Below are 57671 nucleotides of genomic sequence, written 5' to 3'. Positions count from 1 at the left end.
ATTTCGCAAAACATTGCGCAACATGTGGATTGCCGTCACGGTCATCAACCCGCTTATGGCGTTGGCGCTTATCAGTGTAATCGCGATACCTGAAGTCGAAGGCAAAGAAGAAGTATTGCTCGCGTACCTGGGTGAAATCACGGGCGGCCCGATACTTGCCAAACTCATTGCCGTTGACGCCGTGTTGGTATTAAGTGGCGCTGTATTGACTTCGTTCGTAGGCGTTTCGGGGCTTATGAAACGGATGTCTTTGGACCGCATCCTTCCGCAAGGACTCACGAAGATGAACAAGCGCGGCGGACCGACGCGTATCTTGCTTGTTTTTTTCGCGCTTTGCGTATCGGTGTTGCTCATAACGGAAGGCCAGCTCGGGCCACTGGCCGGGGTATATACGATTTCCTTCCTTGCGGTCATGGCCTATTTCGGCTTCGGTAACCTGCTGCTCAAAATCAAGCGATCCAAACTCCCCAGACCGGAATATTCCAGGCCGTTCGTGGTCGCCTTTGCAGTTTTCTGTATCGTGGCGGCCCTATACGGGAACGTCCGGTTGCATCCCGAATATCTTGTCGTTTTCCTTCAGTATTTCATTCCGTCTATCGTCATCGTGTTGCTATTGCTCAACCGACAATTCGTGCTTCAGTATCTGTTGGTCGTGGTGCGCAGCTTCCTGGAGAGTTTCGAGCGCACGATGCGGATAAGCGAAGTCATGCTGACGAGAAAACTCCATAAGCTCCATTCGCAGCATTTCGTCTATTTTTCGAAGGCGGACGATATATCCTTGCTCAACAAGGCCATCCTGTATGTACAGGAAAACGAAATCACTAAGAAGTTGAAAATCGTTACCGTGGTCAACGAGAACCGTCAGGTCACGAAGGCATTTATGGACGATTTCAATGCGCTGGACCGTGCCTATCCGGAAATCAAGTTGGAATATGTGCAGATAGAAGGAAATTTCGGGCCGGAACTTATAGAAGAGTTGTGCGAAAAATGGAAAATCCCTACAAATTTCATGTTCATCTCTTCTCCGGGAAACAGATTCACTTATAGATTAGCCGACCTGCACGGCGTACGGCTTATCATGTAATGCCCTAAATTTTAATCTGGCGACGATTTTGCCGACTTCAGTGGTGATTCCGAGCCTCAGGCCGTACCTTTGCCTCCTTTACATTTTCGCCATGCTCAAAACCTATTTACGGAAAATAAACGCCTTGTTGCTGTACGTAAAAAAACGACTTTCCGCAAAGCAGTTCATATTTCTTGCCAGTGTCATCGTGTCGGTTACGGTCGCTTTCGCCGTGATTGTGCTTAAGGCATTCGCCCATGCCGTTTTTTCGTTTGCGACGTATCTGAACAGCATCCTGCATCTCAGTTTCATCAACAGCATCCTGCCCGTGATTGGGATTTTGCTTACTGTTCTCGTCGTGCGTAAACTATTGGGCGGAAGCATCGAAAAGGGTACTTCGCAAATCCTGTATGCGGTTGCGCGAAAATCAAGCCTCATCCCAAGGAAACAGATGTATGCCCAAATAGTAACCAGTTCACTTACCGTTGGCCTTGGCGGGTCGGCAGGTTTGGAAAGCCCCATCGTGGTAACGGGCGCCGCCTACGGGTCTAACTTTGCGCAACAGTTCCTGTTGAGTTACAAAGAGCGGACGCTTCTTATCGGCTGTGGCGTGGCCGCAGGAATCGCCGCAGCATTCAACGCTCCCATTGCAGGCGTGCTGTTTGCCGTTGAAGTGTTGCTGGTGGATGTCAGTATCGCCGCCTTTACGCCTATCATGATTGCGGCCGCGACAGGCGCCCTGGTATCGGCCATCGTCCTGAAAGAAAATGTACTTCTTACGTTCAGCGAAAAGCAAACCTTCGATTACCACAATATCCCTTTTTATATCCTGCTTGGGCTTTCAACCGGTATGGTGGCGGTATTTTATTACCGCAATTTCCTTAGGGCGGAACATTATTTCGGCGGGCTTGCCTTTGGCGCTTACCGGAAGGCATTTTTTGGAGCGATACTTTTGGCAGGACTTATATTCGTTTTCCCGACGCTTTTCGGCGAAGGTTACGAAAGCATCAAAGAGTTGGCGGGGAAAGATCCCGGCCGTCTGTTGGACAACACACTTTTCAGCGATTGGCGAAACAATAATTGGGTATTGTTGCTGTTCGTTGGCGCCACGTTCGCGATGAAGGCTTTTGCAACGGGTATCACACTTGGCAGCGGTGGCAATGGAGGGAATTTCGCGCCGTCGTTATTCATGGGTTCATACGTCGGCTTCTTTTTTTCGAAGCTGCTCAATCTTACGGGATTGACTGATTTGCCTGTCAGCAATTTTACCATGGTAGGAATGGCGGGCATCTTAAGCGGGCTTTTTCACGCACCGCTTACTGCAATATTCCTCATCGCGGAAATTACAGGCGGCTACGACCTGATGATTCCGCTCATGATCGTAGCGTCTATAAGTTACGCCTTGTCGAAGCGTTTCGAAAAACATTCGCTGGACGTGAAAGGGCTGGCCAAAAAGAGGCAGGCGTTCACCAGCAACAAAGACACGAACATCTTGTGGACGCTTGAGACCGAAGATATCGTGCGGAAAAATTACAAAACCGTATTGCCCGGGGATTCGATACAAAAATTAGCCGACATCATTATCCATTCCAACCAGGACGTATTCGCGGTGGTAGATGAAAACAGGAAACTTGAAGGCATGATCTATTTTAACGATGTGCGCGAGATTGTCTTCGACTCGGTAAATAATCCGGATGTTTTTGCACGGGGTATCATGTCCGAGCCCTTACAGGTAGTGTATCGCTCGGATAGCATGGACCGCGTGATGGAAAAGTTCGAGCAAACCAAAAGGGTCTTCCTGGCGGTAATCGATGACGGGCGTTATTACGGCATCATCGCCAAGACAGATGCACTCGAAGCGTATAGGGAACAACTTCGGGCGATGGCTTTTGAATGATGCTTTATAGTCGGTTGCACACGACTTCTTCCAAAATTACAATTTAAAGGCTTCCGGAATCGCTTGAGTTAAGGGGTTCACAAATGTCGGCATGCTCCTTCACCCAGGCGAAATATCGCAAATGCGACCGAAACACATAATAGGAATGGTTTATATTTGTTGCGAACCGAAGAGTATCACCACTTGCGGCTCGCTGTCGGTTCACGGCAAGTCAAAAAGAATACCTTGAAAGAACATTTTAAAATACTAAAAGGACTACCTCCGTATGGAGACATGTATTTCTCTGTCCCGCCAAATGGTTATAGGGAATATTCCGAAGGTTTCGTTGTCGAATTTCTTAAACGTGACGGAAAGAGATGGATCGGTAACTTCGAGACCGGGAATTCAAATCTGGAATTTGTCTGCAGGCTCGGTGACGACAATATCCTGGTAATAGCAAGAGGGATTTGCTACATGATCGATCCGGAAAACCATCATTCATTCGAAATTCCCGGATTCGATTATAAAAATGTGGTCGAGCATGAAAATCTGTTCATACTTGTGGGCGAATATTCGATTACCGTGGTCCGGTCAAGGCAGGAAGTACAACATTTCCCGAATTTGTGTCTTGACGGGATCAGCGACGTTCGGATAATCGGGGACGCATTGCATGGGACATTACATGATTTCGATTCGAACGGTAATTTTACCGAAACCCATTTTACCTTGGACCTGGATACATTTAAATTTAAAACATTGAATAACCGAAAAAGCTGGTGGGAAATCCTGAAATGACCTGCTGCCGACATTTTTAATCATTTACAACAGACCCGTGACCCAATTCGATTTTCAAGACAATCAACTAAAACTTAAAGTAAGGCGATCGCCGATCATAATACTTTCCATTCTGTATTTGATCACGATACTTTGTTTTGCTTTGCCGCTATCGGGATTCGTGCTTTCCGTCATAAGCGGTGCGGGAATAAAGTTTGGCGGACTCATCGCAATCGGGGTATTTTCATTGCTCGGCTTCTATATGTTGCGGTTGGCTTTATGGAATCACCGCGGCGAAGAAATTATCCGATTCCGTAACGATGAGATCAGCTATATAGCGGATTATCGTTATTTTAGGGATGGAAAGAAAAGTATTCGGCGAAACGAAATTTCTTACTCGGTCTGTCCTGTCGGATATGAGGAAGAGAATGTCGGTGTTTTGATCATTTCCAATGGTGAATCCGAAATTGCTTCCGTTGTCAAAATGCCACGAAACAATATTGAAAAATTAATTGAACTACTAGAAAACGCAGGCTGACCACCACTAACAAGACATGTTTGATTGGATAAACAGGATTTTTAAAAAAGAAAAGGAGAAACCGATTTCAGGATTCGCAAAAAAATACTCCGAAATTTTACAAACTTCCGGATCAAACTCGAATGAATCGCTCGAAAAGAAAAAACCCGACTTCATCGCTTCATTGACCTATCGCACGACCGAAGAAGGCGGAAGAAAAACCGCGGCAATGTCAGGATATCGACCTGCTATAAAGTTTCCGTTCTCTGAAATGCTCACGTCGGGCGGACAATATTTCCCGGATGTCGAAAAAGTATATCCCGGCGACACCGTAAAGGCGGAAATAAGAATATTGGGCGTGGACTATTTTAAGAACCAATTGTATGAAAACCTGGAATTTGAATTTTACGAAGGCCCGACTTTAATCGGTACAGGAATTATCCTAGAAATTTTAAATCCGATGCTGCAAAACTCCAGCCGATAATTGTGTTGACATCTATTATTTCAAATCAACGAATAAAATGAAACGATTCCGGGACATAGATCCGATCATTGAACATTATGCTACCGAACTCGGGGCAAGACTCACGAAAGACAGGCCCGGCTATCCGCAACAATTACGAACGTTCGAGGAACGCAGGATCGATTGGGTCGAAAATGATATCCGCAAGGCCATAATCATACAACCCAACTTCGAAGCGACAGGAGTAAACACCGATCTTTGGAATTTCATAAATGTAGCATGGCGTGAAGGCGGCTATTCATCGGTCCCTTTGCAATGGTACAAAAGCCTGGTTACCTCAAAGGATTTTGCACGAATAGTAAACCAAATCGAGAAATTGCTTGAAGAATCCGTCCGAAACCTTGGGAACGTCCGGCTCGAAGATTTAGAAAGACCATGACCGACGCCTTAATGCGTGTAGCCGATCAACGACCTGTATTCCGGTTGATGTACGTTAACGGATTAGTTTATATCTTGGCGTTAGATTCATCAACAACCAAAATCAAATGTCGAATAAATCTTTTTTCACCTCGCTGCTATCGCTGTTTCCATTCCTTTCTTCCGCTAAAAAAACAGCGCAACCGCAAATAGACGAACTGGAATCAAAAATCAACGACCTCAAAACTTCGATGCTTTCGTATAGGAAAGAAGCCGAACCTTCGTATTCAAAAAAAGACGTCGAAAAATGTGTGCTGATACTCAAGGAATATCTCGTGCAAATGGCCAAAACGAACTCGAAAGAAAAAGGCATGGCGGTCGTCGAGTCGACTGTTATGCAACTCAACGAACTCAATGACGACTGCGAAGGCGAACTCATCGAAACCGGCGAACGGGAACAGATCGCGGACATCATCATCCTTGCGGGAAACAAAAAAGGGTATAATGCCGTTGATGAGGATGTGACGGAGGAATGGCGGGAGTGGTAGCCGCATGTTTTCAACCTGAAACGAATTGAACCCGATACGTGAAAAACGATTACCACATTTTCAAGGCCTGGACGACCACTTTGGTTGTCGTACCGATCGCATTCGCCCTATTCGAGGGCGATACCTCGGCTTTTGCCATCGGGCCGCTTTTCCAGTTGTTCCTGTTTTACCTGCTTTGTGAATTTTTATTCCTTCTCCCCGCGGTGATGGCAATGGCCGTCGCTTTTCCGTTGCTGCGGAAATATGATGCCGGCAGGAATGTGCAGATGATGTGTTTGTCCGCGATTTTTTGCGTGACGGCCTGCCTGACGTTTTATATATCGGAAGCGTATGGGTACGGGTTTAAAAAGACCGTATGGTTGGTTTTGAATCTGCTGTTTTTTTTGGTCGGCGGGTTCCTGTACAACAGGACGTGGCGAAGGAAGTAGCACTCGATTTCTGCACTTTGACCGATTGATGATGGTTCTCGACCAATCCCAGGACGTCATCTTATTCCTTTGAGCCCTCGAGCAATGACTTTTGGACGCCAATACCTCTTGCCTGATCTCGAGCTTGAGCGACTCTTTTACCCCATCCCCATCAAGTTTTTATGATAAAAAACAGCATTCCCACAAGGCCAAAAAGGATTATATTGTGGATGTTTTAAACCAAACCCACACGATGGCAAAAAAGATCAACCCCGCTATTTCCTGCGTTTTCTTTTTCATGATGTGCTGCTTCGGCGTGGCGGCTCAGGGCCAAACCAAACCCGCCACGGTTAAAATCGGTCAACAGCAATGGATGGCCGAAAACCTCAACGTGGACACGTTTAGGAACGGCGACCCGATACCGCACGCCAAAACGGACGAGGAATGGAAAAAAGCATACGAAGAGCATAAACCAGCGTGGTGCTACTACGGCAACGACCCCGAAAACGAATTGAAATACGGCAAACTCTACAACTGGTTCGCGGTAAGCGATCCGCGCGGCCTGGCTCCCAAAGGCTACCATGTGCCCTCGAAAGCCGATTGGGAAACCCTCGTGGATTTCCTTGGCGGACAGAAAATGGCGGGAAAAAAACTCAAAAGTACCGAAGGCTGGCCCGGTGCGGAGAACGGCACGAACGAAAGCGGTTTTGACGGACGTCCGGGCAGCATGCGCTACTACAGCGGTTATTTCGACAAAAACCGTTGCCTCGGGCGTTGGTGGACAAAAACCGAACTGGAATCTTCCTATGCCTGGCAATACTATTTGCTGAAGGGTGACGAAGTGGGATGGTACAGTGCCGATTACGGCAAGGGCGCGGGAATGTCGGTACGGTGTCTTGCAGACTAGCGTTTGCTTATAGTACAAAGACGCACCGGTCCGAAATCTAAAACAACACTTTATGAACCCATTAAAATACTTCTTTTTGATTGCGTGCTTTTGGGTCGCTACCGTCACTGCCCAAACCCAAACAGAAAAAATAGATGCCCTGGTGCAATCGTATGCCAAGCTCGGACGTTTCAACGGCAATGTGGCTGTGGCCCGAAAAGGGCATATCGTATTTGCGCGAAGCTATGGGCTGGCGGACCGCGAATTCGACATCCCGAATACGCAAGACACCCGGTTCCGAATCGCGTCGCTGACCAAGCAATTCACCGCGGTGTTGATCCTGCAGCTCGCGGAATCGGGGCAACTGGATTTGCACGCGCCGATAACACGGTACCTGCCGTATTACAAAAAAGAGCTCGCCGAAAAAATAACCATCCACCATTTGCTGACCCACACGGCAGGTTTGCCGGACTATACCGAAAGGGACGATTTTTTCACTGAAATAAGCAAACGGCAATACGACCACCGCGAATTCATACAAAAGTTTTGCAGCGACACGCTGTTGCATGAACCCGGTACCCAATACAAATACTCGAACGCAGGTTATTATCTTTTGGGCGGCATCATCGAAGAGGTCACGCACGACACGTACGCCAATGTGCTGCAAAAAAAGATTCTCGACGTACTGCACATGCAAAATACGGGAATGGAAACGCCCGAACGACTGATCAAAAACAGGGCGAAAGGGTATAATTATGGCCCGTCGGGCTATTCGAACGCCGAGTATATCGACATCTCCTCCACCATATTCTCAGCCGGAGCGATGTATTCCACGACAGGGGATTTACTCAAGTGGGATAAAGCGCTGTTCTCGAACAAACTATTGTCCGCAAAAAGCACCGAAATGATGTTCACCCCTTTCTCGTCGAACTACGGATACGGTGTCGGGACCATCAAATCGTTCGTGCCGGATTTGAAAACCGAAGTACACTTTGTGTTCCATCAAGGGGCGATAAACGGTTTCCGTTCCGTGATGACCCATGTCGTGAACGAAGACCTCGTCATCCTTTTGCTTTGCAATACGTTCGAGGCCGACCCGAACCCTGTCAGCAATGGAATTTTTGCGTTGTTGCATGGGTTGCCTTACAGTTTTGCGGGAGAGGAAAAGTAAGATGGGGCGATTTCGCCGCCTTCGGATGCAGGAATCATCCGCTTACGCCCGTTGGGCCATGGCCTGTCTCTTCCGTGCGCTTCAATTCTTCTTCCACCAAAATATTCGCCCGCTCCACAAACAGATGCAGCCGTTTTTCGAGCAGTTCGGTATAGGTAAAATCGGAATAATCGGGCACGGCCCGCCTCAGGCTGCTCATGTTGCCGCACAATAATTTGAACAGCAGTTTTCCTTCTTCGGTGTCCCTCGGGAAAACCTCGCGGCACAGGGGCGTGAAATAATCGCACAGGTCGAACAGGTAGCCCAGGCCGTAATGGTTTGGGCGATACGCCAGAAACACCTCGATCAGCCCCAGGCAAACGTGTTCGGCCGCCACATGCAACATCGACTGCTTGACGACCTCGACGCCCGAACGCTCGATCTGGTTTTCCGAATCGAGGAACGTTGCGGCAATCGCCATCCGGCTGTTCCAATACGCCCGCGACACTTTGGCCGAGCGCTTGCGACTTACAAAATTCAAACCCGGCGGAACCGTCTCGTGCTCGTACAGCACTTCGCCTTTTTTGAATACTTCGCTAAAGAAAAACACGCCGTGGTCGGTGCGGTGCCTAAGTGAGGTGACCGTATGCAGCAGCAGCGTGACCGTACATTTGTCGTCGCTCTTCACGCGGATCGCATCGCTGATGTCGGCCACCGCATTTTCCTTCATGGCTTCCACGAGGGCCAGGATGTAAAAATGTTCGCGCGACGCATCGTTTTCACGTTCCGAAACCAGTGGGGACAGCCGCCCGGCGTTAGCCGTACTTTTGCCGAAGCAGTAAATCGCCGCGGTGTCGAGGTTCTTGGTGATAGTGCTGACGATAAGTTCCGGGTTCGTTTCCGACGGCTTCTGTCTTACGGCTTTGGATTTGTTCTCAGCATCCTTTATCTCCAAACCGATAAGGTGATGCCTTTTCGTTTTCCTGAAACACTCGCCTACCGCCTCTGCGAAAAGCCGCTCCACTTCTTTTTTCGCCAACGCTACTTTAGCGAGGATCTTCCCAACGTCTTCACGCTTGAATTTCGGCTCCGGGAACCGGCGGCGTTTCATGGCCGGATAGGTTTTGTCGAGCTGTTCCAGCAAAAAGCACTCTTCTTCGCCCGCGGGATCGAACAAATGGCCCAACGCAGGCGCAAACGTCCTGATGTTCTCCTGCTGCACCGCTATGCTTTTGGAAACGAGCGGCCTGCCCGTCAAAAAATTCGCGCCCGTCTTGTATAGCACTTCCAAAGCCCGGTGCAGCACGAATACCGCTTCTGTGAAGTTCTCGTGCTCTATGCAACGGACATAATCGCTCAGGATACGGTCGCACTTTTGCAGCCTCTTTTTGAAAAGTTTCTTTGCCCGCGTGATCAATCGGTTGGGCATGGCCGCCTCGGGGAAGAACGGATGCCCGCCCTCGGGGTTGGCGTAGGCGACCGACCCCAGCGCCACATGGCGCACCATGAACAGGTTGCCCTTGCGCAACGCATCCTCGGCATAGTCGCACGAGAACAGCCGATACGCGAAAGCGGGATACTTCGCAAACACCTTGTCGGCCAACACCTCAAGTTCGGCCAGTTGGGTGCTGTCTTTATCCATATAAAAAGTCACGATCGTTTCGGGTCCGCACTGATTGTTTACGGACAGGTACACGCAATCGGCATTGATGAAGCCCAACGTCTCATCGATCGCTTTCTCGATAAGATGGCTGCCGGGATGGTCTTCGGGGGTCAAAATGTAGTGGTTCATAATCGAAAGGTTTTAGGTGGTACATGCGTGAAAAAGTGTATTTTTGTCAGACCCGCAAGTACGCCACAACCCAATATGTACCCCATCATTTTTTCATGTATGGTACATGTTTTATACATTTGAGGAGTTTCATTCACCCTAATACCTTTGCACCATGACACCTACCAAAAACCACATCGGAAGAAAAATAAGCCGCATCCGCGAACTGCGCGACATGAAGCAGGAAGCCCTGGCCCAGGCACTCGGCACGAACCAACAGGCCATTTCGCTCATGGAGAACAGCGAGACGATCGATGAGGAGAAGTTGGTTGAGGTGGCGAAGGCATTGGGGGTGACGCCGGAGGCTATAAAGAATTTTAGTGAGGAGGGCGTGATTAATTATTTCAATACGTTTGGAGATAATGCTACCGGACAAAGTTTTGGTCCGATTTATAATTTTAACCCGATTGATAAGATTGTGGAGCTTTATGAGAGGTTGTTGGAAGCGGAGAGAAGAAATAAAAACTGATTTTTTTGAATAATTTGAAGGACCGCTAAGCGGTCTTTTTTTTGGTTTATGGAAAACCGTAACTGGGTGAAGAAAAATGCGTTAGATTTGTTTTGCCTAATTTATATGTTGGTGTTTTATTGCCCATATAAACAAGTTGTGCGCTATTATGTTCGTCCCAAGTACAATCAACAACAGCTTTAAACAAAATTTCAATGGAAACAAACGATAAGAACGTTTTCAAAATCCTCACGATAGACGGTGGTGGAATAAAAGGTCTATATAGCGCATCAGTTCTTGCTAGAATTGAAGAAAAAACTGGTAAAAAAGTCGGAGACTATTTTGATATGATTTGCGGGACATCAACTGGCGGACTAATTGCATTAGCAATAAGTCGTGGGATTTCAGTATTGGAAACTGGATGGAGAATCGAAATCCTTGTATTTCTCAATCATTTGCAAGGCATACTTGTAGTCCCGTTTTGTAGCATAAGCGGTGTCCTTAGTGTGATATTCGATTTCCTTTCGATGCACAGGAAAAATTTGCGTGCGATACAAATTGTGCTTTTCGATGGCTTGCTTGGCAAGTTCAGGGGTAATTTGGATTTTGGTTGATTGCTGGCCATTCAGACCAATTGAGGTAAATAGAGCCAATAGAGATGCTCTACCGAATAGGATTCGATACTTTTTCATGTGGTGTATGGATTTAAGTTTAACTGCTTGCAATAAAATAAGCGTGGACATTGTACCACACTTAAATCCAGGACACCACATCCCTTACAAGCAATGACACAAGCCACGCCATACTGGCGTACCTCATAACATTATTTGCTTGTAAAATCAAGAAATCTTGCGATTTCAGGGTGGTGAGTGGATTTAAGCAATAATGCAATTAAGCACGAATATTTTATTATGGTAAAATTAATAAACGGGATTGACGTGTGACAATTCTAGGGAAGGATTGTTATACATATTCTTTAAATTCGTAGCTTTGTTAAACTTACATTCCGTAATTGCTTATTTCAGAGCATTCCTTTGTCCAACCCGAAATTCTAATTATATGCCTTATTCAGCTCTAACAATCGCCAACCAAATTCTCAAAAAAGCTAAACAAGATGGACAGGAGCTTTCAAATATGAAGCTCCAGAAACTTTTGTACATAGCAAATGGATTGTATTTAGCCAAAAGTGGAACACCTCTAATAGAAGATCCGATTGAAGTTTGGCCTTATGGCCCTGTTGTGCGTGAAGTCTATCATAGATTTAAGACCTATGGCAACAAAGAAATTCCTGTTTCGAATGATATTCCGGAAATTGACCTTGATATCGATAGTCGAGATGCAATTGAATTTGCTTTAGAGATATCAAAACGAGTTTCTGCCATTCAATTATCAAATTGGACGCATAAAGAAGGCGCACCTTGGACGGAAGCAAGAAAAAAAGACGAGCAAATCATTTCCAATAAATCGATGGAGGAATTTTTTAGCCCTTTCAAGAACTACAATTTTGCTGGTGGCGCAGGATAAGGCAAATAACAAATCAGCCAAAGACATTCTTGATGCGATGGCTAAAGCTGCACAGGACGCGCCTGAAACACCACTTTCAGGACGTGAACGTGCTTTTTATGAAAAACATTTATCAGACTTAGAAAACGAGAAACAAAATAGGGAGGAACGTAAGCACTATGCTGAATGCATCTTTCGATTAACGGTCTTTTGGGTAGCATTCTTAATGGTAGTAATCATTGCATCAGGTCAACACAAACTTTACTTGTCTGATGAAGTTCTAATCGCATTGATTACATCAGGAACAGTAAATATGTTTGTGTTTTTTAGATATGTTACACGCTATCTTTTCAATGCTGACAAATCAACTTAGCCTTCCTTATCATTACCCACAGTAGCCAATTCCAACAAACTCAGAGTTTGCTTATCTTCTTCCTTTTCCTCTGTAGTCTCCTTAACTACGTTTTCAATCACAGGTTCTGATTTTTCCTTAAGACCTTCGATGATGTGCTGTGCTAATGGTTTCATTATTCTAATGTTTGGAATATGTATAAAGGTTATATTTTCTTCATTTTTCCCATATTATACTCAATACATTTTGTTGTTTGCCATATACACAATGCTCAAAGAATTGTCTACTCATATCTGATTCAAACTTTATATTAAACCAATCATCAGCAAAGACAATTTCGCTCGACGTATATTCCTTTCCTTTAGAAAAATATTCCCCGGCCGCGGTGTCCTCAGGGACTCTTAGCTTGCCATGTTTCAATGACCAAAATGGAAAATCATAGGTATACCAATACCATTTGATGGTATTTGATACACTGTAAACAACCATTATTGGTGAACAACCAATTGTTGCATAACGTAAAGCGGTCGCTGTTAAACTAGTTTGATATTTTTTAGATAGTTCTTGAATTAACTTAAATTCAAATTTCCTTCTAAAACAGTCTTGTTTAAAACGATTTTTTGGTAATAGCAGACATGATGCAAAAAAATCCGCTTCACGTTCTACCAAATTATCACTGACAAATCCAGTAAATGATGGATGAGATGGCGCTAACCCTTGCGCTAATGCATTGCGATGATGATCTATATAGTAATGCCCAATTTCATGAGCAAAAGTAAATCTTGCTCTTTCTGTATATGGATGAACTAATCGATCATTATTTATATAAATGTGGAATTTGCCATATTCATGCTCAAGAAGTCCATCAAACGAGTCACCATAATTGCCATAGGAAAAAGATATCTTTGATTGTTCAGCTATGATTTCTGGATTTACTGCTCCTTTTGGACAATAGTAATCAGCCACATACTCCGCTAAGGATTCTATATTATCCTTTTGAAAATCAGTAAGAAAATCGCCTTTACTTTTGTTGTGCATTTTTCTTGTCTTCAATCATTTTAGCCTTAATATCAAGCGGAATAGATTTTCCTTGTCTTGCAGCCATGGCCAAATTTTGCACACCATCATTAGGAATGAAAAGATTAATTGGCGTATGTGATTTTAACTCTTTTCTTCCACCCATTATAATATCAATTGGGTTCTCAAAATTTAATGGGCATTCATCTTCAACATTATGGTGTTTTTTAAACTCCTCGATTGCTTTAGGAGTTGTAGGGAATACCATCCCAGCATCATCAAAAATTTCACCGATTGTTTTATGTTTACTGCTCATTTCAGGGGCTTTAATGGTGAATGTTTTGCAAAAAAATCCTTGATTTCTTTATCTTTCCTTTCTTTAATTTTTCTAATGTTAGCTTTTGTTGTCCCATAAGTCGTTGCTAACATATCCAAAAATTCTGAAGGATTCTTCTTTCCTTCCTCATAAAAACTATATAAGGCTATAACAATTTGTCTATCTCTTTCATTGAATGTATTTAAAATTTGAGACAACAATTTCATATTTTCACTTTCATTCGTATCAGTCTCAATTGTTTCCTCTGCAAATTTATCGTCTATATAATTATCAACTAGGCGTATATTTTTATCGACACCTTTAAGTAGGTTAAAAATCTCGTTTCTCAAAATTACGGCTAAATATGCTTCGAAAGAGGAAACGACAGACGCGCCTACTGTAGGGGTAAAATCTAACTTAGGTGCTTCATATATCTTTATGAACGTATTGTTCACCGCAGTATTCATTAGCTCTTCGTCAAAGATGCCCATTTGTTTGAGCATCGATTTGCAAACAGAACAAACTGTTTTACTGAATTTCCGATATAAAATATTGAATGAACGATGCGCTTCCTTTTCATCTTCATCCCTGTAGCTAAAAGCAAGTAATATCTCTTGCAATTCTTCTAAACTCATACTCATCATTTATAACTCAAATCAGTGACAAATGTAAAAGAAATATGCTTTTGTCACACTTTATACTTAAGACTTATATAAACTCTAAATTTTTAACAATATGGCTAAAAACAGTCCGAGCGGGGACAATTCAAGAAAAGGAGCGGTAACTGGTCGCTCACAAGTACAAAATCCAAAGACGGGACTTTGGACTAAACGTGACACCGAAACGGGTAGGTTCATGGACGTTAAAACGTCAAGTAACGATCCGTTTAAAGGCGTTACAAAAGAAAAGTAACATTAATCCAAATTCAACTTAACCATGAAAAATGAATTTAAACTATGCTATGGCGACAAGTGTTTCTCGGCCAGCGAAACAAATGGAGGGCTACTTTTTGGGGCAGGTATCCTACTATTGTGTATTGCCATTTCAGTCATTAATCAAAACGAAAACAGAAAAGAAAAATGAAACAGACAAACACATTTAGAGAGCATTTCGGTATTAGAACTCGTCACGTAGAGTTCATTGATATACCTATGGACGAGGATTTACTTGCATTTATTTGCCCTTTTTTGATTGCAAACAATAGGCAAGACCCAAGAATTGATACAATTTACGGTCAGATGGAATCTTTCTTGAAATACTTGAATCGAAATTTTATCATGACAAACGATAAAGTCAATGGTATGAAATTTCTTTCCCACTTACATGAGCCGAATGAATACCATCTCGGATATTCCGACTCGAATAAGGGTAAGGCAATGGCTAAAGAACGCTCTAAATCGGTTTTTGACTCTCTAAGACGAAACCGATTTGCTCAACAAGGACTTTCTATTACAAACGAAGCTCACAACGTGCTTTTATTGGTGGAAGGAATCGGTCAGGACATCATGTCTGATGTAATTTCAAATGTTTGCAGAAATGTATTTGCTCAATTCACCGAGGAGCAATGTATCAAGCACTCCATTCAGACGTATCCAACCCAAATCGAGTATTACAATGACAATACAGGTCAGTGGGCTACTACGACTTATAATCTTCCTGAATATAAAGGTAAAAGGATAATCCTTATTCCGAACGAAATTGTTGCTGGTCATAGGATGTACTCAACATATTATAACTGGTTTGTTTCGAGTAATTATATTGCTGTCGACCTGATGAAGAAATCAAAGACCGATGACGATGCCAATGATAAAACGATGAGACTTCTAAAAGACGGTTCCAAAAAAGCAGTCATCAAAGAGATTTATCGTGTCTATCGTAAACCGAAACACGATTTAATAGACTTTGTTCTAAAGTACAGAGGATCATTGGACGAATTTCTTGTCTACGCAAAAGAACATTATCCAGCATTGGACTTGGATAACCTCGATATTTAAAACATGCACTGATGACTAAAAGACTGGCCAATTGAGCCAGTCTTTTGGCTTTTTATATCCAACAATGATACACTACAATTACCAGTTATGCAGTTTATACACTACGACTTAGGCATGAAAGGCAATCGAAAGACAGTCAAACTTGAATTGTCCGGAAGTGCCGCAAACGTTCGGTTGATGGATGCGAACAATCTCGAATTGTACAAAAGAGGCAGACGATATAAATACATCGGTGGGCTTGTTCTTAAATCTCCGATATTCATTGATATTCCTCACCTTGCTCATTGGCATCTTGCAATCGATATGCAAGGATTAATAGGTGAAGTTAGAACGAACTTTAAAATACTTGAAAGGAACAACCCATCCTAAAACAGGAGGATTGTTTAATTTGGTATACTAAGGTAATTAGTGTCTAAGATTATAGTAGAGGGTTAAGCATAAGGTGCAACATAATCTCGTAATTGAATTTTCTATTGTAAATTTCCTCAACCTCGCAGAATTAATTCTCAATGAAATGTAACGGTCGTTCACTCCAAACTAAATTTAGGTAATCGTCGTCAAAAAGGCTACGAAAAAACGGTAGATAATGCAGCTGAATGCCTGAGGATATTATTGATCTCTGTTTAAATAAGTCGTATTAATCACACCCCTATGGTAATCTTTAAGACGAATCATATTCTTTCCTCAAACAAAAATTTCTAACTTTAAAAAATGAAATCCCTCGGCTTCCTCTCCTTCGGCCATTGGGCCAACCATCCCGCCTACGCCACGCGTACCGCAGCTGACACGTTACTGCAATCTATTGATTTAGCTGTAGCCGCCGAAGAATTAGGTCTTGACGGCGCGTATTTCCGAGTACATCATTTCGCGGCACAGCTCGCCTCGCCGTTTCCGTTGCTTTCCGCCATCGGAGCCAGGACAAATACGATCGAAATCGGAACCGGAGTCATCGACATGCGGTACGAAAACCCGCTATATATGGTAGAAGACGCCGGCGCTGCCGATTTGATTTCGAAAGGACGCCTGCAACTCGGCATCAGCAGAGGTTCGCCCGAACAGGTGATCGACGGCTGGCGTTATTTCGGGTACGAACCCGACGAAGGAGAATCGGATGCCGATATGGGACGCCGTAAAGCCTTGGAATTCCTCGACAAATTGAAAGGAGTCGGATTTGCCGAGCCGAATCCGTATCCGATGTTTCCGAATCCTCCGGGATTGCTGCGATTGGAACCTCACGCACCGGGATTGCGCGAACGCATCTGGTGGGGAGCCGCTTCGAATGCTACGGCTGTTTGGGCGGCCGAAAACGGCATGTACCTGCAAAGTTCTACATTGAAATACGACGAAAGCGGAAAACCGTTCCATATACAACAAGCCGAACAAATCAGGCTCTACAAAGAAGCTTGGAAAAAAGCCGGACACACACGAGAACCGAGAGTGTCGGTAAGCCGTTCCATTTTTGCGTTGGTTAATGATCAAGACCGTATTTATTTCGGACAATCGGGCAAAAGCGATTCGCTTGGCATGATCGAGCCCGGAAAGCAAGCCATTTTCGGACGCAGCTATGCCGCCGAACCCGACAAACTCATCAAGGAATTGGCCGAGGACGAAGCGATCCGGGAAGCCGATACGCTGTTGTTGACGATACCGAATACGTTAGGCGTCGATTACAACGTGCATGTGTTGTCTTCTATTTTGGAGCATGTGGCGCCAGGGTTGGGGTGGCGGTGAACTGACAGGAGCAACGTGTGGCATAGTTCACTCGGGTCTCTTGCTCAAAACGAATCCGGGTTCAACAACTTCACGTCGTTTTGATCGACATAACGGTCGCCTTTAAAGTTCAAGATGCCAGACCTGGAGGAGGTTTGAAATTCTGCCAACTTACAGTTATAGCAGATGAAATCGGGATCGGAATGCGATTTCCCCAGAATCATGTCGCGTACATCTTTAAACGAAACGGAGTTCCAGACTTGGGTTATGCTCGATTGCGAAACATTGCCCACGATAACTTCCTTATCCCAATCCTGCGAGCACAAAATGACGTTTCCCGAGGCATCGATGCAGCATCTCTCGAAAGGTCTTTTGAGCGAACAGCCGCTAAGCTGCAATCCGTCGTACGTTTTAAGCGTGTCGTTTTTCAACGTGTTGTTCCCGGCCCGGTCAAGGTAACCGAAAAAACGGATTCTCAAATGAGGAAAAATCTTCTTCAAGGCCACCGTTTCCTCGGAGATATCCAATTCCGGCGATAAGACAAGTATCAAACAGGTATTGTCGAGAATCTGCTTACCGGAAGCTTTTGAAATGAAGTACTCTATCTTTTTGACGGTTTGGTCAAAATTCAATCCCGGCATGATTTGGGAATACGATGCCTTTGTCCCTCCGAAAAAACTGATGCGCAAGTCATCGACGAGCTCTTGTTCGATGAGGGTATCGATCTTGCTTTCGGTAAAACCCGAAAAATTGGAAGAGACTTCGGTTTTCAGTCCGTGGCTTTTGAGGTACTGGAGAGTGGGAATCAGCCTATTGTCAAGAGAAGGTTCATTATTGAGGTACGGAATGACCGTTTTGACATGGTGCGAATTCAGGCGTATTTCATCTAAAATCTGCTGCAGCAAACTGTCGGGCATTTTGGTAATGCCGTATTTGGCCTCTGTTGCTTCGTAAGGACAAATGATACAATTGGCATTGCATCGGCTATAGGTCTGGATTTCTATGATCGGAGGGAAAACCATATTAAAATCTGAGGCTGTTTCCATAGTCCACACAGAATTCTTGTGATGAAAGATACATTTTTTTTTCTTTTTCAAGTTGGGTTATGAACGATGCCAAGTCCTCGATGTCAACGATTTGTCGGTTGATGCTGCGCGACCGTATCTGCTCTATTTTCTGTTCGCTTGTGTTTTGGGACATCGGACTCATAAAAATACCGGGAAGTACCGTATAGCAAGGTATCCCGAATTTTCCCATGCGGAAAGAAAGTCCCTGCATGAGCGCATTCATGGCCGACTTGCTCACAATATAAGGTATGTTGTCGTTGTGACGTTTGGTCAGGTTCGAACTTACTGCCACGATACAACCTGTTGTGCCGGCATTTCCCCAATACCGCGATAGGCATTCCGAGAGCAGGTAAAGGGATTTGCAATGCAAGGAATAGCTCCGGTCGAGAACATCGGGGTTTTCTTCGTTCTTATGAAAATATTTACCGGCACAATGTATAAGGCTAATGGAATAGGCTCTTTCGGGGATTTGCCCCTCGATGAGTGCGACAAGATTTTTTGAGTTCTTTTCATCGAGCCGTTCCAGATCGAACGGAATCTCGCAATAGTTCGCTGTCCCGATGTGCGGATTGCTTTTACCCGAAATGCCCGAAATGCCGATGACATGGTATTTCCCGGCGATGTACTTATCGGCAAGACGGCTGCCCAACGCACCCGTTACGCCGGTTATGACGACAATTTTAATACTCATAAGCCATTTTTTTTGTTTTGCTTTTTCGGTCTTCTTTTTTCACGTAAACCAGCTTCCAACAACAGACCAAAGGCCCGAACGTATGCAGCAGGTAAAAAACCAGGCCGAGAAAGAAAGAAGATTTAGGAAGCTTCCTTTCGGGGAAATGATAGGCGATTATCTTGTTCGGGATCCAGAGATAGGCAACCAGAGAAACGATGTAGATACACACCGCCACTATCCCCAACCGGTTGTGGTACAATAGGAACGGCAACAAAAAAAGCACTGCGTATGGTGAAAAAATCCAGTAAACCGCATGCATGAACAACTTCAACGATGTCAGCAGTCCGACGAATGATCGGGACAACGGCTTTTTATGGCGGCCGAAATAATAAAAATAATAATTGAACGCCGACAACGGCCCATTGAACCAAACCGCCTGCTGTTTTATATAAGTACGGATGCAACTCGTAAAATGGGCCGTTTCCAAAGTCTGGAGCGGGTGTATTTCGATTTGGCGCAATGCCAGCTCATAACCCCAATAGGCATCTTCATTCTGGAAATGTATAGGATACGGGTGCTGATCTTCGAGAATCCGGGAATTGAAGAAAATGCCATGCCCGATGGTATAGTTGAACTTTTGCAAGACAAATCGCAGCCCACGCAAGAAGAGCGTATCAGGAAGATTCTTGAAGAAACCCTTCAACCTTTGATTGTGTCGGACGCGGCCAAGCTCAAACCCTAAACTCCATCGCGTTTGCCATAGGCAGGCTTCCGACAAAAGAGAATAACGGCCCGAAAGTCGACGATTCTCATAGAAGGCATATTGCTGCAGCACATATCGCTCGTGAGGCTGTTGCAGATCGCGAATTTTAGAAAATTCGAGTTCGCCCGGCCTTGAGTCTACGTTATAGATCCCAACGAGAAAATCGACACTTTCTTTTTTCTTGATCTGTTCCAAAGCGAAGCGTATCTGGTCTGCCATGAATCCGCCATCTCTGTGATAATGGAAATGCAGGACAGGCAAATCCTGGCTTGCTATTTTTTGCTCGAGCAAGGTAACCGTATTGTGGTCAGAACCGTTCATCAGGTATTCGCGCGCAGTGGTCACGAAGCAAATACGAGGCTTGTTTTCGGGATACTTGTCCGCCAAGTCTACAAAATAATCCACGGCTGATTCCACAAGAGCCATCTCGTCGAGCACCGGTATGATAATATAAAGATTGCTCAAGACAGCCTTGTCCTCGGAATAAGGCCGTTTCGGTTTATGCTTCAACCAACGTATGGCATCCAGGATGTAAAGGTTCACAACGCATGCTTCGTTAAAGAAAAGTATCAGCAAGACGATGCAAAGCCAATCAAAAAAAACAAGGCTCATAATATTTGGACATGATCATTTTATCTTTGATTCGGACATCGAACGAACTGCGCTTACCCATCGCATAATCTACCAACCATGCCTGTAACGGTGCGCCCGCGGCAATGGTAAGATCGCAACTCCCGGACACGCGAAGATTGATGTCATGGACGTAATACGACCCGTCCCTTTCTATCAACTGGATGTTGAAAGCGCCGACGACGTCGAGAATACGGCCGATCCTTAAACATAAATCGATTATATCGGCGTGCATGCAAATCTGTCCCACTAAAGATTCTGAACCGTGCACTTTAAGTCGTTTTCTCGGAATGGCAGCCGCGGGATTCCTATAGGCTGTGTTGAACATGTCGACCGTATAATGCGTACCGTCTATGGACTCTTGCAGGAATGGGTGTCTTATTTTTCTGATATAGGCGTCCAATTCCTGACGATCCCGAATCGTATAGACGTCAACACTACCCGACCCTTTCTCTGGTTTTAAGACAAGTGGGAATACCGCGCTTTCTTCCGAAAAAGTGCTTGGAACGAGAAATTGGTTTTGAAGCAAAAAATCGGAGCAGGTTTTCTTGTTATATACCACGTCAAAACAGGCCTTGCTAGGGCCGAGGACAACCACCCCGGTTTCGTCGAGGAATTGCTGAAGGGCAAAAATAAGTTCATAGTCCCGGTCATTCCAAGCCACGATGGCATTTACCTTTTCTGTCCGGATAAGATTTTCCAAAGACTTCAAGTACGGCTCCCGCCCATCGAAAGGAATATGGAAGAAATGCTCCGAGACGGTACGCACCGGATCGTACGGGTCACTCTCGCACACTATAAGACGGCAGTCGTATCCTGACGATCGTATATAATCCTGGATAGACCGAACCAAAAAGTTTCGTCTCCTCGCATTAAGAAATAGTATGGTTTGCATGTCGTAGTAACTTGTTAAGCAATTCGCCAAAGCCTATAAAAGGAAAGCGAACATCATTGGCGAAGCTGATTTCGGGAACCAAAGGTCTGCAAAAATTCAAGACCGTTGCTACCTCGTAAAGGGCATCCCAATCCTTTGCAATCTTCATGGCATCCGATATTTGACCAGAGGTCATGCCCTCGAGGTTTTCTACGATATCCGATGCCAGTTTCATCACACTTTCGCATCGTGACGTGCCTTGAAGGTAGAGTTGGATGTCTACGAAAACTTTTATGCACAGATAAGAGAGCTCGGCTTCGGGAACCAACCGAAAAAAAGCTCCGCCCTCGTCGAGACATTTTTCGCAATATTGTTCCGGCCTAACGTTTCGGCCATTGTTGGTAAGGAAAAGCGAGTGATGAAGATCCAAATATACCGAGAAATTGCCGTCTCGATAAAGCTTGGAGGAAAACTGTGCGGCCTGAGGAACAAAAGAATCGGGTATGTCTTTGACGGCTATACCCTTACAATAATTTTCGGCTGGCGCGACGTTCTCCATGAAAATGTATCCCGCTTGCTTCAATACACGCGAAAAGGCATCCCAATCAGTTTCGGGGAACGGAAGCAGGTCGATATCGTTGATTTTACGATAACTGCGGCCATTTTCGGTTTTCCCGTAAGACGAAGCGCCTTTGAGCAGGATCGCTTTAACGGCATGGGAACGAAACGATCGGTCAAGGAACTGCAACTCTTTGAAAAAAATACCGCGGGCAGCATCCTGGTATTGCCCATAAGAATGGAAACGGGACAGCATCTCCGGCGATACGGCGTCACCCAGCTCAGCAAGCCGATGGGCCGCCAAGGCCGCAAGATGTAACTTCCTGGTATTTTCAAATAGATTGCAAGCATCTGCATCCTTGATCAAATTGATGAAGGAGTCCCTATTTTGTAACCGATACGTCTGGGAGGCAACAATGTACTGTATTGCTTCGGTCATTCAGGGATGGGGTTGCACATCGGAGTCGATGATCTTGACGTTCGCTTCCTCAAAGAAATAACGCGAGCCCGAATCGTCTTTGATTAGCCCTCCGAGAAAGGATTCGAGCGAACCTTCGAAAAAATATTTATCGTTAATGATAAGCCCCCTTTTTGTAAAGGCAATATTCGAAAGCAAGAAATCGGTAAAATCAATCTGTTTTTCCATGATCAAGAATGTTTTTAATTATTTTTTCAAAATCGGCTTCAAACCCAAATATAACATTTAAGAATAAGAATTTCAAATAGATCCCTTCCATTTGTTCTGTATACGATTCCTCTATCGCGGGTCTTATCAGCCAAGGTTCCGGCCAAACATAATCATTCAGGTTCGTGAATTCATTTTCCATGATCCGGATCGCTTCTTTTTGCGAAAGAACCTCAATCTCGAAAGAACTCCCCATCCCAAGCCTTAGCGTTGGCAGGACGATGTACCCGAGAGGTGCCGAAGCGACATGTCCGATTCCGTTGAGCTCGCAAAAAAGAGAGGGTTCCACTTCGAACTTGAACTCGGCTTTCGTAATCTCTGATGAGGTATTGTTTAATCTTTTGAATCGATTCGGCTGCTTCAGGTACATGTGATACAACTTCAGGTTATTGAAATTTCCGATACCGATCCTGATCTGCATCGGGAAAGAATTGAGGTGGCCTGCACGATCTATCGAAATACGGTCATTGGTGATAAAATCTACGCCGGCCGATTCACAAGCCTTGGTAAGGAAAGTGGTTTTCCCTGTTCCCGACGGACCGATGATCAGTATGCCCTTATCCTGGACCGCCACACCTCCGGCGTGAAAGAAAAGCGCACCTTGACCGATTCCTTCGCGGTAGTAGATCTCGCGCACGAACCTCAACAATAAATTTTGATCGTATCCTTTGTCTGAAGTGAGAACGCATATTTTATCCAAAGCTCGGTATATAAAGTAATCGGTGTTGTTTTCTTCCATGAAGATTTGTCCTTCAATTCCCGGCATATCGAGCGCGACCATGTACGAATCGATATAGAAATTGTATTTTGCCGATATTGACGACTGTGAAACGCACCATTGCCGCAACTCATCGAAATTTGGGACTGTTGTCTCATATATGGAAAACTTCCTGGTTCCGGACCTTACGGTTTGGGTGGGCAAATAATATCCGATTTTTTCAATGCCTTCCTTCCTGTCCGAAAAAAGTTCGAAGCAAACATAGGGCGTCGTCAAAATTAACGTGTTTGCATAATGCCTTTCGGTAAAGCTGACAAAATCAATTTTCATTGTATATCCACCATTTTTCAAATATGTTGCGCAAAGTCTCGTGTATGGCCAATGGTGTACCGACGGCTCTTGACAACAAAAAATTCTCGACTTTTTTCTGCATCTCTTTGAGATCATAAACCGGGCCGTTAAACGCAAACGTCTCGGAATGCAACAGTTCGAGAAATTCATCGTTCGCCGAATCTAAAAGCAGCAGGTGTTTGGAATACCACTTTGGATAAGGAAAAGGCATCCCGTGCAGGCTGGAGAGCAGTTTTATCGCATTTTCCATGTACTGGGCGGCATACAGGAGATACTCCAGCTTCAAGCCTCTTTTTTTTGCCGACCTCATGTCGTACTCCCTAACCTTGTATTTAATGGCGTAATGGGTAAGGTATCGAACATGGTTCTTTCTGTATTTTTCTAAAGATGAGTTCCTGATTTGATCATACAGCGCAGCATTTCCCGAAATAAGTCGGGCATTCATCACTATCCATTGATACAAGACCTGTATGTCAAGGCTTTCGCTGTCAAGCCTCTCGTCAAGCCATTGCAAAGACCTGATCTGGACAAAACATTTCCGGTTTCGAAAAGTAGTAGACACAATAGTCATATCGCGTTCATACAACTGATCGAAATTTTGCCGGTCGCAAAGAATCAAAAAATCATAGTCCGAAAGATTGTCGGCAGATTCGGCAATACCCCAACCTTTCGACCCCGTCAACAATAGGATGTGGTCAAAAGTTAGGGGAAATGGCAGTATATCGGCTACCTCGCGATAATCAATGTGGTTCATAAAAAGTACTTTGCGTCGATGAGAGGGAAAGCCTGTCGCCTGTTACCGTCAACGGGAATGGAGCGTCATGGAAATCCAGGATAAGGTCTTTAGGCATTTTCAAAATGGTTATGTGCGGAACGAATCCCTGGGCTTTGAAAAAAATATCGGCTTGTAGCAGGCTCCGTTCCAAATAACTGTAAAGAGCGGCTATTTCAGGCGTATGGCGAACTTCCAATGTGACGTATCGGCAATCTTCGCTGGTATTGAATGTCAATATTTTGCCTGTAACTTCCAATTTCGGCAAGGCGGGAGCACCCAACAGGATATTTTTTATGGTCTCCAGGTCTTTGCTGTCGCTCCATCCCAGATAAAATAAGGTCATATGTAGATTCGCACCTTTTTCGATTTTGTAAGCCGAAAGATGATCTCCCCAATTGGCTTTGCCATAACCCAAAATGTTGTCGGCTACATCGGCGTCAAAGAAAACGGCAATGAAAGAGGCCCAATATTTCATATCCTGCTTAAGTTTAAGGGACCAATATCGCTTCCCGGCTTACCAGACGCCATTTCCCAAAAAGTAAATATAAGCCGTTTGGCACACTTTTCATAGTCGTTCACCGCCCTTGTTAAACAAACCATACTTGCCTTTGCCCTAATCCGAATATAAGCGACTTAAGCCCGAACTACCCTAACCCTACGCCTTGAAATCCAACGGCAAAAACACGTTGAATTCCGCACCTACGCCCAACTCGCCCTTGCCGCTGATGAAGCCTTCGTGGTTCTCGACGATCTTCCTCACGATGGCCAGCCCGATCCCGGTTCCCGAATAATCGGTCTTGCCGTGCAGCCGCTCGAAGACTTTGAATATCTTGGACGCGTATTGCTGGTCGAAGCCGATGCCGTTGTCCTTGATCGTGATCCTGCAATACATCCTGTCGGGGTCAAAATCGGGATCGATGTCTTTTCCGAGGATTTTGGCCGAGTATATCTCGATCACCGGCGGCCGGTCCTGGCTGGAATATTTAAGGGAATTGCCGATAAGGTTCTGGAAAAGTTGCCGGATCTGGTACGGGAATACGGTAACGTCGCATAAATCTCCGATGCGCAGCGTCGCGTTCTTGGAGCCGATTTCCTCACTCAGGGTTTCGGTGACGTCGGAAATGATGCTCCCGAGGTTTACGGTTTCAAAATGCGAAGGCACGTTTTGGGCCACGGAATACGCCAAAAGATCGTTGATCAGGCTTCTCATGCGCTCGGCGGCGTGCTGTATCCTGGCAAAATAAGCTTGGGCCTTTTCGGTAAGGCCGGTGCTTTCGTTCTGTTCGATGAAGCTGATGTAGGTCTGTATCTTGCGCAAGGGTTCCTGCAGGTCATGGCTCGCGATCGAGCTGAATTCCTTGAGTTCCTGGTTGGACCTTGCCAGCTCGCGCACGTTTTTCTTCAAATCGGACGTCCTTGAATGTATGATCCCTTCGAGCGTATTGGAAATCTTGACCTGGTTCTTGAGGTCCTTGTTGCTCGACTTCAGCAAATCGACGATTTCCAGGTGATCGGATATCAGGTCGGCAAAAAACGCGAACAGCGACAGGGTCTTTTCGTTCTTGAGGTCATTCGGCTCGGGATCGACGGCACAAAGCGTGCCATAGAAATTCTCGTCTCCGCGGATGATGGGCACCGATATGTGGCTTTGGAACCCGAAGGTTTTCGGGATGGCATGGTCCTTATAGTGCTCGTCCCGGTCTACATAGTCGATGACCACGGGTTTTTCGAATTCCCGCACCTCGCTGCACAGCGTATCGAACAATTCCAGTTCATCCCCGGGCTGCACGCCGTAGCCGAGCTTGTCCAGGACGGAAAGCGCTACCCATTTCGAAGGCGTCACTTTTGCCATCGCGACGAACCTCATGCCCGTGGTCGTGGCGATTAATTCGAGGATTTTTTGTACGATCGGAAGTTTGGCGACTTCCTCTACTTCCTTTGCGATCTGATCTTTTTCCAAGGTTCGGCTGTTTAATGGGTTTGGTCATTCTTGAATTCATAGGGCAGGTCGAACATGGACGATTTTTGATGAACGAACGTTTTTTCCTCCGGAAGGAAATCTTTCCATTCGTGGCCGATGACGAACTTGACCGATTGCTTCACCCCTTGGTAATCGGGGTTTTTCGGCAGGTAATAGGTAGCGCCCAAAAACAAGCTCCTCCTGATCACGTCCTCACCCACCGAGGTGGTGAACCTGATCACCGGTACGTCCTTCCAATGGTCGTTGGAGCGGATCATTTCCAGTATCTGGAGCCCGTTGTGTCCCGGCATATTGATGTCGAGGAAAATCAGGCTTGGGGTAGGCGGCGGATTTTTGAGCCGCTCGATCAGCGACAATCCGTCATTAAAGGTAACGAGTTCGACGTTCAATTCATCTGCGATCTCCCGAAAGATTTCCAAATCTTCGTAGTCATCATCTGCGTAAAATATCATAACCAGGAATTTTACCTCAATTTACTGCCAAACGCAGGAATTTGTCAAGGCTTATAAAATAACCTTAACGTTTGTTCAACGAAGCCCGATCGGCTCTAATCCCGTATCTTTGCCTTGTAAATCTCCCCTCCTCTCTATTGCCGCGATCAGGGATTCATTCACGAAACCCATGGACTTCCTGCTGATCATCACCGCGATTTGCGTACTCTGCACCTTATTCGGCTACATCAACGCCCGATGGATGAAACTGCCCGGTGTGGTAGGCATCATGGTACTGTCGATCGTGGTATCGGTACTTGCCGTATTCGCGAGCCGCTTGTTTCCTGCGGCTGCGGTTTTCTTATCGCGCCTTTCGGGTGCTGTCGATTTTTCCAAGATATTGCTCGATGTGATGCTGGGCTTCATGTTGTTTGCCGGGGCACTCCAATCCGACGTCCCGAAATTGAGGAAAAATGTCAGGGGCATCCTATGGCTGAGTACGTTGAGCGTCATGATATCGGCCCTCGCTTTCGCGACTTTGCTTTGGTTGGGGCTGACTTTTTTCGACCGCAGCCCGCCGTTCATCTACTGCCTTCTTTTCGGTGCCCTGATATCCCCGACCGATGCGATCGCCGCCTCGGCTTTGCTCAAGACTTCACGTGTGCCCGACAACCTGAGGACCATCATACACGGTGAATCCCTGTTCAACGACGGAATAGGCATCGTGCTGTTCTTCATTTTCCTCGACCTGACGGTTTCTGCAGACAACGTCCTTTCGCTAAAAGGAATTACGACGCTCGTACTGCGCGAAATCATCGGCGGTATGGCGGCGGGCCTTATTTTTGGCTACCTCTCGAATCAAATGATGCGCCGCATGAAAGTCTTCGAAGACATCGTCATGCTCTCCCTGAGCCTGGTGCTGGTTTTGTCGGTATGCGGGAGCATGTTCCATTTTTCGGTACCGCTGGCTGTAGTCTGCGCAGGCCTGCTCATCGCCGATTCGTCTTTCGACCAGCGCAAGATAGGCGGGATGCACGGAAGCCTCGAAAAAATATGGGAACTGCTCGACGGCCTGCTCAACACCATACTGTTCCTGCTTTTGGGATTCCAGATGGTATCGGTATCGGTGGACGGCCTTTCGCTTTTGGGCGGGATCGGTGTGATCGCCATATTGCTTTTTTCGCGCATGTTGAGTATCGCCGCCCCGATCAGGTTACTGCGCGACAGGTTGAAGCTGCACGCCAGCAGCATCAAGATCCTGACCTGGGGCGGGCTGCGCGGAGGCATATCGGTCGCCCTTGCATTGTCGTTGCCCGATTCGCCTTACCGTCCCTTCATTATCTCAGGCAGTTTTTTCATCGTCGTGTTTTCGGTCGTCGTCCAGGGATTGTCGTTCAACAGGGTCATAAACCGGTGGATCTGACACTTTGAGCCAAATGCATTAATGCTATATCGTTCCCGTAGAATTGTGTAACCGCGCCGGTTTTATTTTGCGTCCCTTTGATGCATCACAAACCGACACTATGAAGAACCAGGAACATCCCATAAAAGGGCAGGAAGGCAAACAGAAAGACCTGCTCCAGAATAAATCCGACGCCGCCAACAAATTCATGACCACCGACCAGGGCGTAAGGATCAACGACGACAACAACTCCTTGAAAGCAGGCGAGCGCGGGCCGTCTTTGCTCGAAGATTTCATCCTGCGCGAGAAGATCACCCATTTCGACCACGAGCGCATCCCCGAAAGGATCGTGCACGCGAGAGGTTCTGGCGCGCACGGGTATTTCGAGGTGACCAACCCGATCCCGCAGTTCACAAAAGCCGGATTCCTGTCGCAAGCAGGCAAGCGCACGCCCGTGTTCACCCGATTTTCTACCGTGGCGGGTTCAAGAGGATCCACCGATCTGGCCCGCGACGTAAGGGGATTTTCGGTCAAGTTCTACACCGATGAAGGCATATACGACCTCGTGGGCAACAACATCCCCGTATTCTTTATACAGGACGCGGCGAAATTCCCGGATCTGGTACATGCCGTAAAACCCGAGCCGCACAACGAGATCCCGCAGGCCGCTTCGGCACACGACACGTTTTGGGACTTCATCTCGCTCATGCCCGAATCGATGCACATGATCATGTGGACCATGTCTGACCGTGCCATCCCGAGAAGCTACCGCATGATGGAAGGATTCGGCGTGCATACCTTCAGGCTCATCAACGAACAGGGCGAATCCCATTTCGTGAAGTTCCACTGGAAGCCGAAATTAGGCACGCATGCCGTAGTTTGGGACGAAGCCCAGAAGATATCGGGCAAGAATCCCGACTTTCACCGACAAGATCTCTGGGAAGCCATCGAAATGGGGCATTTCCCCGAATGGGAATTCGGCGTGCAGGTGATCCCGGCCGAAGACGAGGACAAGTTCGATTTCGATCTTTTGGATCCGACCAAGCTCGTTCCCGAAGAAATCGTCCCGGTGACGGTGATCGGAAAAATGGTGCTCAACCGCAACCCCGATAATTTCTTTGCCGAGACCGAACAGATCGCTTTCCACCCGGGGCACGTCGTTCCGGGCATCGATTTTTCGAACGATCCGCTGTTGCAGGGTCGTCTTTTTTCGTATACCGATACGCAACTGTCACGGTTGGGGAGCCCTAATTTCCACGAAATCCCGATCAACCGTACGATCAGCACGATGCACAACAACCAGCGCGACGGGCACATGCGCCAGGAAATCAACATCGGGCGCGTGAGTTATCATCCGAACTCGCTCGGCGGTGGCTGCCCGTACCAGGCCAAGATTGCCGAAGGCGGGTTTTCCAGCTTCAACGAACGCATCGACGCGCACAAAGTCCGCGAGCGCAGCGACAGCTTTTCGGACCATTTCAGCCAGGCGAAACTGTTTTTCGACAGCCAGACCGATGTGGAGAAACTGCATATCGTGCGTGCCCTGCGGTTCGAATTGGGCAAAGTCGAAACCACCGCGATCCGCGTGAGGATGCTCGGGCTTTTGTCTCAGGTGGACGGAGACCTCGCCGCCGAAGTAGCCAAAGGACTTGGCCTGGAAGTCCCCGCAAAACCCGAAACACCTATGAACCACGGCGTTTCTGCAGACGACGACCACCAGAAACACGAGCCGGCATTCCGCCGGCAGGCCGTGGAGTCGTCGGATGCGTTGAGCATGATCAAAAATCCGACCGTCGCCCCCACGATCTCGTCGCGAAAGGTCGCGTTCGTCTGTGCCGACGGTGTTTCAGAAGAACAAGTGGCGACACTGAAATCGGCTTTGCTTGCCGAAGGCGCGAAAGCTTGCATCATCGCACCTCATCTCGGTTTTATCGATACGGACAAAGGCGGTCAATTGCCGGTCGACTTCACGTTCCTGACCGCTTCATCGGTCCTGTTCGACGCGGTTTACGTACCCGGCGGACTCGGCCTGAATGTGCTGTCTGAAAACGACGACGTACTCGATTTCGTCAACGAGGCCTACAAACACTGCAAGGTCATAGGAGCCGAAGCCGAAGGCATCGAACTGATGTCGGGCACGCGATTCGCCCAAAAAGCCGAAAGTTCGGATGAAGGCCTGGTCTTCGGTGATTCCGACAAGGGTTCCTTTACAGAAAATTTTATCGCTGCCGTATCGCAGCACCGTATATGGGCGCGTGAAGCCCTGGAATATTCATAACACAATCATGGAAAACAAGAATAACCTTGAAAAAGGAAAACTAGTAGAACCGGCCAATGACGCCGCAACCAACCTGAGACTTTTGTTTGTCGATGCGCTCAAGGACATTTACTGGGCCGAGAACGCATTGGTAAAGGCGCTTCCGAAAATGCGCGACAACGCGACCTCGCCTGCGCTGGTTTCGGCTATCGACGACCACCTGGCCGTTACGGTCAACCAGGTGGAACGGCTCGAAGACATATTCGACATCATCGGCGAAGAGGCTGAGGGTAAAAAATGCGAAGCGATGGCCGGCCTCATAAAGGAAGGCGAAAACATCCTCGAGGAAACCGTGCCCGGGCCGGTGCGCGATGCGGGTATAATCGCCGCGGCGCAGAAAGTCGAACACTACGAGATCGCGACCTACGGAACGTTGGTGTCGTTCGCCAGGACATTGGGCGAAAACGATGCTGCCGAAATCCTGGCGCAAACCTTATCGGAAGAAAAAGAAGCCGACACGCTTCTTAGCGATGTCGCCAACGGATCGGTCAATGCCGATGCTTCGTCCGAAGACGAATAAACGACCCCCGAATCACAGACCCGCTCCAAAGCGGGTTTTTTTACGGCCTGACGCGAATGATGCCACAGTGGCCTTTAATCATGTAAGCCGGATCGCCTGCCGGCCTCCTAAATTTGTAATGCCATTTATGCCCAAGACAGGTTGTTACGCCTGAAGGACTTTTCTACGCGTTTCGCGCATTTTTCTCCATTACTTCCAGCACATCTGCGCTCCCGGATCGATCGGGATTTATTCGTTGTATCAATACGCACACCATATGAAGAATCTGCAAACCGCAGCGCCGGAGTTGCCCGGGCATGAACTGGAGCAAGAAAACCAAGGATATGATGTAGTCGTTTTTTGCCACTTGCGGTGGGAATTCGTCTACCAACGTCCGCAACATATCATCAGCCGCCTTTCCCGGGATCGCCGTGTCCTTTTTGTCGAGGAACCGATCGGATTTTCGCCGGACGAGGAAAATACCTCAAGACGTATCGATATTTCCGATACGCTTCACGTGCTCCAGCCGCGCGTCAGCGACATAGAGTCTATCGGGCCGCTGCTTAAGGAGTACATGAAGAGCGATTCCATCGCCGTCGGATGGTTCTATTCGGCCGCTTTCTCGCCGCTGATCGACCAGATCGGATTCGACAGCATCGTGTACGACTGCATGGACGAACTGACGTTGTTCAAGGGCGCGCCCCAATCGCTGATCAGCCAGGAAAAATTCCTGATCGGTTGCGCCGACGTCGTCTTTACGGGCGGGAAATCGCTGTTCGAATCCAAAAAAGACCTGCACCCGAACGTGCATTGTTTCCCTAGCTCGGTAGACCAACCGCATTTCGCGCAGGCCCTGAACGGGATTCTGACGCCTGAGGACATCGTTTCGATACCGCATCCGATCGTCGGCTATTTCGGCGTCATAGACGAGCGCATCGATTTGGGGCTGCTCTCGCAAACGGCCTCTGAAAACACAGAGGTATCGTTCGTGATGATAGGTCCTTTGGCCAAAATCGGGGAAGACGAACTGCCGCGTGCCGGGAACATCCATTATCTCGGGATCAAATCGTATTCCGAGTTGCCGAATTACGTCAAGGCGTTCGACATCGCCATGATGCCGTTCGCGCTCAACGACGCCACGAGATTCATCAGCCCGACCAAGACATTGGAATATATGGCCGCGGGGAAACCGATCATCTCCACGCGTATCTCCGACGTCGTGCGCGATTACTCCAATTGCGTGGAACTGGTCGACAGCGCGTCGGGATTCAAATCGGCCATAAGCAGGATATTGTCCTTTGCGGACCGTTATCCGTCGGACTATTCTGAAATACTGCGAAAGACCTCTTGGGACGCGACCGTTTCGGCCATGAAGCAACAAATGAAACAACCGGCGTCATGAGAAAAGCAGATATCGTAATTATAGGCGCCGGTATTTCCGGTGCCGTGTTGGCCGAGCGTTACGCCTCGACAGGAAAGAAAGTCCTGGTCATCGAAAAACGCGCGCACATCGCCGGGAACTGCTACGATTATGTAGACGGGAACGGTATTTTGGTTTCTAAATACGGGGCGCACCTGTTCCATACCAACGAACGGGACGTTTGGGAATATGTGAACCGCTTCTCGGATTGGTACGCTTGGGAACACAAAGTGGTCGCCAGGGTCGGCGACAAGACTGTCCCGATCCCGGTGAACATCACCACCGTGAACACGCTGTTCGACGAAAAGATCACTTCGGAAGCCGAAATGCAGGACTGGCTCGAACGCAACAGGACCGCGTTCGCCGATCCCCAAAACGGACGCGAAGCCGTACTGGACCGTGTGGGTGAGGCGCTTTACGAGAAAATGTTCCGTCATTACACCAAAAAGCAATGGGACAAATATCCCGAAGAGCTCGATGCCTCGGTGCTGAACCGCATTCCCGTACGCCATAACCTGGACGACCGTTATTTTTCGGATGTGCACCAGGCGTTGCCAAAAGGCGGGTACACCCAGCTTTTCGCGAACATGCTGCAGCATCCCGACATAGAAATTCTGCTCGACACCGATTATTTCGACATCGCCGATTCGATTTCGGGATACGAAAAACTTTTTTACACCGGGCCTGTCGACCGCTTTTTCGATTTCAAGCATAGTTTGGTAGAAAAGCTCGAGTACCGTTCGATCAATTTCGTTTCGGAGACGCATGTGGTGGAATTCTACCAGGAAAACTCCGTCGTGAATTATCCGGGAACGGACGTGGATTTCACGCGCATCATCGAATACAAGCATTTCGGCAACCAAAAATCGGGCAAAACAACCGTGGTAAAAGAATTTACCGTAGACGAGGGCGAGCCGTATTATCCGGTTCCGAACCCGCGCAACCAGGAAATCTACGCCCAGTACAAGATCGAAGCCGACAAACTGCCCGACGTGCATTTCGTGGGCCGCCTGGCCAACTACAAGTATTTCAACATGGACCAGGCCTTCAAGAATGCGCTCGACTTGTTCGATTCGCTCCAGGTCTTGCCGAAAACCACGGCCGCATGAGTTTCTTCCGATCCTTCATAATGGGCGGATACGAATGCGCCGATCACATCAACCGCTCGGGAACGCGCATAAACCTGTTGCGCGAGACCGAGCACGACGTACGCGTTCGTGAAGATTACGCACTGTTGGCCGAAGCCGGGATCAAAACCGTACGCGAAGGTATTTGCTGGAGCGCCGTGGAAAGCCGACCCGGACGCTTCGATTTCGGCGAAGTGCTCCACCGCATCGAGGCCGCACGCGAATATGGGATACAACAAGTTTGGGATTTGGTCCATTTCGGGTATCCGGACGGGTTGTATCCTACGCATCCGCATTTCTGTGACCGGTTCACGGCATTGTGCGAAGCTTTCGCGGTTTTTCACAAGGCACATTCGACAGAGCGGCTGTTCGTAGTCCCGATCAACGAAATCAGTTTTCTGGCATGGCATTCGGGCGATGTGAGAGGTACGGTCCCGTTTGCCGTCAATAGCGGGTGGGACATGAAATACCATTTGTGCAAGGCGGCCATTTTGGGCATACGGGCGTTGCGCGCTGCCGATCCGGATTGCCGCATCGTGCTGGTCGAGCCTTTGGTGAAAATACACCAAAGCGATTTTTGCTCCGATGAGCACCTTTACGACATCAACAGCCACCAATTCCAGGCGATGGACATGATTTTGGGCCGGATGTGCCCGGAATTGGGCGGTTCGGAACTTCTTGCCGATGTCCTCGGATTCAATTATTACTGGAATTGCCAATGGTACGAATCCTTCGGTCCGTTGGCGTGGCCCGACCAACAGCAGGAACGTACACCTCTTTCGAGACTTCTGAAAAAAGCCTACGCGCGTTACGGCAAACCGATTTTCCTTTCCGAGACGGGCCATTTCGGTTCAGGCCGCATCGAATGGCTCGATGAGGTGATGGCCGAATGTACGGCGGCCGTAGCCAAAGGCGTAGACTTTCACGGCATCTGCCTCTATCCTGTGACCGATCGCCCTGATTGGGACGACCTCTCGGGGTATTGCCAGTGCGGCATTTGGGACCTGGACGTTTTGAAAAACCGAATCGTGCACCAGCCGTATCTGGATCGGATCCTGGAGTTGCAGACCGTGGCATATAAGGTGGTTACATAAAAAGACCGGTAGAATATTCTCTACCGGTCTTGTTTTTTAAATTCCCCGCCAAAAATCTTCTTCGCTTTGGGAACAGTGTCCTTCCTGTACTTTGTACCTTATCATGTGTTCGTCTGGGTCGATCTCTGTTTCATGATCGTCAGCACTGCTGCCACGGTCCTTTTCGGCTTGCTCCGCATCGGGATTGTCGCTGTGCGGACCGGTGAACGCGAATCCTTCAAAATTACTTTTTAGGACTTTTGCCATGGGGTTTTTCGGCGGTTTGATCGGCCGCCTTTTCTACAGCTGCTGTTTTCGCGTCGGCTTTTTTCGTGCTGCTGGGCGCCTTCTTGCTCCTGTCGTTTCTTGAATCTTTCATGTTTTTTTCCTTTTAAGGTTAGGGATAAAAGTAGGGCCGATCGATGCGTTGGCGTTATACAATTCGGCGTGGTTGATGGACGATTGCTCTTTGTGCTTACAGTGTATACGCGTTTACAAATCCCAGGCCGGCACATTGAGGTTCGTAGAGATTTTGATTACCTGGCTATCGAGGCTGTTTGGATTTGTCGCGGGTTGTTACTTTATAAGATGTATCAAGGCCCGATATTTACACATTGGCGGTTAAGGCCGTTTCCTTAACGCGAGCATGCAATCGGATTGGTGGATAAATTCAACCCGGGACTCAGGCAAATCTATCGTCAGTCCTCGCATTGCCGGCACCGACATAGGCCGCAAGCTTTTGTTTGAGCACTTCTTTAAACATGTCGTAATCTGTGGGCTTCGTGAGGTAGGCGCTGGCATGCAATCCTTTGGTCTGGTGCATCATCCCGCGTACGTCGGATGTAGACAACACGATCACCGGGATTTTTTTGAGCCTCTCGTCATCTTGGATCGCTTCGAGGAATTCGCGCCCGTCCATACGGGGCATGTTCAGATCCAAAAAAATGATCTCGGGCAAGATAGAGCCGCTTTTCAAGATAGTCAAAGCTTTAAACGCGTCGTGGATCGCGTGGTATTCCGCATCCGAGACCGCCTTCAAGGCTTCCTGGAAAAGTTCGCAGTCTTCGGGATCGTCGTCGATATGCAAAATAACCTGGATTGCCATAGGCCCGCATTTAAAATTGATGTAAATTTAGGAAATCCGTCTTTCGGATGTTAATATTTCCTTAAAAATAAAAAATATTACAGAATTTTTCAAAAAACGGCCACTATTATTTCGCCAATGAAGCTGTCCACTCAAATCATTTTGGGCTTTTCGGTAGTCATCGTGCTTTCTGCGGCCGATTCCTATACGAATTACCTGTTGTCCAAGAAAGTACAGCGCAACACCGATTTCCTTTCCAATTCCGAGGCCATCATCCGCAATTCGAACCGCGCGCACAAGGTCATCATCGACATGCAAAGTTCGTTTCGCGGTTATCTGCTGACCGATGACCGTACGTTCCTGAACGTTTATTACGACGGTATCCAAAGCGTTCCGCGGTATTTGAAAGAGCAGAAACGGCTCGTGGGCGACGATCCGCGGCAGCAGGCGATATTGGATTCGATAAGCGCCATGCACTCGTATTGGATCACCTATTCGAGCCAGTTGATCGAGTCGCGTCAAAACACGCCTTCATCGTACGTGCAATTGTTCGAATCGCGCCTCAAGAAACACGTCGGCAAAAAAATCAACGACGAGATCGCACGCCAATTCGCGAGATTCGACAAAATCGAATATGCCGCGAGGAAACACCATAGCGCCGTTTTGCTTTCGTCTATAGAAACGACGCATACCATTTCGCTGATATTTCTTGTGCTTACCATCGGAATCGGGATTTGCAGCACCATTTACATCGTCATCGTGATCACCAAAAGGATCGCGTCTATGGTCGACATGGCCGAAGACATATCCAACGGACGGTTTACGCATGTGCAGGATACGAAGAATGACGAACTTACAGGTTTGTCCGAATCGCTGAACGTGATGTCCGACAAGCTCGACAAGAACATACGCGAACTCGAGACGCGCAATACCGAATTGAATAAGTTCGCCTACGTCGTCTCTCACGATTTGAAAGCGCCGATAAGAGGAATCCACAACGTGATTACCTGGATCGAGGAAGACTTGCAACACGAACTCTCACCCGAACTCAAGAAATACCTGATGATCATCCCGCAGCGCACGCGTCGTATGGAAGCACTCATAAACGGTTTGCTCGACTACGCAAGGATCAACCTCAAAACACCGATAGAGGAAGTGGATCTCGACAGTCTCGTACACGATTTGGCCGAATCGATCATCCCGCGGACTTTTACCGTCGAAATAGACAAATTGCCCGTGTTGCACACCGAACGGCTCAAGTTGGAACAGGTGTTCGCGAACCTCATCAGCAATGCCGTAAAATATACCAAGACGGAGCAAGGCCATATAAAAATAACGAGCGCCGAAACCGAAGGCCGATATGAATTTTCGGTCATCGACAACGGCATCGGCATCGACCCCGAATACCACGCCAAGATCTTCGAAATCTTCCAGACGTTGCGCGAAAAGGATGAAAAGGAAAGTACGGGCGTCGGACTGGCCATCGTAAAGAAAATCATAGACGAACAGCACGAAACCATTCGTGTGGAATCGCAACTCGGACAAGGTTCGGCTTTTATATTCACCTGGAAAAAATAATTATGGACAAACACACCATCTTACTCGTCGAAGACGACGAACTCGACATCATCAGCGTCGAACGTTCGCTCAAGAAACTGGAAACCGATTATGAGCTGCGCACGGCCTACAACGGCATCGAGGCACTCACGGCGCTCAAAGGCGGATTGAAACCCGACGTGATCCTGCTCGACCTGAACATGCCCAAAATGAACGGCATCGAATTCCTGCGGATGTTACGCGCCGACCAGACACTCAAGAAACTGAAAGTCTTCGTCATGACCACTTCGTCCGAAAGCAGCGACCGCGATCTTGCCGAGGAATTGGGAATTTCGGGGTACATCATCAAGCCGCTCAATTACACCGACAACAGCAAAAGACCCGATTCGATGGACGCGTTCGTACAATTCCACTTGCGCAAAATCCTTGTAAACGACGGAACGTAGCTGCTTTTGGTATTCATTTCCGCAGAAACGTTAAAACTGTAATAGTAAGCAGATAATGCTTAACTTTAGTAAGATGAGTTTCCGGGAAACCGCCAAATCCACATCATACGCTTATTGTGTGTGCCTCACTTCACCACTCGAAGCGCGTCGAATTCACCTGACAACAACAACTAATCTGTTCTACTGCAAATGAAAAAGGTCCTAGATGCGCCCACGGCCGAAAAGACTGCTAAACGGCCCGGCAGCAAACCTACCAAAGCAAAGCGAACCGGCAACCGCCAGGAAAGCCCACTGCTCACCGATGCGGAATTCCTCAAAATACTGCAAAAAGTCAAAAACGGGAATTTTTCTCAACGATTTCCGACCGACCAGGACGGCATCACGCGATCGATTTACGACACCTTGAATGAAATCATCGACCTCAACGAGCGTATGGTTTTCGAGTTCCAGAAAGTCGGGAAAAGCATCGGTAAGCAAGGAAAGCTCACCAATCGCGTAACGCTTGACGGAGCGCGCGGATCGTGGAGTTCATGCGTCGAATCAGTCAATACCTTGATTTCCGATCTGGTTCACCCGACGATCGAAATCGCGCACGTGATCACCTCGGTGGCAAAAGGAAACCTGTCGCAGGAAATGCCGCTTTCCATCGAAGGCAATCCGCTTCAGGGAGAATTTTTGCGCATCGCCAAAGAGGTAAACGGGATGGTAAAACAGCTCAACCTTTTCTCTATGGAAGTAACGCGTGTGGCGCGCGAAGTAGGAACCGACGGTAAACTCGGCGGTCAGGCCAAAGTACGAGGAGTGGGCGGTGTGTGGAAAGATTTGACCGATTCGGTAAACAAAATGGCCTCGAACTTAACAGGCCAGGTGCGGAATATCGCAGATGTGACGACCGCGGTGGCAAAAGGCGACCTTTCCAAAAAAATTACCGTAGACGTTAAAGGCGAAATCCTCGAGCTCAAAAACACGATCAACACGATGGTGGATCAGCTCAATTCGTTCTCTTCCGAAGTAACGCGTGTGGCGCGGGAAGTAGGAACGGAAGGAAAACTCGGCGGACAGGCACAGGTAAAAGGCGTCGGCGGTACGTGGAAAGATTTGACCGATTCGGTAAACCAGATGGCCTCGAACCTAACGGGTCAGGTGCGGAACATCGCCGATGTGACCACAGCGGTAGCAAAAGGCGATCTTTCCAAAAAAATCACGGTAGACGTTAAAGGGGAAATCCTCGAACTTAAAAATACCATCAACACGATGGTGGATCAGCTCAACTCGTTCTCTTCCGAAGTAACGCGTGTGGCGAGAGAAGTTGGTTCCGAAGGCAAACTCGGCGGACAGGCGCGTGTACGAGGTGTCGGCGGTGTTTGGAAAGATTTGACCGATTCGGTAAACCAGATGGCCTCGAACCTTACGGGCCAGGTGCGCAACATTGCCGAAGTGACCACAGCCGTGGCAAAAGGCGACCTTTCCAAAAAAATTACGGTAAACGTAGAAGGAGAAATCCTCGAGCTCAAGAATACGATCAATACGATGGTGGATCAGCTGAACTCGTTCGGTGCCGAAGTAACGCGTGTGGCGCGAGAAGTAGGTTCCGAAGGTAAACTCGGCGGACAGGCCAAAGTAAAAGGCGTCGGCGGAACGTGGAAAGATTTGACCGATTCGGTGAACCAGATGGCATCGAACCTAACGGGTCAGGTGCGGAACATCGCCGAGGTAACGACCGCGGTGGCGAATGGCGACTTGTCCAAAAAGATTACCGCTGTTGCGGAAGGAGAAATCCTCGAACTCAAGAAAACCATCAATACGATGGTGGATCAGCTCAACTCGTTCTCGTCCGAAGTGACGCGTGTGGCACTCGAAGTAGGAACGGAAGGAAAACTTGGCGGACAGGCGCAGGTAAAAGGCATCGGCGGAACATGGAAAGATTTGACCGATTCGGTAAACCAGATGGCGTCGAACCTAACTTCGCAAGTGCGGAACATCGCCGAGGTAACGACCGCCGTGGCAAAAGGCGACCTTAGCCGACAGATCACGGTAGATACGAAAGGCGAAATCCTAGAGCTTAAAAATACCATCAACACGATGGTGGGCCAGCTCAACTCGTTCGCCTCCGAAGTGACGCGTGTGGCGCTCGAAGTGGGAACGGAAGGAAAACTCGGCGGACAGGCGCAGGTAGAAGGCGTCGGCGGAACGTGGAAAGATTTGACCGACTCGGTAAACCAGATGGCATCGAACCTTACAGGACAGGTGCGCAACATTGCCGAAGTGACGACCGCGGTAGCAAAAGGAGACCTTTCCAAAAAAATTACGGTAGACGTTAAAGGAGAGATCCTCGAACTTAAAAATACCATCAACACGATGGTGGATCAGCTTAACTCGTTCTCGTCCGAGGTAACGAGGGTTTCACGAGAAGTGGGTACCGAAGGAAAACTCGGCGGACAGGCCAACGTGCCCGGTGTAGCCGGAACCTGGAAAGATTTGACTGACTCGGTAAACCAAATGGCGGGTAACCTCACGGCCCAGGTGCGGAACATCGCCGACGTGGCTATTGCGGTGGCGAACGGCGATATGTCTCGAAAAATCACCGTAGACGTGCGCGGGGAAATCCTGCAGCTCAAGGAAACGCTCAATACGATGGTGGACCAGCTTCGCGAGTTCGCATCCGAAGTAACGCGTGTGGCGCGCGAGGTGGGTACAGAAGGTAAACTCGGCGGACAGGCCAACGTACCCGGAGTCGCCGGAACCTGGAAAGATTTGACCGACTCGGTGAACCAGATGGCGGGTAACCTTACGACCCAGGTGCGGAACATCGCCGAGGTGACGATTGCGGTGGCCAACGGCGACATGTCGAAGAAAATTACGGCCGACGTGCGCGGGGAAATCCTGCAGCTCAAGGAAACCGTAAACACGATGGTGGATCAGCTTCGCGCATTCGCATCCGAAGTAACGCGTGTGGCGCGCGAGGTAGGAACCGAAGGCCAGCTCGGCGGACAGGCGTTCGTACCCGGTGTGGCCGGAACGTGGAAGGATTTGACCGACTCGGTAAACCAGATGGCATCGAACCTTACCGGACAAGTGCGCAACATCGCCGACGTGACCAAAGCGGTGGCGACGGGTGACCTTTCCAAGAAAATTACGGTAGACGTTAAGGGAGAAATCCTCGAGCTCAAGAATACCATCAACACGATGGTGGAACAGCTCAACTCGTTCGCATCCGAAGTAACGCGTGTGGCGCGTGAAGTGGGTACCGAAGGAAAACTCGGCGGGCAATCCGAAGTAAAAGGAGTTGCGGGAACGTGGAAAGATTTGACCGATTCGGTGAACCTGATGGCGTCGAACCTGACCGATCAGGTGCGTGGAATCGCGAAAGTCGTGACCTCGGTGGCGATGGGCGACCTTAAACAGAAACTCTCGATCAATGCCAAAGGCGAAGTGGCGCAGCTTACCGAAACGATCAACGAGATGATCGAAACGCTTGCGACCTTCTCGGATCAGGTAACCACGGTGGCGCGCGAAGTAGGTGCCGAAGGAAAACTCGGCGGACAGGCGCACGTACCGGGAGCTTCGGGAACGTGGAAAAACCTCACCGAAAACGTGAACCAGCTCGCGGCGAACCTCACGACTCAAGTACGTGCGATTTCGGAAGTGGCATCGGCGGTAACCCAGGGTGACCTTACGCGAACCATAGGTGTGGAAGCCAAAGGCGAGGTGGAAGCGCTAAAAGATACGATCAACCAGATGATCGCGAACCTTAAAGCGACGACGCTGCGCAACCAGGAACAGGATTGGCTCAAATCGAACCTTGCCAAGTTTACGCAGATGCTTCAGGGACAAAAAGAATTGCATTCGGTCACCAAGAAAATCCTTTCGGAACTCGCGACCGTCGTAACCGCGCAACACGGCTTGTTCTACATTTTGCAGGAAGACGAGAAATTCATCGATTCCAAACTCAACCTGATCGCTTCGTATGCGTATGTGAAACGCAAAAACGCGCCGACGCAATACGGAATGGGCGAAGGTTTGATCGGTCAGGTGGCGTTAGAGAAAGAACGCATGCTGTTGTCGAACGTCCCGAAAGACTACATCAAGATTGGATCGGGTCTCGGAGACGCAAGGCCACAGGACGTAATCATCCTCCCGGTGTTGTTCGAAGGACAATTGAAAGCCGTAATCGAACTCGCGTCGCTCGATACGTTCAGCCAAATCCACCTCGATTTCCTTGAAGGTTTGACCGAAAGTATCGGTATCGTACTCAACACGATCCAGTCGAACTCGAGAACCGAGGAACTTCTCGTACAATCGCAGTCGCTTGCCGGCGAGCTCAAAAGCCAGCAGGAAGTACTCAAGAACACGAACGAGGAACTCGAGGAGAAAGCGTTGCTGCTCGCCCAACAGAAAGGCGAACTCGAATTCAAGAACGAAGAGGTCGAAGTGGCGCGTAAAGCCCTTGAAGAAAAAGCCGACCAGCTCACGCTCACCTCGAAATACAAATCGGAATTCCTCGCGAACATGTCGCACGAATTGCGTACGCCTCTCAACTCGCTCCAGATTTTGGCCAACGAACTCATCGCCAACCGCGACGGGAATTTGTCCGAAAAACAAATCCAATTCGCGAAAACGATCAACTCGTGCGGTGACGACCTTATCCAACTCATCAACGACATCCTCGACTTGTCGAAAATCGAATCGGGTTATATTTCGGTCGAATACCAGCCGATCAGCTTCGAGGAAATCAGCCGTTTCGTACAATCGACGTTCAATCCGATTTCGGAAGCAAGGCACCTCAAATTCACGATCGAACAGGACGACAATCTTCCGGAGCTTATCGAAACCGATTCGCAAAGGCTCAACCAAATCCTCAAGAACCTGTTGTCGAACTCGTTCAAGTTCACCGAAAAAGGACAGGTCGGACTCAAAATCTACAAAGCCAACAACAATTGGAAGATCAAGACGCCAAGCCTCGAGAATGCCGAGAGCGTGATCGCGTTCGAGATTTCGGATACGGGAATCGGGATTTCCAAAGAAAAGCAGAACATCATATTCGAAGCGTTCCAGCAAGCCGAAGGTTCTACGAGCCGCAAGTACGGCGGAACCGGACTCGGGCTTTCGATCAGCCGCGGTCTTTCTGACCTTCTCGGCGGAAGCATCGAACTCGAAAGCAAGGTCGACCACGGCAGTAAATTCACGTTGTTCCTGCCTTCGAAATTCGTTTCTACGGGAGGCGAGATCGAAACCGTAGAGACCGTAGAAGGCAATGCCGCGAGCACCAAAACCATGGTGAAATCGCTGCCCGCGCCAAGTTTCCCGAACGGAGAGGTCGAGCAGTTTTTTGTCGATGAAGTGGGCGACGACAGAACCGACCTTCAACCCGGCGACAAAATCGTCCTGATTGCAGAAGACAATTTGACTTTTGCGCGCATCATGGTAGATCAGGCGCACGCCAACGGCATGAAGGCGATCGTGACCACAAGAGGCAATGACGTGATCGACTTTATCGACCATTTCCACCCGCATGCCATCACGATGGACATCAACATGCCCGATACGAGCGGCTGGAAAATACTCGACAGGCTCAAAACCGACTTCAACCTACGTCACATTCCGGTGTATATCATCTCGGGCGAGGACGAACGCAACAAAGGCCTGAAACGCGGAGCGCGGAATTTCCTTGTGAAACCGGTCAAGAACGACGATCTGACTTCGTTGTTCAACGACATCAAATCGTTCAGCAACAAAAGCAAGAACCTGCTGATCATAGACGACAATGAAATGGAACTGCAGATGATCATCAATGCCGTCAAAGGCGATGACATCATCATTTCCGTGGCAAGGACGGCCGAGGAAGGCGCGACGTTCATCCGCGAGAAATCGTTCGATTGCATCATCCTCGACCTGATGCTTCCCGACGCGCACGGACTCGATCTTCTGACCGAACTCGAAAACAACATCTCGGGCCAGGAAACCGCGATCATCGTGCATTCGGCTGGCGATCTGAATCCGAAGCAAAAAGCGAGGCTCAACAGGTTTGCCTACACCGGCATCACCAAAGGAGTCGGTTCGCTCGATCAGGTGGTAGACCAGACGGCGTTGTTCATGCACCGCGTACACAAGGAACTTCCGATTGAAATGCGCGCCGGTATCGAATCGTATTACATGAAGGAGGACGTATTGCTTGGCAAGAAAGTGTTGATCGTAGACGACGACATCCGAAACCTGTTCGCGCTCACCACGGCACTCGAGCGCTTCGGGCTAGAGGTCACGAGTGCGGAAAGCGGCAAGGAAGCGATAGAATTCCTCAACGAAGCATTCGCCGACATCGTGCTCATGGACATCATGATGCCCGAAATGGACGGTTACGAGACCATGAAAAACATCCGGAAAGAAGACAAACACAAAGACCTCACAATAATCGCCGTTACGGCAAAAGCGATGAAAGGCGACAGGCAAAAATGTATAGAATCGGGCGCATCCGATTATATCACGAAACCCGTGAACGTAGACCAGCTGTCGTCATTGATGCGTGTTTGGCTTAAAAAGTAAGATGACCTGATGGAAGAAATCATTCAGAATACGGTCAAAATATTGATTGTCGACGATAAGAAAGAGAACCTGCTTTCGCTTCAGGTCATCTTGTCGGACCAAGGATATGAATTCGTGGAAGCCCACTCCGGAAAGGACGCGCTACGCATTTTGCTCAAAGACCAGAATTTCGCCATTATCCTTATGGATGTGCAGATGCCGATGATGGACGGTTTCGAAACGGCGGAACTGATCCGCCAAAGCGACAAGCTCAAGCACGTGCCGATCATATTCCTCACGGCCAATATGGATACGTCCGATTATATTTTCAAAGGCTACCAGGCCGGCGCGGTCGATTACATGATCAAGCCGCTTTCGCCCGAAATCCTAAAGGCCAAGGTGATGGTGTTTGCCGATCTGCATCGGAAAAATCTCGAATTGCGTATCAAGGAAGAGGAGACTAAACAGCTCAATACAATCATATCGGAAGCCAACCGTGAACTCAAGGAAAAATATGTCGAAATCGAGGAATTCGCCAACGAACTCAAACTCAAAAACGCGGAACTCGACGCTTTCGCCTATGTGTCGAGCCACGATTTGCAAGAGCCGCTGCGCAAGATCCAGACGTTCACAAAACTGATTCTGGATACAGAGAACGACAATCTGCCCGAAGGTGCTAAGGCCAAACTGGGACGCATCCTGAACTCCGCCGACCGTATGCGCGACCTGATCACAAGCCTGCTCACGTTTTCGAGGATGAGCGTCAAGGAACGGATTTTCGAGCGCGTCACCATAGAAAGCATCATCGAAGAAGTGCGCACCATGCTCGACGGAAGTTTCGACGGAAAAGAACTCGTCATCGAAACCCAACTCGAAGGCGAAATCAACGTGATACCGTTCCAATTCACGCAACTGTTCCAGAACCTGATTTCGAACTCGATCAAATTTTCAAAACCCGGACTCGCGCCGCATATCATCATCAGCCAAAAAGTCGTCAAGGGTGTCGATACGGGAATGGAACGCCTCGAACCGCAAAGTGCTTATTCGTGCATCACATTTCAAGACAACGGCATCGGGTTCGAGCCGCGCCACAACGAGAAAATCTTCGGGGTTTTTCAAAAACTGCATGAAAAAACGGCTTATGAAGGAACGGGAATCGGACTGGCCATCGTCAAAAAAATCATCGAAAACCACAATGGCATCATTACGGCTCACGGAAGCCCGATGAAGGGTTGCACGTTCAATATTTTCATACCGCATTGAGATAATTCCGATTCCAAAACCGATTTACAATAAAAAACCGCGATCAAAAAATCGCGGTTTCTGCTTCATTTTTCCCGAAGCCGAGGACAATACCCAACCAAGCGTATTGCCCCGGTTCGGAAAGCCACCTTCATTAACCTCATTGTTTTTTTGTTCGGAGTTAATTTGTTTTGGCTGATTTCTGGCGGATTACGCCACTTTTACGACCGCTTTCTTTGCAGCCAGAAAAGCGAACAATCCTGCCACGATTACCGGAATTCCGGAAAGCAACGCCAACGTGCGGCTGTTCAATCCCGAATATTTGCCACGGGCGATGTCGGGTGAAGCGAAATACACGATAAGCGTGACGATCACTGCCGCAGCGACGAATTTGGTTACGGTGTTAAGATTCGGACGGAACAGGAAATATCCGAATGCCAACGAAAGCACGAGCAAAACGCCAAGGAAAATTTGTACGATCAGATACGTCGAGCCTTTTGGCGCTTCGTTGATCACTTTTTCGGCGTTTGCGATTTCGCCGTCGAGATACGCTTTGGTTTCACCGGTCATGGTTTTGGCCTGTTCGCGGAATTGTTCGATCTGTTGTTTGGCTTCGGTGAGTTCCGCCTCGGCTTTGTCTTTGTCGATACCGGCGCGGTAAATGCTCATCGAGCAGAAAAGGATGGCGAAAAAGATGGCGATGATGCCGAAAATTCTGGATACGATTTTCATTTGTTTAGGTTTTTTTTGATGTTAAAACTTTGATTGTCACGTCGATTTCGGGATCGACGATGCAAGGATAAACCAAAAGAAAATGAAAATTTCGGCAGATGAACGAACGTTCCTTTTCGACAGATTACCGTCGGGAATATGGTGAAAATCGTTTGGGCTGGAAGGTATTTTTACAGTCCTTAACCCATAAAAATGTATTCTATGCGATGCTTTCGATATCGTCGATTACTATGACCCGTAAGATGCGTTTGTCAGTTTTCATAAAAATAGGGAATTTCAAACGCCACTTTGGCCCCGACGACATTCTTGTATTGGTCGAAAATATTGTTGGCATGCACCACGAAAGCCGGGTTTTTGGTGTAGTTGACGAGTCTTTCGCGCGTGATGTCCATCGCCATCGATTTGTGGTTGTCGGCTTTTTTCGCAACGTCGAAACCGATGCCGTTGTCCGAAACCTCGAAGTACAGTTTATCGCCTTTGAGACGGAAATCGATGTTGAGCATGCCGTCTTCGGTTTTGCTTGCGAGCCCGTGTTTGATCGCGTTCTCGATAAACGGTTGGGTGAGCATCGGCGGCAGGAAAATCGATTCGGCATCTATGGATTCGTCTACGTTGATCTTGAAATCGAACGCTTTGTTGTACAACAACTGCTGGATCGAGATGTAGTTTTGGATGAGTTCGATCTCGTCTGCGAGCGAGGTGTAATTTTCGTCGGACGATTCGAGAATCTGGCGCGTGAGTTTCGAAAATTGGTTCAGATAATCGACGGCCTGGTTCTCTTGCTTGTTATGGATAAGGCTACGCACATTCTGTATCGAATTGAAAATGAAATGCGGATTCATTTGCGAACGGCGCAGTTTCTGTTCGGTGAGCAACTGTTTGTTTTCCATTTTGACCTTGCGCATCTTCACGATCGCGATCCCGAATCCTAGCACGATCACCAGACACAGGAATCCGACGATCCACCAGATTTTCTGTTGCTGCGATTGCTGGAGTTCGCCGTCCTTGCTTTTTACGGCATTCTTGAGGTTGCTTTCCCTTTTCTTGTACGCGTAACTGTATTTGATCTGTGCGGCCTTGTCGAGGTTTTGCATGCTGTAGACACTGTCGGTCAATTGTTTATGTATCGCCTGTTTTTCAAACGCGAGTTTGTATTGCTGTTGTTTGTAGTAAATATCCGAAAGCAGCCGCGCGGTATCCTTGCGGTAGTCAAGCACGTTGAGTTTGTTGGCCAAGGTTTCGCTTTCTTTCGCATATTCCAACGCTTTGTCGTATTCTTCTTTCAGGTAATAGATACGGCCCATTTTGAAATAGCAGTAAGCCAATTCCCTTTGCGCGCCCAATTCGGTATTGATGTCGGCCGCTTTTTTGAATTGGACGAGCGCCGCGTCGTAATGGCTCTGCTCCAATTCCATCTGACCGATATTGGCTACCGTGTTGGCGATGCCAGCCTTGTTATTCAACTGGTGATAGCTGGCCAATGCCGTTTCGAAGCCCGCTTGCGCATCGGCGAAATTCTTGTTCTCTACTTCTACTGCGGCCAGGTTGACTTTCATGCTCGCCGTTTCCAACTTGTCGCCGAGTTTTTCGAATAGGGTTATGGCTTTTCGGAAATAACTCGCCGCTTCGTCGTGGCGCTCCAAAAGCGAATAAATCCCGCCGATGTTTCCGAGAGCCGTCGCAATGCCGCGTTGGTCGCCTACGGCTTGCTTGAGTTCGAGCGATTTGTTGTAATATTCGAGCGCTACCGTAAATTTTCCCTGTCGTTTATACGCCGTGCCGAGGTTCACATATCCGTTTGCGATGCCGCTCTTGTTGCCGAGCTTTTCGTCTATCGCTACCGCTTTTTTGTAGATGTCGATGGCTTTTTCGAAGTCGCCCACTTTCGAATACAGCACGCCTATGCCACGCAGGCTGATCGAAAGCCGTTTTTGGTTGCCGGCTTCTTCGGCCAGTTCGATCGCTTTTTTGTAGTTGTTTTCAGATTTGTCGTAATTCCCGAGCAGGAAATGAACGCGTCCGAAATTGTGGTAACACGTAGAAATGCCAACCTTGTCGTGTAAGGATTCGTAGATCTGGAGTGCTTGCTGATAGTATTTTTCGGAAAGCGATTGGTCTCCCTGTTTTTCAGAGATCGCGTTGGCCATAAACAACAAGCTTTTGGCTTTTCCTTGCGGATAGTTGAGTTGGGTCGAAACCGTTTCCGATTCCTTTAGCAATTGCAACGCCCTGTCGGGTTCGGTCTGGAATATTTTCGAGGCGACGTTGTTCAACAGGTTTACCCGTACGGTATCGTTCCTGGTGTACGTCCTGAGCGCGTTCTGCAAGCTGTCGAGTACCTTGTTCTGGGCATTCGAAACCATTGACACACACAGCAATAAAAACAGTGCCTTGAACTTTGGGGATTTTAGCATCGCGGAAAAAAGTTGGTTTGGTGCCTCACAAAAATAGAGAAGAAAAAAACTTTTTTGTAGTCGGATTCGGGTTTTCTGGGCCATTTGTGTAAGAATTTATCGACGTCACTTCATTTATCCGACGAACGTCGTCACCGTCATCGATTCGATGGACCGAAAAACGCTTTTCCGGCAAATCCCGACGAAAATCCTGCGAATGCAAGCGTTCGTTCATTCGCCAAAATTTTGAACTTTTCTTGGACTATCCTTGCATGTGAATTGGCGCGAATTCAGAAATCAAATCGGGATCATACTCGAATTTGTAATCCGAATCGTAACATTTCTTTTTACATAAAAAAATTTTTATAGTGAAAATTCCGACTATTTAATCATTATGTTTGGCGGATTTTCCTTACAATAAATCACTTAGCATTAATCTCTAATAAACTGATCTTGAAACAGAATTACCCTATTTCGGAAAGATGGCAACGCTTGCGGTCTTTCCTTATGTTGAGCCTGGTCTTTTTTGCATGCCAGGCCCTATCGGCCCAAGTGACGATTCCTGCGGGGAACACTTACGGCTTCCTGGACAATCGGCCGATTTCCGTAAACGATAACCACGAGCGATTGGCCTCTTACTACACGGCCGCCGAACTTGGCATAGCCGCAGGTTCTTCGATCACAGGCATCCGCTATTACCTGCAGACCGCCAACGGGCCGCAGAATACACCTTTGAAGGTCTATTTGAGCAATGCGGGAACCGGCACAAGTTTCTTTTCATCGATTTATTCAAATGTTGAACCTTCCGGAGCGGCACAGTATTCCGGAACAATGCCTTCTGCCGCGTTCGTGCCGGGCGGCTGGATCAACATTCCGTTTGCGACACCTGTGACTTACACTGGCAACAACATCCGCGTTGTGGTCGCTACTGATGGTGGAAACTCCATAAGTGAATCGATTAACGCCAAACAATTCAGATGGTCATTAGGACCAACCAATTCTTCACAATATTGGTATTCCTGGACATCGCCTTTTGACGAAGACGATTACGGCGTTCCGGAAAGCGGGCGTCCCAACATCCAGATTTTTTACACCACACCGGGTTCAGCGGGGCATGTTTCGTTTGACAACGCGACGTTCACGGCATCAGAAAATACGATGGCCACCATCACGGTCAACCGAAACGGCGGCTCAACGGGCGCAGTTTCAATCAACTACGCCACAAGCGACGGAACGGCAATCGCCGGAACCGATTACACAGCAGTTTCAGGAACCTTGACTTGGGCCGACGGTGACATGACGCCAAAAACCTTTACGATTCCGGTCAATGCCGACTTCGTGCTCGACAATGCGGAAACGATCAACCTGACGCTTTCGAATCCCAACGGGACGACGATTGCAAACGGCGCGACAGCTACCTTGACCATTACCGACGTATTGCCTCCGATGCAGGGAACTTATACTGTCGGAGTCGGTGGCGATTACCCATCGCTTACGAACGACGGCGGAATTTTCCAAGCCATCAACACGCGCATAGCCGGTGTTTCTGGACCGCTTACGATCAACATCATCTCTGACATCACGGGAGAAACCGGAAAGCACGCCCTCAATGAAATCGCGAGCGGCCAACCAGTACTGATCCAGCCATTCGGAGCGCCAAGAACCGTTACAGGAACATTGAGCAACAGCGTCGACAACCTCGGCCTGTTCCGTTTTGAAGGCACCGACAACGTGACTATCAACGGATCGCTTACGGGCGCGACTGCTGCAAGTTGCCTCGTTGGTGGAGACGCATCTTTGCGCCAACTTTCTTTCGTGAACAATACGAGTGCGAATTCGGCAGTAATCTTGTTCCAGTCGGCTGCGGCTGGCGCGAACAACAACACGGTCAAGAACATCAACACTAAAGGTTATGCGGCTACGAGTGGATATGGTGTCATGTTCCGCATGTTCCCTAACTCGATTGCGGTTCCGTCTACGGCACACAACGAAAACAACCGCGTGGAAAACTGTTCGGCCAAGAAAGTCGCTACTGGCTTCTATTCGGCAGGTGTGAGCGTTTCTAACCAGGACATGAACCTGGTCATTACCCAAAACGAGGTTTCGGGTACTGGCACTGATAGGGTCGGTCGGAACGGGGTTTTCATCTCGCACCAGATCAATCCACAGGTGACGTACAACAAAGTATTCGTTGAAACTCCGAGTGCGTACAGTATTTCCGAAACAGTGGCTTTGGCCATCGGCTCAGGGCAAGCGTATTCACCAAGCGTCACAAGCGGCGGAATCAGCGGTGCTTTGGTGGCGAACAATTTGGTCACGGGAGCTACGAACGCGACTTCGTTTGGAGGTTCGGCCGCGGGTATCGCGATTTCGGGAACCTCTACAGGCGCGCCCAATGTGATACAAAACAACATGATCAGCAACGTGGCGGGCTTGTCACAAGGCAATTACCATACGGCTGGAATCTGGGTGGTCGGAGCCGTCGCTTCGGTCACGAAACTTTATCACAACACGATCAACCTATATGGTGACCGCGGTGCTGGATCGATTCAATCACCAAGCTACGGCATCGCGATTTCAGGTCTCGATCCTTCTGTGGAAATGAAAAACAACATCATTTCGACCACGCAGATCGCATCAGGAACGGCCAACACGAAAACCTACGCTTTCGGTACGTTGAGCAGCACTTTCAACAATTTGGTTTCCGACAACAACGTATTTTACATAGGCGGTGCCCAGGCAGGCGGATTCCGTTCCGGCGGCCTTTCGACTGCCGTGGGAACAGCTCACGCCAATCTCGCTGCGTGGCAGGCGGTTTCGGGCAAAGACGCGAACTCCATCCAGGTTCTTCCTGTTTTCGCTTCACAGAACGACTTGCACCTCGTGGCGGGAAGCAACCCGACCATCGATGGCATCGGAACTCCAATCCCTAGCGTCACGACAGATTACGACTGTTTTCCAAGAAATCTTTTGACCCCGACTCCGGGCGCGAGCGAAAGCAACGTGGCAGGTTTCGCGATCTCGGCTTCGGCAGGAACGGGCGGAACGGTTACTCCGGCTGGAACGACAAACGTTCCGACAGGTACGAACCAAACCTACACGATCACGCCAAACTGTGCTTACCTCATTGCCGACGTTTTGGTCGATGGCGTTTCACAAGGGGCAATCACGACGTACACGTTCTCGAACGTATCGGCTAACCACACAATCAGCGCGACATTTACCGCAGTTGTTCCGACAATCACAGCATCTGGCGCGACGACGTTCTGCCAGGGCGGAAGTGTGACCTTGACATCATCCGCAACAACAGGAAACGTCTGGTCAAACGGTGCCACGACACAGTCGATCACGGTTTCGGCTACCGGAAACTACTCGGTTACGTTCAACAACGGTACTTGTGCTTCGGCTCCGTCTGCGGTGACTGCGGTGACGGTAAATCCGGCTCCGGCAACTCCGACGATTTCGGCTTCTGGCGCAACGACTTTCTGCCAAGGAGGAAGCGTGACCTTGACGTCATCTGCAGCAACCGGAAACACTTGGTCTACAGGTGCGACTACGCAATCCATCACGGTTTCGGCTTCAGGAAACTATACGGTCTCGGTTTCTAACGGCACTTGTGCTTCGGCTTCATCGGCTGCAACAACGGTAACGGTAAACCCGATTCCGGCACAACCGACGATTTCGGCTTCGGGCGCAACGACGTTCTGCCAAGGCGGAAGCGTGACCCTGACTTCATCTTCTGCAACCGGAAACCTCTGGTCAACAGGCGCGACGACACAATCGATCACGGTAACACAAGCCGGAATCTATTCGGTTTCGGTGACAAATTCAGGCTGTACGTCTGCAGTTTCGGCCAACACGAACGTGACGGTTACGCCATTGCCGGTAACTCCGACGATCACGGCTTCAGGTGCGACGACTTTCTGCCAGGGCGGAAGTGTGACTTTAACGTCTTCGATCAGCACCGGAAACCTGTGGTCAAACGGCGCGACGACCCAATCGATCACGGTTACGGCTTCAGGCAACTACTCCGTTTCGACGACGAGCGGCGGCTGTACGTCGAACGCTTCGGCAGCGACAACGGTTACGGTGAACCCGCTTCCCGCAACGCCAACGATCACTCCGACAGGCGCGACTACTTTCTGTCAAGGCGGAAACGTGACGCTTATCTCGTCATCGGCTACCGGAAACGTTTGGTCGAACGGCGCGACAACGCAATTCATCACGGTTTCTGCTTCGGGAACATACTCGGTTTATGTGGATAACGGAACTTGTGATTCGGCAGTTTCAAACGAAGTGACGGTCACGGTGAATCCGGCAACGGTTGCACCAACGATTTCAGCTTCGGGCGCAACGACGTTCTGCCAGGGCGGAAGCGTTACTTTGACGTCTTCGGCTGCAACGGGAAATACTTGGTCGAACGGTGCAACGACACAATCCATCACGGTCTCGGCATCAGGGAACTACACGGTTTCGGTGGCGGGCTCAGGTTGCGGATCGGCAACATCGGCGGCGACCACAATTACAGTGAATCCATTGCCTGCAACACCGACGATTTCAGCTTCCGGAACAACGACATTCTGCCAAGGTGGAAGCGTGACATTGACATCATCTTCGGCAACCGGAAATAACTGGTCGAACGGCGCGACGACACAATCGATCACGGTTTCAGCTTCGGGAACGTATTCAGTTTTCGTGGACAACGGCTCTTGTGCTTCGGCTACTTCGGCTACTACGACAGTCACTGTGAATCCATTGCCAGCGACGCCAACGGTTTCCGCTTCTGGCGCGACGACTTTCTGTCAGGGTGGAAGTGTGACTTTGACATCTTCATCCGCAACCGGAAACATCTGGTCAACAGGCGCGACGACACAATCGATCACGGTTTCGGCCTCAGGAAATTATTCGGTTACGGTAGATAACGGAACTTGTTCGTCAGCCGCATCGACGGCGACAACAGTAACGGTAAACCCATTGCCAACGACTCCGACGATTTCGGCTTCAGGTGTGACAACTTTCTGCCAAGGTGGGGAAGTGACTTTGACTTCTTCTTCTGCTACAGGAAACGTTTGGTCAAATGGCGCGACGACACAGTCGATCACGGTTTCGGCTTCTGGAAACTATTCAGTAACGGTAAATAACGGGAACTGCGATTCGGCTGCATCGACGGCGACGACCGTTACGGTAAACGCATTGCCGACGACTCCGACGATTTCGGCTTCTGGCGCGACAACTTTCTGCGAAGGTGGAAGCGTTACCCTAACTTCATCTTCGGCAACCGGAAACATCTGGTCAACAGGCGCGACGACGCAATCGATCACGGTTTCGGCCTCAGGAAATTATTCGGTTACGGTAGATAACGGAACTTGTTCGTCAGCTGCATCGACGGCGACAACGGTAACGGTAAATCCATTGCCTGCGACTCCGACGATTTCGGCTTCTGGCGCAACGACTTTCTGCGAAGGCGGTGAAGTGACTTTGACTTCATCTTCCGCGACAGGAAACGTTTGGTCAACTGGCGCTACGACGCAATCGATCACGGTTTCAGCTTCAGGAAATTATTCGGTTTCCGTAAATAACGGAAATTGCGATTCTTTGCCTTCATCCGAAATTACGATAAGCGTCACTCCTGCTCCAAACGCGGCAGTGACCTTGACTTCGGGAATTTTGACCGCCGCACAAGCTGGTGCGACATACGAATGGTATACTTGTGCGAACGTTTTGATCGCTGGCGAAAACGGACAATCGTTCACACCGACGGTAATCGGAGATTATTATGCCGTGATCACGGTCGGGGAATGCTCGGCGACGTCGGCATGTATCCCGGTTACGGAATTGGGCGTACGCGACCTTGACCCGAAAGCGTTCAGGATTTACCCGAATCCGGTGAGCGACGTGCTTAACATCGAATACGAAGGCGAGCTTACGCAAGTGGAAATCTTCAGTTTGCTAGGACAGAAAATCATGGCGAAACAGGTGAATGCGGCCCAAACGCAAATCGACATGTCGGGACTTCCTGCGGGCACTTTCCTTGTGAAAGCTTCGTCTGAAAACGCTTCGAAGACGTTCAAGATCGTCAAGAAATAAACTGACCCAAAATAGTTGGCAAACCCCGGAAACTCGTTTTTTCGGGGTTTGTTTTTTTAGTAAAATCGGAAGTATCGTTCTCAGTACAAGCTTTTGTGGAGCGTTTGTTCAATTTTACGATAAATCTTAATTGGGTCGACACGCTGCTATTCCTCTATCTCAGTGCGATTTCGAGTAATTGGTGAGAAAACGTACGAATTATCACATCAACATTGTTTAACTTTTTTATAATTGTGTTAAACAAAATAAATTGCGGTGTTAACTTTAGGTAAACAATAACGATAACACAAATGAAAACACAATTAAAAAAAATTGCGATGCTTTGCTTGGCCGTATGCGCGTGGTCGTGCAGCAGCGATGATGACGGTTCGAACAATTCGGGACAGACGATTGCAGAAATCGCGTCGGCAAATGCGAATCTTAGCGTTCTTGTAGACGCGCTCGACAGGGCCGATCTTGTGGCAACTTTAGACGGCAATACGCAATACACGGTTTTCGCTCCTACGAATGCCGCGTTCAATGCATTTCTCCAGGCGAACGGATACGCGAATGTGGATGCCGTTCCTGTTGCGGCTTTGAAAGAAATCCTGCTCAACCACGTCATTTCGGGCGAAACCACTTCGAGCCAATTGGCTACGGGTTATGTGAAAACGTTAGCGAAAGGAAGCGCCTCGACCACCAATACGTTAAGTATGTACATCAATACGTCGAGCGGTGTGGTCATTAACGGCGGAACGGCAAATGGCGGCGCTACCGTAACAACGGCCGACGTTCAGGCGAGTAACGGCGTGATCCATATCGTCGATGGCGTTATCGGATTGCCGACAGTCGTGAACCATGCAGTTGCCAACGCGAACTTTTCGGTTTTGGTTCAGGCGTTGACGAGAGACGACCAACCCGATTTTGTGGGGATACTATCCGGATCGGCGAATTCACCTTTTACCGTTTTCGCACCGACCAATACCGCTTTTGCGAGCCTTCTTACCGAACTTAGCCTTGCAGGTTTGAATGACATTCCACAAGCGACTTTGGAAAAAACCCTAAAATATCACGTCGTCACGAATGCCAACGTGCTTTCGAGTGCCTTGACGGACGGAATGATGGTAGACACTTTCGCCGGAGATTCATTCACGATCGGCCTTACGGGCGGCCCGAAAATTACCGACTTTAACGGCCGTGTCAGCAATATAACCGTTACCGATGTGCAGGCATCGAACGGCGTCATCCACGTAATCGACAAGGTATTGCTGCCGAGCCTTTAACTTTTACGCTTAGTTGAACATTGGAGAAGAGGGATCGTGTTAGTTCCCTCTTTCTTTTTTTGTTACTAATCATCATCGAAAGAAGTGTCGATCGTTTCCAAAGAGAAAACCTGGTAGTGATGGTGTGACTCGACCGGCCTCGCGAAATTGGCTTCTTTTAGTTTTACTACTACTTCTTGCAGCAAATCTGTTCCAATTTCTGAATTCGGGGCGATCACAAGCCTAAAAATCACGTAACTGCTGAACGTGTCGGGTTTGTAAAGACGGTCATGCATTTCTACGGAATGTACGAAACCACCGTCGTAAGCATAGACAAAATCGTCTGTATCGACCTGTTGCACGGCTTCATAGAACGCCTCAGGAACGTGTCCGCGCTCGGCTTTGAGTTCGTCGGCGCCGCGAAGATGGAATAGGAAATTCATCGGGTTGCAGTTTCGACCAAATATCGGAATAAATGAGAAATCCGCGAACAACTTCCGATTTCTTACGCCAATGACCACCACTTGAATTTCAAGCAGTGGTCACATCCATACAACTCCCCCATTGGACGGTCCTCTCATGGAATGCCGCACGATGGTTCACTTTCTCACTTCCAACCCGACTGGGTTAGTCTGTGGTTGAATCTTTATTGTGGCGACAAGGTCAAAAAATCAAGGTCGATGTTGTCGTCTTTAATCTTGCCTTTGACGAATTCGAAAAACGCTTGGGCATGTGGCGTCGTTTTGTGGTATTCGAAGGCCGCATCGCTTTTGTATATTTCGTAAACGACTATCGTAAGAGGCGATTCGTTTCTTGTGCTCACGATAAACAGTTCGTTATCGGCTTCTTTTTGCGTCTCGGCAGCCAGTTTGCTCATGGCTTTTTTGACTTCGGATTCGAATCCCGGCAATACTTCGAGCGTGGCGATCAGGTTCGATTTTTTCTCGGCGACGACGTTGGTTTTGCTTTCGGCTACATCGCTGATCATTTTGTTCACGAGCAGCCATTTTCCGTCGAGTTTGTGGAAAGACAGGTATTCGTGATAATCGAAATCGTACATTTTCACTTTTACCTCGGCAATCGCGATCGAATTCGTGACCTTAATGTCCAACACTTGTCCTTTAAACGGTTTTCCGGAATCTTTCGGGCTTTGACGATGCGCCATGCCGTCGAGGTATTCGGGTAATGTTTTGGCGTAAGGCTGGCCTTTCACGTCTCCGAAAAGCAGCGTGCCGGGATAATAGATTTTTTTAAGACGCGCCACGTCGCCTGTATAAATCCCTTCGAAATAATCCTTTTCGAGTATTTCTGAAATTTTGCGGGAATCTTCGTTTTGAGTTTTCATCGTATTCGATTTTTGTGCCTCGCCATGATAACCTAAAAACAGCAAGGCGGTCAATACTAAAGTTTTCATTTTGCGTGCTTTTTATTGATTACGGATTCGCTTATTTGACATTTAAACCCGATCTTAACGGTTTGAACGCCGCCCGCAATTCTTCGGTGAACGCTTTGGGTTGTTCCCAGGCTGCGAAGTGTCCGCCTTTGTCCAATGCATTGTAGTAAATCAATTTCGGATACGCGCGTTCTGCCCAGCTTTTCGGCACGGCATAGATTTCATCGGGGAAAGCACTTACGGCAACCGGGATTTTCAAACCGCGCGGATCAAAGAAACCGCCCGTAGCATTTTGGGATGCTTCCCAATAAAAACGAGCCGAAGAGATGCCTGTATTCGTAAGCCAATACAATGTGATATT

Annotated in this window: 53 protein-coding genes (2 of these 53 only partly in view); 29 read left to right on the top strand and 24 right to left on the bottom strand. The window is 48.3% G+C overall.

The features are described 5' to 3' along the window. From HZF10_RS06270 to HZF10_RS06225, 10 genes are all read left to right on the top strand, one after another. Positions 1-1084 carry the 3' portion of an APC family permease gene (locus HZF10_RS06270; protein WP_176005328.1) on the top strand. The gene continues 653 nt to the left of window position 1, outside the view, so 1084 of the gene's 1737 nt are visible here — the last part of the coding sequence; its start codon lies beyond the left edge, outside the window; the stop codon is at positions 1082-1084. Between the two features lie 91 nt (positions 1085-1175). After that, positions 1176-2960, top strand: coding sequence for a chloride channel protein (locus HZF10_RS06265; RefSeq protein WP_176005327.1), 1785 nt, complete (start codon positions 1176-1178; stop codon positions 2958-2960). A gap of 225 nt (positions 2961-3185) precedes the next feature. Next, complete coding sequence (locus tag HZF10_RS06260; protein WP_176005326.1) at positions 3186-3734, top strand: hypothetical protein; 549 nt, start codon at positions 3186-3188, stop codon at positions 3732-3734. 37 nt (positions 3735-3771) lie between these two features. Beyond that, complete coding sequence (locus HZF10_RS06255) at positions 3772-4251, top strand: hypothetical protein (RefSeq protein WP_176005325.1); 480 nt, start codon at positions 3772-3774, stop codon at positions 4249-4251. A gap of 16 nt (positions 4252-4267) precedes the next feature. Further along, complete coding sequence (locus tag HZF10_RS06250) at positions 4268-4714, top strand: hypothetical protein (RefSeq protein ID WP_176005324.1); 447 nt, start codon at positions 4268-4270, stop codon at positions 4712-4714. A 37-nt stretch (positions 4715-4751) separates the two neighbouring features. Then, on the top strand, positions 4752-5132 hold the full coding sequence (locus HZF10_RS06245) for a hypothetical protein (RefSeq protein ID WP_176005323.1): 381 nt from the start codon (positions 4752-4754) through the stop codon (positions 5130-5132). Positions 5133-5238: 106 nt separating this feature from the next. Beyond that, positions 5239-5658: a hypothetical protein gene (locus tag HZF10_RS06240; protein WP_176005322.1), complete on the top strand. Its 420-nt coding sequence runs from the start codon at positions 5239-5241 to the stop codon at positions 5656-5658. Between the two features lie 38 nt (positions 5659-5696). Beyond that, on the top strand, positions 5697-6086 hold the full coding sequence (locus tag HZF10_RS06235; RefSeq protein ID WP_176005321.1) for a hypothetical protein: 390 nt from the start codon (positions 5697-5699) through the stop codon (positions 6084-6086). Positions 6087-6318: 232 nt separating this feature from the next. Further along, positions 6319-6972, top strand: a complete 654-nt coding sequence (locus HZF10_RS06230; protein WP_176005320.1) for a fibrobacter succinogenes major paralogous domain-containing protein — start codon at positions 6319-6321, stop codon at positions 6970-6972. Positions 6973-7024: 52 nt separating this feature from the next. Continuing rightward, a complete protein-coding gene (locus HZF10_RS06225) occupies positions 7025-8122 on the top strand; it encodes a serine hydrolase domain-containing protein (RefSeq protein ID WP_176005319.1) in 1098 nt (365 codons plus the stop codon). A 34-nt stretch (positions 8123-8156) separates the two neighbouring features. Here HZF10_RS06225 and HZF10_RS06220 read toward each other — a convergent pair whose 3' ends face one another. Beyond that, positions 8157-9893: a hypothetical protein gene (locus HZF10_RS06220; RefSeq protein WP_176005318.1), complete on the bottom strand. Its 1737-nt coding sequence runs from the start codon at positions 9891-9893 to the stop codon at positions 8157-8159. 154 nt (positions 9894-10047) lie between these two features. Here HZF10_RS06220 and HZF10_RS06215 point away from each other — a divergent pair, with 154 nt between their 5' ends. From HZF10_RS06215 to HZF10_RS06200, 4 genes are all read left to right on the top strand, one after another. Then, positions 10048-10401 carry a helix-turn-helix domain-containing protein gene (locus HZF10_RS06215; protein WP_176005317.1) on the top strand — a complete coding sequence of 118 codons (354 nt, stop codon included), beginning with the start codon at positions 10048-10050 and terminating at the stop codon, positions 10399-10401. A 194-nt stretch (positions 10402-10595) separates the two neighbouring features. Next, entirely contained in the window at positions 10596-10994 is a 399-nt protein-coding gene (locus tag HZF10_RS18075) for a patatin-like phospholipase family protein (protein WP_246282488.1), read from the top strand. Positions 10995-11439: 445 nt separating this feature from the next. After that, positions 11440-11904 carry a Panacea domain-containing protein gene (locus HZF10_RS06205; protein ID WP_176005316.1) on the top strand — a complete coding sequence of 155 codons (465 nt, stop codon included), beginning with the start codon at positions 11440-11442 and terminating at the stop codon, positions 11902-11904. Then, complete coding sequence (locus HZF10_RS06200; RefSeq protein ID WP_176005315.1) at positions 11891-12256, top strand: hypothetical protein; 366 nt, start codon at positions 11891-11893, stop codon at positions 12254-12256. Before HZF10_RS06205 ends, HZF10_RS06200 begins: the two co-directional genes overlap by 14 nt. Here HZF10_RS06200 and HZF10_RS06195 read toward each other — a convergent pair. The 4 genes from HZF10_RS06195 to HZF10_RS06180 are packed head-to-tail and all read right to left on the bottom strand — an operon-like array spanning position 12253 to position 14203. Continuing rightward, the gene (locus tag HZF10_RS06195; protein WP_176005314.1) at positions 12253-12411 is read right to left on the bottom strand and encodes a hypothetical protein; all 159 of its coding nucleotides are present in this window, start codon (positions 12409-12411) and stop codon (positions 12253-12255) included. The genes HZF10_RS06200 and HZF10_RS06195 overlap by 4 nt on opposite strands. A gap of 40 nt (positions 12412-12451) precedes the next feature. Continuing rightward, a complete protein-coding gene (locus HZF10_RS06190; RefSeq protein ID WP_176005313.1) occupies positions 12452-13288 on the bottom strand; it encodes an ImmA/IrrE family metallo-endopeptidase in 837 nt (278 codons plus the stop codon). After that, on the bottom strand, positions 13257-13568 hold the full coding sequence (locus tag HZF10_RS06185; protein WP_176005312.1) for a hypothetical protein: 312 nt from the start codon (positions 13566-13568) through the stop codon (positions 13257-13259). Before HZF10_RS06185 ends, HZF10_RS06190 begins: the two co-directional genes overlap by 32 nt. Next, entirely contained in the window at positions 13565-14203 is a 639-nt protein-coding gene (locus tag HZF10_RS06180) for a sigma-70 family RNA polymerase sigma factor (RefSeq protein WP_176005311.1), read from the bottom strand. The genes HZF10_RS06185 and HZF10_RS06180 overlap by 4 nt, the downstream gene beginning before the upstream one ends. Positions 14204-14647: 444 nt before the next feature. Between HZF10_RS06180 and HZF10_RS06175 the strand changes: the two genes are divergently transcribed. From HZF10_RS06175 to HZF10_RS06165, 3 genes are all read left to right on the top strand, one after another. Then, complete coding sequence (locus tag HZF10_RS06175) at positions 14648-15562, top strand: DUF8370 family protein (protein WP_176005310.1); 915 nt, start codon at positions 14648-14650, stop codon at positions 15560-15562. A gap of 87 nt (positions 15563-15649) precedes the next feature. Further along, positions 15650-15931 (top strand): DUF1883 domain-containing protein, encoded by a 282-nt coding sequence (locus HZF10_RS18160; RefSeq protein WP_176005309.1) that lies wholly within the window; start codon positions 15650-15652, stop codon positions 15929-15931. A gap of 342 nt (positions 15932-16273) precedes the next feature. Continuing rightward, positions 16274-17293, top strand: coding sequence for an LLM class flavin-dependent oxidoreductase (locus tag HZF10_RS06165; RefSeq protein WP_176005308.1), 1020 nt, complete (start codon positions 16274-16276; stop codon positions 17291-17293). 44 nt (positions 17294-17337) lie between these two features. Here HZF10_RS06165 and HZF10_RS06160 read toward each other — a convergent pair whose 3' ends face one another. The 11 genes from HZF10_RS06160 to HZF10_RS06110 form a co-directional block, all read right to left on the bottom strand. Continuing rightward, positions 17338-18318: a radical SAM/SPASM domain-containing protein gene (locus HZF10_RS06160; RefSeq protein WP_176005307.1), complete on the bottom strand. Its 981-nt coding sequence runs from the start codon at positions 18316-18318 to the stop codon at positions 17338-17340. Further along, positions 18296-19030: an SDR family oxidoreductase gene (locus HZF10_RS06155; protein WP_176005306.1), complete on the bottom strand. Its 735-nt coding sequence runs from the start codon at positions 19028-19030 to the stop codon at positions 18296-18298. Before HZF10_RS06155 ends, HZF10_RS06160 begins: the two co-directional genes overlap by 23 nt. Further along, positions 19020-20318, bottom strand: coding sequence for a glycosyltransferase family 2 protein (locus tag HZF10_RS06150; protein WP_218833178.1), 1299 nt, complete (start codon positions 20316-20318; stop codon positions 19020-19022). Before HZF10_RS06150 ends, HZF10_RS06155 begins: the two co-directional genes overlap by 11 nt. A gap of 49 nt (positions 20319-20367) precedes the next feature. Then, on the bottom strand, positions 20368-21108 hold the full coding sequence (locus HZF10_RS06145; RefSeq protein ID WP_176005304.1) for an ATP-grasp domain-containing protein: 741 nt from the start codon (positions 21106-21108) through the stop codon (positions 20368-20370). A 169-nt stretch (positions 21109-21277) separates the two neighbouring features. Continuing rightward, positions 21278-22276 carry a nucleotidyltransferase family protein gene (locus HZF10_RS06140; RefSeq protein WP_176005303.1) on the bottom strand — a complete coding sequence of 333 codons (999 nt, stop codon included), beginning with the start codon at positions 22274-22276 and terminating at the stop codon, positions 21278-21280. Continuing rightward, complete coding sequence (locus tag HZF10_RS06135; protein WP_176005302.1) at positions 22277-22483, bottom strand: hypothetical protein; 207 nt, start codon at positions 22481-22483, stop codon at positions 22277-22279. Beyond that, positions 22467-23570, bottom strand: a complete 1104-nt coding sequence (locus tag HZF10_RS06130; protein ID WP_176005301.1) for a hypothetical protein — start codon at positions 23568-23570, stop codon at positions 22467-22469. Before HZF10_RS06130 ends, HZF10_RS06135 begins: the two co-directional genes overlap by 17 nt. Continuing rightward, positions 23560-24345 (bottom strand): hypothetical protein, encoded by a 786-nt coding sequence (locus HZF10_RS06125; RefSeq protein ID WP_176005300.1) that lies wholly within the window; start codon positions 24343-24345, stop codon positions 23560-23562. Before HZF10_RS06125 ends, HZF10_RS06130 begins: the two co-directional genes overlap by 11 nt. After that, positions 24332-24841: a 2'-5' RNA ligase family protein gene (locus HZF10_RS06120; RefSeq protein ID WP_176005299.1), complete on the bottom strand. Its 510-nt coding sequence runs from the start codon at positions 24839-24841 to the stop codon at positions 24332-24334. Before HZF10_RS06120 ends, HZF10_RS06125 begins: the two co-directional genes overlap by 14 nt. A gap of 180 nt (positions 24842-25021) precedes the next feature. Next, a complete protein-coding gene (locus tag HZF10_RS06115) occupies positions 25022-26326 on the bottom strand; it encodes a GAF domain-containing sensor histidine kinase (RefSeq protein ID WP_176005298.1) in 1305 nt (434 codons plus the stop codon). An 11-nt stretch (positions 26327-26337) separates the two neighbouring features. Next, the gene (locus HZF10_RS06110) at positions 26338-26799 is read right to left on the bottom strand and encodes a response regulator (RefSeq protein ID WP_176005297.1); all 462 of its coding nucleotides are present in this window, start codon (positions 26797-26799) and stop codon (positions 26338-26340) included. A 169-nt stretch (positions 26800-26968) separates the two neighbouring features. Here HZF10_RS06110 and HZF10_RS06105 point away from each other — a divergent pair, with 169 nt between their 5' ends. From HZF10_RS06105 to HZF10_RS06080, 6 genes are all read left to right on the top strand, one after another. Continuing rightward, positions 26969-28201, top strand: a complete 1233-nt coding sequence (locus HZF10_RS06105; protein ID WP_176005296.1) for a cation:proton antiporter — start codon at positions 26969-26971, stop codon at positions 28199-28201. A 100-nt stretch (positions 28202-28301) separates the two neighbouring features. Beyond that, a complete protein-coding gene (locus tag HZF10_RS06100) occupies positions 28302-30458 on the top strand; it encodes a catalase (protein ID WP_176005295.1) in 2157 nt (718 codons plus the stop codon). Between the two features lie 7 nt (positions 30459-30465). Then, positions 30466-31017, top strand: a complete 552-nt coding sequence (locus HZF10_RS06095) for a YciE/YciF ferroxidase family protein (protein ID WP_176005294.1) — start codon at positions 30466-30468, stop codon at positions 31015-31017. A gap of 256 nt (positions 31018-31273) precedes the next feature. Beyond that, positions 31274-32398 carry a glycosyltransferase gene (locus tag HZF10_RS06090; protein ID WP_176005293.1) on the top strand — a complete coding sequence of 375 codons (1125 nt, stop codon included), beginning with the start codon at positions 31274-31276 and terminating at the stop codon, positions 32396-32398. Next, entirely contained in the window at positions 32395-33525 is a 1131-nt protein-coding gene (gene glf, locus HZF10_RS06085) for a UDP-galactopyranose mutase (protein ID WP_176005292.1), read from the top strand. The genes HZF10_RS06090 and glf overlap by 4 nt, the downstream gene beginning before the upstream one ends. Continuing rightward, positions 33522-34637 carry a glycoside hydrolase family 1 protein gene (locus HZF10_RS06080; RefSeq protein ID WP_176005291.1) on the top strand — a complete coding sequence of 372 codons (1116 nt, stop codon included), beginning with the start codon at positions 33522-33524 and terminating at the stop codon, positions 34635-34637. Before glf ends, HZF10_RS06080 begins: the two co-directional genes overlap by 4 nt. 36 nt (positions 34638-34673) lie before the next feature. On the opposite strand, the gene HZF10_RS06075 is transcribed toward HZF10_RS06080, so the two are convergent. The 3 genes from HZF10_RS06075 to HZF10_RS06070 form a co-directional block, all read right to left on the bottom strand. Beyond that, positions 34674-34883, bottom strand: coding sequence for a hypothetical protein (locus HZF10_RS06075; RefSeq protein WP_176005290.1), 210 nt, complete (start codon positions 34881-34883; stop codon positions 34674-34676). Then, the gene (locus tag HZF10_RS18070) at positions 34861-34995 is read right to left on the bottom strand and encodes a hypothetical protein (RefSeq protein ID WP_257008554.1); all 135 of its coding nucleotides are present in this window, start codon (positions 34993-34995) and stop codon (positions 34861-34863) included. Before HZF10_RS18070 ends, HZF10_RS06075 begins: the two co-directional genes overlap by 23 nt. Positions 34996-35298: 303 nt before the next feature. Then, on the bottom strand, positions 35299-35721 hold the full coding sequence (locus HZF10_RS06070; protein ID WP_176005289.1) for a response regulator: 423 nt from the start codon (positions 35719-35721) through the stop codon (positions 35299-35301). 117 nt (positions 35722-35838) lie between these two features. Here HZF10_RS06070 and HZF10_RS06065 point away from each other — a divergent pair, with 117 nt between their 5' ends. The 4 genes from HZF10_RS06065 to HZF10_RS06050 all read left to right on the top strand — a co-directional run bounded on the left by HZF10_RS06065 (position 35839) and on the right by HZF10_RS06050 (position 45485). Beyond that, positions 35839-37278, top strand: a complete 1440-nt coding sequence (locus HZF10_RS06065) for a sensor histidine kinase (protein ID WP_176005288.1) — start codon at positions 35839-35841, stop codon at positions 37276-37278. Positions 37279-37280: 2 nt separating this feature from the next. Continuing rightward, positions 37281-37703 (top strand): response regulator, encoded by a 423-nt coding sequence (locus tag HZF10_RS06060; RefSeq protein ID WP_176005287.1) that lies wholly within the window; start codon positions 37281-37283, stop codon positions 37701-37703. A 189-nt stretch (positions 37704-37892) separates the two neighbouring features. Next, entirely contained in the window at positions 37893-44243 is a 6351-nt protein-coding gene (locus tag HZF10_RS06055; RefSeq protein ID WP_176005286.1) for a HAMP domain-containing protein, read from the top strand. 9 nt (positions 44244-44252) lie between these two features. Next, positions 44253-45485 (top strand): sensor histidine kinase, encoded by a 1233-nt coding sequence (locus tag HZF10_RS06050; protein WP_176005285.1) that lies wholly within the window; start codon positions 44253-44255, stop codon positions 45483-45485. Positions 45486-45674: 189 nt separating this feature from the next. Here the strand turns inward: HZF10_RS06050 and HZF10_RS06045 are convergent, their stop codons facing one another. Then, positions 45675-46196 carry a hypothetical protein gene (locus HZF10_RS06045; protein ID WP_176005284.1) on the bottom strand — a complete coding sequence of 174 codons (522 nt, stop codon included), beginning with the start codon at positions 46194-46196 and terminating at the stop codon, positions 45675-45677. Between the two features lie 251 nt (positions 46197-46447). Further along, the gene (locus HZF10_RS06040; RefSeq protein WP_176005283.1) at positions 46448-48610 is read right to left on the bottom strand and encodes a tetratricopeptide repeat protein; all 2163 of its coding nucleotides are present in this window, start codon (positions 48608-48610) and stop codon (positions 46448-46450) included. A 432-nt stretch (positions 48611-49042) separates the two neighbouring features. Here HZF10_RS06040 and HZF10_RS06035 point away from each other — a divergent pair, with 432 nt between their 5' ends. Next, positions 49043-54676, top strand: a complete 5634-nt coding sequence (locus tag HZF10_RS06035; RefSeq protein WP_176005282.1) for a T9SS type A sorting domain-containing protein — start codon at positions 49043-49045, stop codon at positions 54674-54676. 290 nt (positions 54677-54966) lie between these two features. Further along, positions 54967-55938: a fasciclin domain-containing protein gene (locus tag HZF10_RS06030; RefSeq protein WP_176005281.1), complete on the top strand. Its 972-nt coding sequence runs from the start codon at positions 54967-54969 to the stop codon at positions 55936-55938. A 65-nt stretch (positions 55939-56003) separates the two neighbouring features. Here HZF10_RS06030 and HZF10_RS06025 read toward each other — a convergent pair whose 3' ends face one another. From HZF10_RS06025 to HZF10_RS06015, 3 genes are all read right to left on the bottom strand, one after another. Continuing rightward, positions 56004-56360, bottom strand: a complete 357-nt coding sequence (locus HZF10_RS06025) for a hypothetical protein (RefSeq protein ID WP_176005280.1) — start codon at positions 56358-56360, stop codon at positions 56004-56006. Between the two features lie 203 nt (positions 56361-56563). Beyond that, positions 56564-57331, bottom strand: a complete 768-nt coding sequence (locus HZF10_RS06020) for a nuclear transport factor 2 family protein (RefSeq protein ID WP_176005279.1) — start codon at positions 57329-57331, stop codon at positions 56564-56566. A 31-nt stretch (positions 57332-57362) separates the two neighbouring features. Next, on the bottom strand, positions 57363-57671 hold the 3' end of the coding sequence (locus HZF10_RS06015) for an epoxide hydrolase family protein (RefSeq protein WP_176005278.1). The gene runs 972 nt beyond the window's last position; the window shows 309 of its 1281 coding nt (coding positions 973-1281); its start codon lies off the right edge, out of view — the gene reads right to left on this strand; the stop codon is at positions 57363-57365.

Source organism: Flavobacterium agri (genome assembly GCF_013401995.1).
In the GTDB taxonomy this organism is placed as follows: Bacteria; Bacteroidota; Bacteroidia; order Flavobacteriales; family Flavobacteriaceae; genus Flavobacterium; species Flavobacterium agri.
The sequence above is the reverse complement of the archived record's forward strand: the minus strand, read 5'-3'. Positions and strand labels throughout refer to the sequence as shown.

Coding starts and splice junctions, on each gene's coding strand:
- HZF10_RS06265 (WP_176005327.1), top strand. CDS start 1,176: ATGCTCAAAACCTATTTACGGAAAATAAACGCCTTGTTGCTGTACGTA.
- HZF10_RS06250 (WP_176005324.1), top strand. CDS start 4,268: ATGTTTGATTGGATAAACAGGATTTTTAAAAAAGAAAAGGAGAAACCG.
- HZF10_RS06245 (WP_176005323.1), top strand. CDS start 4,752: ATGAAACGATTCCGGGACATAGATCCGATCATTGAACATTATGCTACC.
- HZF10_RS06240 (WP_176005322.1), top strand. CDS start 5,239: ATGTCGAATAAATCTTTTTTCACCTCGCTGCTATCGCTGTTTCCATTC.
- HZF10_RS06230 (WP_176005320.1), top strand. CDS start 6,319: ATGGCAAAAAAGATCAACCCCGCTATTTCCTGCGTTTTCTTTTTCATG.
- HZF10_RS06225 (WP_176005319.1), top strand. CDS start 7,025: ATGAACCCATTAAAATACTTCTTTTTGATTGCGTGCTTTTGGGTCGCT.
- HZF10_RS06220 (WP_176005318.1), bottom strand. CDS start 9,893: ATGAACCACTACATTTTGACCCCCGAAGACCATCCCGGCAGCCATCTT.
- HZF10_RS06215 (WP_176005317.1), top strand. CDS start 10,048: ATGACACCTACCAAAAACCACATCGGAAGAAAAATAAGCCGCATCCGC.
- HZF10_RS18075 (WP_246282488.1), top strand. CDS start 10,596: ATGGAAACAAACGATAAGAACGTTTTCAAAATCCTCACGATAGACGGT.
- HZF10_RS06205 (WP_176005316.1), top strand. CDS start 11,440: ATGCCTTATTCAGCTCTAACAATCGCCAACCAAATTCTCAAAAAAGCT.
- HZF10_RS06195 (WP_176005314.1), bottom strand. CDS start 12,411: ATGAAACCATTAGCACAGCACATCATCGAAGGTCTTAAGGAAAAATCA.
- HZF10_RS06185 (WP_176005312.1), bottom strand. CDS start 13,568: ATGAGCAGTAAACATAAAACAATCGGTGAAATTTTTGATGATGCTGGG.
- HZF10_RS06180 (WP_176005311.1), bottom strand. CDS start 14,203: ATGAGTTTAGAAGAATTGCAAGAGATATTACTTGCTTTTAGCTACAGG.
- HZF10_RS06175 (WP_176005310.1), top strand. CDS start 14,648: ATGAAACAGACAAACACATTTAGAGAGCATTTCGGTATTAGAACTCGT.
- HZF10_RS18160 (WP_176005309.1), top strand. CDS start 15,650: ATGCAGTTTATACACTACGACTTAGGCATGAAAGGCAATCGAAAGACA.
- HZF10_RS06165 (WP_176005308.1), top strand. CDS start 16,274: ATGAAATCCCTCGGCTTCCTCTCCTTCGGCCATTGGGCCAACCATCCC.
- HZF10_RS06160 (WP_176005307.1), bottom strand. CDS start 18,318: ATGGAAACAGCCTCAGATTTTAATATGGTTTTCCCTCCGATCATAGAA.
- HZF10_RS06155 (WP_176005306.1), bottom strand. CDS start 19,030: ATGAGTATTAAAATTGTCGTCATAACCGGCGTAACGGGTGCGTTGGGC.
- HZF10_RS06140 (WP_176005303.1), bottom strand. CDS start 22,276: ATGACCGAAGCAATACAGTACATTGTTGCCTCCCAGACGTATCGGTTA.
- HZF10_RS06135 (WP_176005302.1), bottom strand. CDS start 22,483: ATGGAAAAACAGATTGATTTTACCGATTTCTTGCTTTCGAATATTGCC.
- HZF10_RS06130 (WP_176005301.1), bottom strand. CDS start 23,570: ATGAAAATTGATTTTGTCAGCTTTACCGAAAGGCATTATGCAAACACG.
- HZF10_RS06125 (WP_176005300.1), bottom strand. CDS start 24,345: ATGAACCACATTGATTATCGCGAGGTAGCCGATATACTGCCATTTCCC.
- HZF10_RS06120 (WP_176005299.1), bottom strand. CDS start 24,841: ATGAAATATTGGGCCTCTTTCATTGCCGTTTTCTTTGACGCCGATGTA.
- HZF10_RS06110 (WP_176005297.1), bottom strand. CDS start 26,799: ATGATATTTTACGCAGATGATGACTACGAAGATTTGGAAATCTTTCGG.
- HZF10_RS06105 (WP_176005296.1), top strand. CDS start 26,969: ATGGACTTCCTGCTGATCATCACCGCGATTTGCGTACTCTGCACCTTA.
- HZF10_RS06100 (WP_176005295.1), top strand. CDS start 28,302: ATGAAGAACCAGGAACATCCCATAAAAGGGCAGGAAGGCAAACAGAAA.
- HZF10_RS06095 (WP_176005294.1), top strand. CDS start 30,466: ATGGAAAACAAGAATAACCTTGAAAAAGGAAAACTAGTAGAACCGGCC.
- HZF10_RS06090 (WP_176005293.1), top strand. CDS start 31,274: ATGAAGAATCTGCAAACCGCAGCGCCGGAGTTGCCCGGGCATGAACTG.
- glf (WP_176005292.1), top strand. CDS start 32,395: ATGAGAAAAGCAGATATCGTAATTATAGGCGCCGGTATTTCCGGTGCC.
- HZF10_RS06080 (WP_176005291.1), top strand. CDS start 33,522: ATGAGTTTCTTCCGATCCTTCATAATGGGCGGATACGAATGCGCCGAT.
- HZF10_RS06075 (WP_176005290.1), bottom strand. CDS start 34,883: ATGGCAAAAGTCCTAAAAAGTAATTTTGAAGGATTCGCGTTCACCGGT.
- HZF10_RS18070 (WP_257008554.1), bottom strand. CDS start 34,995: ATGAAAGATTCAAGAAACGACAGGAGCAAGAAGGCGCCCAGCAGCACG.
- HZF10_RS06070 (WP_176005289.1), bottom strand. CDS start 35,721: ATGGCAATCCAGGTTATTTTGCATATCGACGACGATCCCGAAGACTGC.
- HZF10_RS06065 (WP_176005288.1), top strand. CDS start 35,839: ATGAAGCTGTCCACTCAAATCATTTTGGGCTTTTCGGTAGTCATCGTG.
- HZF10_RS06060 (WP_176005287.1), top strand. CDS start 37,281: ATGGACAAACACACCATCTTACTCGTCGAAGACGACGAACTCGACATC.
- HZF10_RS06055 (WP_176005286.1), top strand. CDS start 37,893: ATGAAAAAGGTCCTAGATGCGCCCACGGCCGAAAAGACTGCTAAACGG.
- HZF10_RS06050 (WP_176005285.1), top strand. CDS start 44,253: ATGGAAGAAATCATTCAGAATACGGTCAAAATATTGATTGTCGACGAT.
- HZF10_RS06045 (WP_176005284.1), bottom strand. CDS start 46,196: ATGAAAATCGTATCCAGAATTTTCGGCATCATCGCCATCTTTTTCGCC.
- HZF10_RS06040 (WP_176005283.1), bottom strand. CDS start 48,610: ATGCTAAAATCCCCAAAGTTCAAGGCACTGTTTTTATTGCTGTGTGTG.
- HZF10_RS06030 (WP_176005281.1), top strand. CDS start 54,967: ATGAAAACACAATTAAAAAAAATTGCGATGCTTTGCTTGGCCGTATGC.
- HZF10_RS06025 (WP_176005280.1), bottom strand. CDS start 56,360: ATGAATTTCCTATTCCATCTTCGCGGCGCCGACGAACTCAAAGCCGAG.
- HZF10_RS06020 (WP_176005279.1), bottom strand. CDS start 57,331: ATGAAAACTTTAGTATTGACCGCCTTGCTGTTTTTAGGTTATCATGGC.